Here is a 55,840-nt window from a genome sequence, read left to right as displayed (position 1 = left end):
GGCGTAGAGGACGGTGGCGGCGCCGGTCTCGCGGACCCATTCGGCGAGGGCGACGCCCTTGTCCATACCGGGCGGGCGGAGTTCCAGGACGAGGCGGCCCGGTTCGACGATCAGGCCGTGGCGTTCGGCGAGTGCGGTGAGCGGGCCGCGCAGCTGGTCGAAGGCGCCCTGGGGGTCGGTGGCGCGGCGGGTGTGCACGGCGATGGCGCGGCCGCCCTTGCGCTCGATGGCGGTCTCGATCCAGGTGCCGTGCCAGACCCCGGAGGCGTCCAGGACGCCGGGGAGTTCGGCCTGTATGGCGGCGACACCGGGGTGCGGGGCGGGCGCGTGGACGGTGCCGGTGGCGGCCTCCCAGCGTTCGGCGCCGTAGTGGCCGAGGACGGTGAGGTGGTCCAGGCCGGGGACGTCCGCGAAGCCGCCGAGGCGGACCGCGACGGTGGCCGGGCGGCCGGTGATCACCGCGGCGGCGCGCAGCCGGGGCACCAGGCGGCCGAGGGCGGCGACGGCGCCCTCATGGGCGCGGGCCTTCTCCGGGTCGGGGACGATCTCGGCGAGGGTGCCGTCGAAGTCGAGGGCGACGACGGTGCGTTCCGGGTGTGCCAGCAGCGCGGCGAGACCGTCGCGGCCGGCCTGGGTGTGCGGGGTCGGCACGGGTCCGGGTGTCGGCCGGTCCGGCGACGCGGCGTTCGGGGGGCTGCCCATGGCGCCGACCCTACCGGCGCACGGCGGGCGCCGGGGGTAGCTCTCCGGTGGCAGCCGGGGGTGTACGGGCGCACGGGGGCGGCGGCCGGGGCGCCCCGGTCAGCGGCGGGCGCGGCGGGCGTCCCGTATACGGCGCAGGCGGTTGACGGTGACGGGGTCGTGGGCGAGCGCGCGGGGGTCGTCCAGCAGGGCGTTGAGGAGTTGGTAGTAGCGGGTCGGGGAGATGCCGAGCTGTTCGCGGATGGCGCGCTCCTTGGGGCCGGGGCCCGGCCAGGAGCGGCGCTCGACGGCGAGCACCGCCTCGTCCCGGGCGGAGAGCTCCGCGGCACGCCCGACGGCCCCGGGCTCGCCGCCCGGACCGCCCGCACCCGCCGTCCCGTCCGTCATCACGCTTCCACGATAAGCGCACGGTCGGACAACGCCCGGCCGGTCACCCGGCGGCGGCCCGGGTCCGGGACGCCCGCCCGTCCCCCGGCTGCGCCGAGCCGACGCATCTGCCCGTTTGCCCGCCCGTATCGCTCCGGGACGCCCACCCGTCCCCCCGCCCGCACCGCGTCATTCGGCGGCGCTGTCCGCGGTGTCCGCGGTGTTCTGGATGTCGGTGAGCACTCCGGACGGGTTGCCCCGCGGGCCGACCGCGGCGCCCATCTTGGCCTTGACGGTCTTGGAGATCAGCGGCCAGGAGGTCTTGTTCGCGGGGTAGAACTCGGCGCCGGCGAGCTGCTTGAGGAAGCCGTGGAACTTGGCGTACTTGTCGTCGGCCAGCATCGCCTGGGAGGCGGCGCTGGTCACCGGCAGCAGGCCGTACTCGCCGGAGAACTTCTCGACGTTCTTCTTGCTGTAGACGAAGTCGAGGAACTTGCCGGCCTGGGCGCGGTGGCCCCCCTGCTTGAAGGCCATCATCCAGTCGGCGACGCCCATGGTGGCCTTGGCCTTGCCGTGGGCACCGGGCAGCTCGACCGTGCCGTAGTCGATGCCCTTGGCCGCGGCCTGCTTCATCAGCGCGGGGTGGCCGTTGAGCATGCCGACCTCGCCGTCGGCGAAGCCCTCGAAGGCGTCCTCGCGGTTGAGCTTGGCGGGGTCGACCCCGGTCAGGCCCTTGCCGACGAGGTCGTCCTTCAGCCACTTGAAGGCCTTGACGTTCTCCGGCGAGTCGATCGTGTACTTGCCGATGCTGTCGGTGTAGCCGCCGCCACCGCTGAGCATCCACTGCATCGTCTCGGCCTGGGTCTCCTCCGGGCCGAGCGGCAGCGCGAAGGGCATCTTGACGCCCCGTGCCTTCAGCAGCTGGGCGTCGTGGGCGATGTCGTCCCAGCTGGCCGGCGGGCTGGTGATGCCGGCCTGGCTGAACAGCTTCTTGTTGTAGAAGAGCCGCCGGGTGCTGGCGCCGAACGGCATGCCGTACTGGACCCGCTTGTATTCGCCGGCCTCCGCGAGGGAGGGGGTGAAGTCGGCCTGGGTGGGGATGGAGAGCAGCTGGTCGGCGCTGTAGAGCTGGCCCTTGGCCGCGTAGTCGGCGTAGGCGCCTATCTGGGCGAGGTCCGGGGCGTGGCCGTCCTTGACCAGGTCCTCGACCTTCTTGTCGACGTCGGTCCAGCTGTAGACCTCGACATCGACCTTGATGCCGGGGTTCTTCTCCTCGAAGGCGCGGGCGAGCTCGTCCCAGTAGTGCTGGGAGCCGTTGGCACGGCTGTCGCCGTAGTCCGCCGCGATCAGTTTGAGGGTGACGTCGTCGCTACCGGAGCCGCTGCCGCAGCCGGTAAGAGTCAGTGTCATGGTGGTGGCGATTGCCGCCGCCAGGCTCAAGTACCGCCGCTGCACTGCTGTTCCCGCCCTTTGTCCTGAAAATCCGTGCTTGTCGGGAATTACCCCGGCCGCCTCAGGGATCGCCCTCGTACGGCATGAACAGCAAGTCTCCCCCGCGCTCTTCATGAGGTCTACACCACCCCCCTCCTGCTCCGGCGCCGGCCTTCCGGCCTCCGTCCGACCCGATCGCTACGGTGAGTGGACTAGACCTTTCCGGCCGGATCGCGCAAAACTGTTCCCGTGAGACACGTCATCGCCCTGGATGTGGGCGGCACCGGGATGAAAGCCGCCCTCGTGGGGGCGGACACCGCGTCTTCCGAAGGCACGCCCCCGGTGCTGCTGTACGAGGCACGGCGCCCCACCGGCCGCGAGCGCGGCCCCGAGGCGGTGGTCGAGGCCATCCTCGGCTTCGCCGCGGAGCTCCGGGAGCTCGGCACGGCCCGCTACGGCGCCCCCGCCGCGGCGGCCGGTGTCGCGGTCCCCGGCATCGTCGACGAGCGGTCCGGCACCGCCGTCTACGCCGCGAACCTCGGCTGGCGGGACGTACCGATGCGGGCACTGCTGTCCGAGCGGCTGGGCGGGGTGCCGGTCGCCCTCGGCCACGACGTGCGCACCGGCGGCCTGGCCGAGGGCCGGATCGGCGCGGGCCGGGGCGCCGACCGGTTCCTGTTCGTCCCCCTGGGCACCGGGATCGCGGGCGCCATCGGCATCGGCGGCCGGATCGAGTCCGGTGCGCACGGCAGCGCGGGCGAGATCGGCCACATCGTCGTACGGCCCGGCGGGCGGGAGTGCGGCTGCGGGCAGCGCGGCTGTCTGGAGACGCTGGCCTCCGCCGCCGCGGTCGGCCGTGACTGGGCCGCGGCCTGCGGCGATCCGCAGGCCGGCGCGGCGGACGCGGCCAAGGCCGTGGCGTCCGGCGATGCGCGGGCGCACACCGTGTGGCAGCGCGCCGTGGACGCCCTCGCCGACGGTCTGGTCACCGGCCTCACCCTGCTCGACCCGCAGACGCTGATCATCGGCGGCGGGCTCGCCGAGGCGGGCGACACGCTCTTCACACCTCTGCGGGAAGCGGTCCGCCGGCGCGTTACGTTCCAGCGGCTCCCCTCGATCGTTCCGGCGGCCCTCGGGGACGCCGCCGGGTGCCTGGGCGCAGGACTGCTCGCCCGGGATCTTCTCTCCACGGAGGTAACCCCCTGATGGCACAGCAACAGTCCGCGCAGCGGCCCTCGGACCCTCCGCGCACCATCCTGGCCGGCGCCCGGATCGCCCGGCCGTCCGGCGTGGTCGAGCGCGGCCGGATCGCCGTCGAGGGCGGCCGGATCGGCGACGTCCACAGCCGGGACCTCGATCTGGCCGAGGGGGTGGCCGGCAGCGTCGTGGACCTCTCGGGCCATCTCATCGTCCCCGGCTTCGTCGATATGCATGTCCATGGCGGAGGCGGTGGCTCGTTCTCGTCCGCCGACCCCGAGGAGTGCATGACGGCGGTCGAGACCCACCGCCGGCACGGCACCACCTCGATGGTCGCCTCCACCGTCACCGGTGAGCTGACCGATCTCGCCCGGCAGGCCGCGGTGCTCGCCGAGCTGGTGCAGCAGGGCGAGCTGGCCGGCATCCACTTCGAGGGCCCGTTCATCTCCCCGCACCGCTGCGGCGCCCACCAGCCGGAGCTGCTGCGCGACCCGGACCCGGCCGATGTCCGCAAGCTCCTCGACGCCGCGCACGGCACCGCGTCGATGATGACCGTCGCGCCCGAACTGCCCGGCGGCCTGGAGTCCGTACGGCTGCTCGCCGACGCCGGAGTGATCGCCGCCATCGGCCACACCGACTCCTCCTACGACGCCACCCGCGAGGCCATCGACGCGGGCGCCACCGTCGCCACCCACCTCTTCAACGCGATGCCCGCACTGGGCCACCGTGCGCCCGGCCCGGTCGCCGCGCTCCTGGAGGACGAGCGGATCACCGTCGAGCTCATCAACGACGGCACCCATCTGCACCCCGCGGTCCTCCAACTGGCGGTCCGCGAGGCCGGGGACGGGCGGGTCGCGTTCATCACCGACGCGATGGGCGCCGCCGGCATGAACGACGGGAGGTATCCGCTCGGCCCGATGCAGGTCGAGGTCAGGGACGGTGTCGCGCGCATCAGCGAAGGCCCCACGGCCGGTTCGATCGCCGGCTCCACCCTCACCCTGGACCGCGCCTTCCAACGCGCCGTCACCGTCGACGGCCTGACGGTCGACCAGGCCGTACAGGCACTTTCGGCCACTCCGGCCCGCCTCCTGGGCATCGACGACCGGGCCGGCGCCTTGCAGACCGGCAAGGTCGCCGACCTGGTGGTGCTGGACGCGGCCTACGACGTGGTGGGCGTCATGCGCCGGGGCGAGTGGCTGGTGCGCCCGCCGGGCGCCTGAGGCTCCGCCCGCACACCGGGGCCGGCACGCGGCCGCCCCTCCCCCGGGCCGTGGCGCCCACGGCGGCCGGGACGGGTCTGGGCCAACCACCACCGACGATGGCATGATCGCTCGCGCACTTGTCCGTATGCCACCGCCGTACGCGGTTGCCCGACGCCCGGCCGCCCGGCCATGACTGCCCGGAGGGGCGACCATGATCCTTACGGTCACGCTGAACGCCGCCCTGGACATCACCTACCGCGTCCCCCGGCTCCATCCGCACACCACGAACCGGATCACCGAGGTGTCCGAACGCCCCGGCGGCAAGGGTCTGAACGTCGCCCGGGTGCTGGCCGCGCTCGGCCACCGTACGGTCGCCACCGGCTTCGCGGGCGGCGGCACCGGCGAGGCCCTGCGCGCGCTGCTCGCGGAGACCGAGGTCACCGACGCGCTGGTCCCGGTCGGCGGCGCCACCCGCCGCACCGTCGCCGTCGTCGACGCGGCCACCGGAGACACCACCCAGCTCAACGAGCCGGGCCCGGTCGTCTCCCCCGCCGAGTGGGACACCTTCCTCGGCACCTACCGCGAACTCCTCGGCGAGGCACGGGCGGTGGCCCTGTGCGGCAGCCTGCCGCCGGGCGTCCCGGTCGATGTCTACGCCCGGCTGACCCGGGCCGCGCGCAGCGCCGGCGTCCCGGTCCTCCTCGACACCAGCGGCGAACCGCTGCGCCGCGGGCTGGCCGCCCGCCCCGACCTCGCCAAGCCCAACGCCGATGAACTCGCCGCCCTCACGGGCAGCACCGAACCCCTGCGCGCCGCCCGCGACGCCCGCCGCCGCGGCGCCCATGCGGTGGCCGCCTCCCTGGGCCCGGACGGCATGCTCGCGGTCACCGCCGACGGCACCTGGCAGGCCGCCCCGCCCCACCGGATCGCCGGCAACCCGACCGGCGCCGGCGATTCAGCCGTAGCCGGCCTGCTCTCCGGCCTGGTCGAAGACCTGCCCTGGCCGGACCGCCTCACCCGCGCCGTAGCCCTCTCCGCGGCAACCGTACGGGCCCCGGCAGCGGGCGAGTTCGATACGGGGACGTATGAAGAGCTGCTGGGGACGGTGCGGGTGGTGGCGCCTTCGCCGGAGGCGCGCAGTGTGAAGTGACTCCCCAGGTGGTGTGGGGCAACAGGTCGGGCTGGGTCGCCGCCGCCTGCGTCGAGGGCGGCCGCATCTAGTCTGACCGGGCCTCCAGCTCACAGACCCTGACGCGTCGGACCGTCGGCCCTCACGCAAAGCCGCCAGAGAAGCAGGTCGCTCCTCTGGCGGTGGCCGGCGCGGTCCGGGCCCCAAGGACCCTCCGCGGCGGGACGGTCTCAGGGGCGCCGTCGTCGTCCCTCAAGGCCTGGCAAGCCAGACCTTGTCGAGGTTCACGTCGCACTGATTCCCGCTCTCGCAGGACAGCTTGATGGTGTTGGTGCCCTTGTTGAGCTGCACATACGACCAGGTCCTGGTCCAGCCCTTGTCCCAGGCGCCCTCCGGGGCGTGGGCGAAGTTCTTCATGTTGATCGGCCGGCCGTCCGCCGCGCCGTTCACGTTCAGGGTGAGGTTGGCGTCCTTGCCGGGCACGCCGTAGCCGACCCAGAGCTTGTACTTGCCGGCAGCTTCGACATCGAGCGACCAAGTGGCCGCCGCGCCCTGGGTGTTCATGCCTGCCACGTAAGCCCCGCCGGGCGAGCGCGCACCCGGCACGTCCTTGGCCGTGGTCGCCCCGCCCTCGAGCCGCAGGCTGCCCGCGTCCTGCTTGGGCAGCTTGCCGGGGGCGGGCTTGGAGGTCGGCGCATCGCTCGGATCCACCTTGTCCCCGGCCGTCGGACCCGGCTTGCCCGCGTTGGCGTCCTGCGAGTCCTTGCCGTTGGTGAGCATCGCGACGCCGATGCCTATGCAGACCACCGCGACCACGGAGACGGCGCCGATCAGCAGCCCGTTGCGGCCGCGGCGCGGCTCCTGGCCGCCGTTGGCGGGGGCGGGGCGGGTGCGGTCGCCGCCGGGCAGGGTCTCGGGGGCGGCGTAGTGGGCGTTCTGCTGCCCGTACGTCACCTGCTGCGGGGCCTGCTGGCCGTACTGGCGCTGGCCGACCGCGCGGACCTGGTTGTAGGACGTCCGCGGAACCCCCGGCTGCCGCGCCGCCGCACCGTCGCCCGCCGAGCCCTGGGCGCCGCCCTCGCCGCCTTCCGAGCGGTAGAGGTAGGCGAACGGGTCGTCGTTCTCCGGCGTGTCCGCGCCGTTATTGCCGGCCGTCATTCCGTGTCACTCCCAAGCGATCTGTGCGCGTCTGTACGCGTCTCTACGCGTCCGCAGGCTTCATTGCGCGAACTGTCTTTCGGGCCCCCGGCGGCGCCGCGCCGCATCGGCGCAGCCTACCCCGTCGCGGCCTGCGCACACCGTGCCCGGAGGGCCACAAGATCGCTACGGAACGGTGAACTGCTGGTGTGCGGGCCGATGCGGGGCCGGTGTGAGATACGCGGCATCGCGCCCGGCCGTCGCGGCGGGCCCGCCGGCCGCTCAGCCCGCCGCCCGCCGGTTCGCCTTCGAGCGGGAGCGCTTCTCGACGTACATCCGCTGGTCGGCCGACTCCAGCACCTCCTCGGCGGACATGCCGCAGCTCGCCCAGCCGATACCGAAGCTGGCGCCGACCCGGACCGCGCGGCCCTCCACCCGGATCGGCGGGATGATCGCGTTCCGCAGCCGGACGGCCAGATCCTGGGCGTCGGCGGTGCCGAGGCCGTCGGCGAGCACCACGAACTCGTCGCCGCCGAGCCGGGCGACCGTGTCGCCGTCCCGGACGCCGCTGGTCAGCCGGCGGGCGACCTCTATCAGCACGGCGTCGCCGGTGTTGTGCCCGAAGCGGTCGTTGATCGACTTGAAGCCGTCGAGGTCGCAGAAGAGGACCGCGAGCCCCTTGGAGCCGTCGTCGGCCGGCCCGTCCGCGGGGGCGACGAGATGCACATGGTGGTCGAACGGGGGCGGGGGCCCGCCCTCGAAGCCGTCGAGCCCGTCGAAGGGCTCCTTCGCGTCCGCCCGGAAGCCGTGCGGTGCGCGGGGGTCGGTGCTGAGGGTGGCCGAGGAGGCGTAGGCGTCCGCCATGGAGCCGGCCGGGCGGGAGCACAGCCGGGCGCCGAGCCGGGCCCGCAGCTCGGCGCTGTTGGGCAGCCCGGTCAGCGAATCGTGGCTGGCGCGGTGGGCGAGCTGAAGCTCGTGCCGCTTGCGCTCCTCGATGTCCTCGACGTGGGTGAGCAGGAAGCGGGGGCCGTCGGCGGTGTCGGCGACGACGGAGTTGCGCAGCGAGACCCACACGTAGCTGCCGTCCCGGCGGGCCAGCCGCAGCTCGGCGCGGCCGCCCTCGGCGGAGGTGCGCAGCAGCGTGCCGATGTCCTCGGGGTGGACGAGGTCGGAGAAGGAGTAGCGGCGCATCCCGGAGGCCGGGCGGCCCAGCAGCCGGCACAGCGCATCGTTGGTGCGGAGCAGCCGTCCGTGCTGGTCACCGCCCATTTCGGCGACGGCCATCCCGCTCGGCGCGTACTCGAACGCCTGCCGGAAGCTCTCCTCGCTGGCGCGCAGCGCCTGCTGCTCGCGCTCCAGCCGGACCAGGGCGCGCTGCATGTTGGCCCGCAGCCGGGCGTTGCTGATCGCAATGGCGGACTGGAAGGCGTACATCTGGAGCGCTTCCTGGCCCCAGGGGCCGGGCCGCCGGCCGTTGCGCGGCCGGTCGACGGAGATCACCCCGAGCAGCTCGCCGCCCCCGTTGGCCGCGGTGTACATGGGCGCGAAGAGGCGGTCCATGGGGTGCCACTCGTCGGGGAACCGGGGCGCGGGGCCGGCCGTGTGCCACTGCGGTACGTCGTCGTCATCGAGGACCCAGCCCTCGGTGTGCGAGATGAAGCACAGGTCGCCCCAGCGCTCGCCCATGGACAGCCGGCGCTCCCAGGAGGCGCGGGAGCCGACCCGTCCGGCCATGAGTGCCTCGGCGCCCGCGCTGCCGGCGACCGCGGCGACGACGAGATCGCCGTCGGGCCGCACGAGATTGACCGCGGACAGCTCGTAGCCGAGCCCGGTGATCACGCCGTCGGCGACGGTCTGCAAGGTGTCCGCAAGGCTACGTGCGGTATTCAGCTCGGCGACCACTTGGTGCAGCTGCCGCAGGGTCGCAAGACGGACGTATGGCTCCGACTCGGTCTCCATCGCTCGCTCTCCCTGAGACCTCGACAGCAAACTCCACGATTTCTTGTCGTCCGATTCCCCGCTCACTGAATCACAGTGAGCTGTTCACTCGGTACACAGGGTCAACAATTAGCGCCTGCTGTGACTCAAGTCACAAACAATGAACGACGGTTGGCGATCTTCCATAAAACCGCCACGGGAGCGCGCCTTCACTCTTTCTACACTTACTGAACGCAAATTCCGAGCGATTCGGGAACTCCGCCGTCAGACCTAGGACGCGAGTGGTCCGGAGGCCCGATGCGCGCCGCGGCCGGCCGAAGTTAGCGTTTATGGCGTGTTCACGAAGAGTCCTGCCGATGCGGCGCCCGCCGGGCCCGCCGCCCACCCCGTACCCGCCGTCGCCCTCGCCTCCGTGCCGGGCGGCGCGCCGATCCCGCATTCTGTTGGGGTGAGTGACGACGAGTTCCGTACCGCCCTGTCCCGCCTGGCCGCCGGCGTGGTGCTGATCACCGCCCATGACCCGGACGGCGGGCCGCACGGCGAGGACGTCGGCATGACCGCCACGGCGTTCCTCTCCGTATCCCTCGACCCGCCGCTGGTGATGGTGAGCGTTCGCAACGACTCACGCATGGACGACCTGCTGGAGGTGCAGCCCTACTGGGCCGTCTCGGTACTGTCGGGACATCAGCGGCAGGTCGCCGGACGATTCGCCATGAAGGGCCGCATCAGCGACCGGCTGCTCTTCGAGGACATCGCGCATGTACGGGGCGAGGCGTCCGGTGCGCCCCTCATCGGGGGCGCCCTGGCGACCCTGGAGTGCCGTACGGAGCAGCGGGTGGTGGCCGGCGATCACACGCTGGTCATCGCTCGTGTGCTGGCCACGACGCTCCCGAACGAGGAGGACGGGCCGCTGACGTACTTCCGCGGAAAGTACCGGCAGCTGGGGTGAGGCCCGGGGCGGCCCCGGCGGGCGGGACGGCTGGGGCGGTCAGCCCCAGTCGCGGCCCGAGCGGCCGCGCTTGGTGTCGCCGCGCTGCTTCTTCTCGCGCAGCCGCCGCTCATTGATGCCCCGTGGGATCCGCGACTTACGGCGCGGCTTGGGCGGCGGGGCGGTCGCCTCGGCAAGCAGCGCGGCCAGCCGGACGGCGGCGGTCTCGCGGTTGCGCCACTGCGAGCGGTGCTCGGAGGCCCGTACGGACAGCACGCCGCCGGCCAGCCGGCTCGCCAGCCGCTCCAGGGCACGCTCTTTCCACACCGGCGGCAGTGCCTGCGTTTTACCGAGGTCGAAACGCAGCTCGACCTGACTGTCGCTGGTGTTGACGTGCTGGCCGCCCGGACCTGAGGAACGCGAGAAACGCCAGACGAGCTCGGCCTCTGGAAGGACGACCGCACCGCGGATGACATAGGGCCCGGACATGAGTCCTATGATCCCGCGCCGCGCGCGGCTCCGTCACCCGCTTTTCGGGGCCCGTGCAGAGCGTTCACATCAGAATTCGGCAAAGAGAGTAAAGAGTCCTGGAACCTGGCGGTCCCCTCATGGCGTTGTGGTGGGTAACGGTAGCTTCGTGCGCAGTGCGGAGCCCGACGCTTCGACGAGTCGACAAGGAAAGGGACTTCCCATGGCTGTAAGCCTGTCCAAGGGCGGCAACGTCTCCCTCACCAAGGAGGCACCGGGCCTGACCGCCGTCACGGTGGGCCTCGGCTGGGACGTCCGCACCACCACCGGCACGGACTTCGACCTCGACGCCAGCGCGATCGCGGTCAACCCGAGCGGCAAGGTCTTCTCCGACCAGCACTTCGTCTTCTTCAACAACAAGGCGACGCCCGACCAGTCGATCGTGCACACCGGTGACAACGTGACCGGCCAGGGCGAGGGCGACGACGAGCAGATCAACGTCAACCTCGCGGCGCTGCCGGCCGACATCGAGAAGATCGTCTTCCCGGTCTCGATCTACGACGCCGAGAACCGCAGCCAGAACTTCGGCCAGGTGCGGAACGCCTTCATCCGCATCATCAACCAGGCCGGCGGCACCGAGATCGCCCGCTACGACCTCAGCGAGGACGCCGCCACCGAGACCGCCATGGTCTTCGGTGAGCTGTACCGCAACGGCGCCGAGTGGAAGTTCCGCGCGGTCGGCCAGGGCTACGCCTCGGGCCTCGTCGGCATCGCGCAGGACTTCGGCGTCAACGTCTGAGCAGCATCTGAGTCAGCTCTGTGCGGTGACTGCGCCGTGACGTAGTCACCGCACAAGGAGGGCCGGTTCCCCAGTGGGGGCCGGCCCTCGGCGTGTTTTTTGGGGGGCCGCGACGGCTGGACCCTGCGCACCGCGGACGCCTCCCGCGCCGCCCACTTCGAGCACACGGTGGCGGTGACGGACGAGGGGCCGCGGGTGCTGACTACGGCGTAGGGAACGTGGGGCGTCGGGGCCCAGGGAGGCGCCGTGGCGGGGCGCCGTGGCGAGCGGGCGCCTCCCGGAGGCCGCGGCGAGGGGCTGAGGGGGCATGGGCGGGCTCCATGGCGAGACGGGCGTGCGCGGAGGGCCGCGGCCAGGGGCGGGGAGCCGTGGTGAGACGGCCCGCGCGGGGCGGGTGCTCGATGGCCCTGGGGAGGTGCCGGTCTGCGGGAATGGCGTGGTGAAGGCACCATGGAAGCGGCGCCGGGCGAGGGGCACCGTCCCGTCCGTCGCTGTCCTCCTGGAGCGCAGCCCATGAGCCGATCCGCCGCCGAATCCGCGCACACGCCAGTGAGCGTGCTGCTCTGCGACGACCATGACGTCGTACGCGCCGGGCTGCTCGCCCTGCTCAGCGGTGCCCCCGGCATCGAGGTCATCGGCGAGGCCGGGAGCGGCGAGGAGGCCGTGGCCCTGGCCGTCTCGCTCCGCCCCGATGTCGTGCTGATGGATCTGGGGCTCGGCTCCGGTATCGACGGCGTCGAGGCCACCCGGCGTATCGCCCGCGCCGACACCCCCGGCTCCCCCCGGGTCCTCGTGCTGACCGACTACGACACCGACGCCGACATCGCCCGGGCCTTTGAGGCCGGGGCTGCCGGACACTTGCTCAAGGCCGAGCCGCCGGAGGAACTGTTCGCCGCGATCCGCGCCGCGGCCGCGGGCCGGAGCACGCTCGCCGCCCCGGTCGCCCATCACGTCCTGGCGCAGATGCGCAGCCCGCGGCCCACGCTCAGCGACCGAGAGCTTCATGTCCTCGGCCGGCTGGCCCGTGGACTGAGCATCCGCGAGATCGCCAGGGCGCTGTCGACCAGCGAGGCCACGATCAAGACGGACCTGGCCCGGATCTACGACAAGCTCGGGGTGGCCGGCCGGACCGCCGCGGTCTCCGTTGCCCGGGACCAGCGGCTGCTGCCCTGACCGGACGGCACCGGCGGGCTGCCGCGCGCCGCATGACACCATCAAGACGTGATCGACCTCGGCTACTCCCTCTCCCGCCGCTTCCCGGATCCGCCACAGATGGACTACCGGACCGCGGACGTGCGCACGCTGCGCCATGACCTCTTCTGCGGTGACGTCTACCTCGCCGACACGAAGACGGACCGCGAGCTGTCCACGTCCTGGGGCTGGGTGCCGGTCCTCGACTTCGCCTGGGCGCTGTGCGACATCGTCGAGCAGCTCGACACCGACCCCCGGGGCAACCGCTCCGCCCGCCCGATCCACGCCGAGCTGGACTTCACCGAGTCCGCCGACCGGATCTTCTTCGAGCGCCGTTTCGGGTGGGTGGACGTCGACGCCGACTGGATGGCGGCCGACGAGGACCCGCTCACCTTCAACCACTCCGCGCTGCGCCGCGAGGCCCGCGACTTTCTGCACGATCTGATCGCCGACCTCACCGATATGCACGACGGCCTCGGCGACAACCCCGCCATCTGGGACCTCCAGGCCCGTTTCCCCCGCATCTGACCGGGAGGGACCGGCACACCCCCGCGCTTCGGCCGGACGCCGGGCAGGCCGCCGGGCGCGGCGAAGGCCCGGACGCCGGGTAGGAGGCCGTACGCGGCGGAGGCCCGTACGCCGGACGCAGCGCAGGGCACCGGACGCCGGGCAGGGCACCGGACGCCTGGCGTCCCGCCCACCGCCCTCACTCCACCCGCACCCCTATCTGTGCCGCGAACACCGGCGCCAGATCCAGCAGTTGGGCCGGGCTGATCACCGCGCCCGACAGGCGGTCGATTCCCCGGGCGATGTCCAGCGCGGCGGCGCCCCGCAGGTCGACGTCCTTCATCCGCGCCTCGGAGAAATCCACCCGGGTCAGGGTGCAGTCGTCGAACGTCACCCGCTCCAGCACCGCGCCCGCGAAGTCCGCCTCGACCAGCACACACCCCTCGAAGGCGACATCCCGCAGCTTCGCCTGGCGCAGATTCGGGAAGTCGATCTTTCCGCCGCGCACCACGACCCGCTCCAGCACCGCCCCGTGCAGCTGCGTCCCGCCGAGCCGGGCGTCGGACACCTCCACATCGCGCAGCGACGCCTGGGACAGATCCGTGCCGACCCCGCGGATACCGCTCAGCACACTGTCGATGATCCGGGCCCGGCCGAGCTCGGTCTCGTCCAGCGCGCAGCGGCGTACGGCACAGTCCATGAAGCGGGCGCCGCGCGCGGACTGACCGGCCCAGTCGGCGTCCGCGAACTCCAGCCCGTCGTAGTCCCCTTCGGGCTCCAGCTCGCCGCCGTCGTACGCCGTCAGCTCCGGCAGCCGCACCTGCGGCCGCCGCACCGCCCGCACCGTCTCCTTACCGCGCCCCGCCACGCGATCACCGCCTTCCCTGCCGTCCGTCAACCTTCGCGCCTGCCCACCCATCGTGAACCATGCCACTGACAATGCGCTCCGACCTGCGGAAACACCGCGATGCTCGGCGAGGACCGCCCTGCGCAGCTGCTCCAGCTTCGGAGGCGGCATGTCGGCGAACCCGTACCGGGCACGGCCCCGGCGATAGCTGGTGATCAGTCCGTTCTCCTCCAGCGGCATGCCGGGCGGACGGTTGAGCGTGGCGCCTTCCTCGCCCGGGTGACCGTCGTGGTTGCGCCACAGGGAGACCCACAGCCGGCTGGTGCCGTGGGCGTGTTGGGCTAGTACTGCAACGGTGTTTGCCGTGACGGTTGGGTTCGCGGGCAGCCGGTGGGCCGTCGAAGAATGCTTCCGGACTGCGAAGCAGGGGTGCGGCCTGGACGATTACCACGTCCGCCGCTATCCAGGCTGGTACCGGCACATCACCTGGCCATGGCCGCACACGCCTGCCTGACCGTCCTGCGGGCCCGTGCACTCGATGCCGGAAAAGCAGAAACGGATCCTCCGAGCTCATCCACCTCAGCCTCGCCGAGATCAGGCGCCTGATCACCCGCCTCACCGACCGCCAGCCCCCACCCGTCGAGCCCGTCCTGCATTGGTCACACTGGCGCCGCAGACGCCAACACCAAGCCCACATCTGCCACTACACACGACGCGGCCACAGCCCATAGAACTGACCACCCATCAGCACAAACACTGTTGCAGTACTAGCTCTGCGCGCAACGGCAGCCACCGATCCAGCGCGGCTCGGCTCAGCGGCGACAGCTCGCACCAGTCGCCTTCGCCGGCCTGGCTGTTACGGCCACCGGCCCTGCCTCACCGTCGGCTCAGCCACGCAACTCCCCTCGCACGCGCCCCGCACGACCCGGGGCAAGCCGCGCACCCGGCGACGGCCAGCGTGTTCGGCTCCCCCGGCACGGATACGCCGAAGGGGCCGGACGAATCGTCGGCCCTTCGGGCGCGCGTCGCCGTGCGGTGGGGGCCCTACAGCTTCCCGGCTCGCTTTAGAGCGAGTTGGGCGAAGCGGCGGTTCTCCTCGGCGTACCCGCGGCGCTCCGCGGCGCCGACGCGGTGTTCGTCGGCGAGGGCCGGCTCGGCGCCGATCAGCTCCTCGTAGACCTGGACAGTGGCTTCGTTCAGATCCGCAGAGGCGGTCAGGTTGGCAGCCGTCCGGAGCCAGCCGTCCCGGTCGCGGTCGGGCGCCCCTTCGAGGCGCTTGTCGCCCTCGACACGAGCCGCGACCGGGGTGCTTGAGTGCACAGGTCAGGCTGGAGCATCTGGCTGTGTAAGGGGGGAGCGCAGGTAGTCCCTACCTCTCCAGGTCAAGAGCGCCTCTTGACTGGCCAAGGTGTCGGGGTGGTCGGTGCCTTGGACGCGGGTCCGGTCTTGTACGAGGTCCGTGAGGGCGACTACCGCGCCGGCGGCGTCACCGGCATGCCCGCGCCAGTGTGCGAGACGTCCCCGGGCGTCGAGGGTGTCGGGGTGGTCGGGGCCGTGGACGCGGGTTGTGTCCCGCACGAGGTCCGCGAGGGCGGCTGCGGCCTCTGCGGCGCCGCCGGCCTCCCCGCGCCAGCGGGCGAGATGTCCCCGGGCGTCGAGGGTGTCGGGGTCGTCGGGCCCCTGGACGCGGGTCATGTCTTGCACGAGGTCCGCGAAGGCGGCTGCAGCCTCCGCGGCGCCGCCGGCCTCCCCCCGCCAGTAGGCAGCGTTATGCCGGGCGGCGAGGGTGTCGGGGTGGTCAGGGCCGTGGACGCGGGTTGTGTCCCGCACGAGGTCCGCGAAGGCGGCTGCAGCCTCCGCGGCGCCGCCGGCCTCCCCCCGCCAGTAGGCAGCGTAGTGCCGAGCGTCCAGGGTGTCGGGGTGGTCGTGGCCGTGGACGCGGGCCATGTCTCGGGCAAGATCCGTGAAGAGGGCTGCAGCCTCCTCAATATCGCCGGTGAGTCCATGCCAGTGGGCAGCGTCGTGCAGGGCGTCGAGGGTGTCAGGGTGGTCGGGCCCCTGGACGCGGGTCATGTCTTGCACGAGGTCCGCGAAGGCGGCTGCAGCCTCTGCGGCGCCGCCGGCCTCCCCGCTCCAGCGGGCGAGATGTCCCCGGGCGTCGAGGGTGTCGGGGTGGTCGGGCCCCTGGACGCGGATTGTGTCCCGCACGAGGTCCGCGAAGGCGGCTGCAGCCTCCGCGGCTCCGCCCGTCTCCCCGCTCCAGGAGGCAGCGTTATGCCGGGCGGCGAGGGTGTCGGGGTGGTCGGGGCCGTGGACGCGGGTCATGTCTCGCACGAGGTCCGCGAAGGCGGCTGCAGCCTCCGCGGCGCCGCCGGCCTCCCCGCTCCAGTAGGCAGCGTCGTGCCGAGCGTCCAGGGTGTCGGGGTGGTCGGGGCCGTGGACGCGGGTCATGTCTCGCACGAGGTCCGCGAAGGCGGCTGCAGCCTCCGCAGCTTTGCCAGCATGCCCGCGCCAATCGGCGAGCTGGTGCCGGCGTTGGAGGTTCTGGGGATGGTCCTGGGCCAATGCGGACGCGGCCAGCAACTGTGTGCCCAGTCTGATCGCACCCGCGTAGTTCCTGCTGTCTACCGCGGCTTGGATGGCAGCGTCCAGAGTGGTCGCGGGCCCGGAGGAGTCTTCAGCAGCAGCCGCGTCCCACAGATCGTGGAATCTCTTGACTTCGTGCTCTACCGGCGCACCACCCGGTACACGGCCTGCCAGCTCAGCTACGAGCACTTCCACCAGCCCCCACCCGGGGAGGCGAGGCTTTGTGAAGGCGTCGTGTATCCGGCTCGAGCTGGCCACTCCGGTGCCGAGCGCGCGAGCCAGTTCGCGCACTGAAGGCCACCCGCCGCGTCGGTGCAAAGTGTGCAACTCATCGTTCAGCCGCAGCCGTGGGCCCGGGGCGAATAACGGTGCGGTGAGTTTGGCCATGAGCGTCCCCGTAAGTAGCTGTCCAGAACTGTCCAACGCTGTCCAACGGACAAAGTACAGCGTCCGAAGGCGTGCGGTGATGTGTTGAGTTGTGCTGGACCGTAGGCCCACGTCAACGGCTGCTTCTGTCGTCCGAGCCTGGGTGAGACCGAGCGGCACACTCAGGAGGACACGATGCTCGACACAGTGCTGAACCTGCTGGCCCAGGGGTTGCTGACCCAGCTGCCCGCCAGCGTGATCACAGCCGGGATCACTGCTGTCGGCGCGGGCGTGATTCACCGGCGGCGAAAGCGAGGGGACTGCGTCCATAGGGCGCAGCGGCCAGAGCCCGGCGGAAACACTGAGAACTCGCCGTGCTCCTCTGATTGACGTCGGCGTGGGTGGTGCAGCTGCCCTGTGGCCGGCCCACTGCGTTGCGGGGTGCGGCCGTCGAGGCGACACGACACCGCCACACGGCCGGGACCCGCCACCCACCTCCAGGCCTGACCGACCTGCTCAGCGCGGGCGTCGAGCAGGGAGACCTGTAAACCACGCACCCCTTGGACGGCAGGACCTCACCGCTTCCAAGGAGGACTTCACACTGTCCTGGTGGCCCATGAGCGATGCGCTCGAAGCATCTCGGATAGGCCGGTTTCTGCTCCCAGCAAGCCCCCTCGCACTCTTCGGGCTTTGCTGGGCGACATCTTTCGGCCGATCCCGTTGGAGCTTGCCCACGGGAAGCGGGTGTGTGATCGGCCGATTTCGTTCGCTCTCCGTCCGGACGCAACAGCCTGCTCCTTCCCTGGGCACGCCGCCGAGAGTGCCTGTAGGACCCACGTACCAACACCCTTCAAGGGTGCCGAAATGTGTCTCGCGAGCGGTCGGTCCGGCGGGCGGCCGGAAATCACCAAAGGGGGATGACACGAGTTATCTACGCCGTCACGATCAAGGACCGATCTTCGTGGCGAAGGGAAATGAATGCCGCTCAAGGTGCTGCTAGCAAACGCCCCGAACCCCACCGCTAACGGCAACGCTTCCAACTACGCCTGCTATCCCCATATCGGCGTCATTCAGCTCGCCACGGCGATACGCGACGCCTTCGGCGACCAGGTGGAGGCACGCGTGGTCGACGGGGGTATCAGCAACACGGTTGAAGTGCAGAAAATTGTGCAGGAATTCGGGCCGGACCTCGTCGGAGTGAGTGCGCTGACCCCCACCTACAGCGAAGCACTCAAGATCGCCGATACCGCGAAACAGGCCGGCGCCATGGTGGTCCTCGGGGACGACCACGCCGGCTTCTTCCCCGAACGCATCCTGGCCAACCGGCCCTCCATCGACTACATCGTCGCCAACGACATGGGCGAGACGCCCTTCGTGGAACTGGTCGGCGCGCTACTGTCCGGCACCCCCGTGACGGACGTCTCCTCGCTCGTCCACCGTCAAGGCGAAATGATCGTCTCCAATCCCGCGCCCCGATACGCGCTCGCCGCGCGCAACACGATTCCGGACCTAGCGTTCATACGCGACGAACTCGACGCATACGCCCGGAACTACCGCGAGCAGTTCGGACATCTGCATGACCGCACGGTCATACCCATCACCGTGAACAACGCCCGCGGCTGTGAGAACGGATACAAGCGCTGCACCTATTGCAGCATTGCCGATCTCACCGTCAACACGGGCGAACCGAGCGGATTCTGGAAGGCGGTGGACATCTACAACCGGGAATTCGGTATCAACCTGTTCTTCGAGGTATACGACAGTTTCACCGCCAGCCCGCGTTATGTCGACGCCCTCATCGACGCCACTCCCCCGCACCTCCGCCGCCGCATCGACAACGGTGAGCTAGAGGTCATGGTGTACGCGCGAGCGCTGGGCCTGACCAAGCGCAACAACGTGGACAAGTGCCGCCGCCTCGGCGTGACCCGGGTGAACATCGGACTCGACGCCGCCGACCCCGAGATGCTGGAGGCGCAGCGGAAGAACAAGACCACCGCCGCGACGAACCTGGAGGCGATCCGGCTGCTCAACAAGGCCGGGATCTCCGTGCACGCCTCGTACATCGCAGGGGCAGCGGGCGAGCGCCCGCAGACGCTGGACCGGACGATCGAGGGCATCCGGCAGATGCTGGGCGAGGTCGAGCTGTCGTCCGTCGAGTTCTCCCGGTTCATCCCACTGCCCAACAGCCCGGCGTGGGACATTCTCGTCGACTACGAGAAGCCGTCGTTCTTCAAGAGCAGCGCGGAGATCGACACGTACCTGGCCGACCTGGACATCACCGTGACCCCCGAGAAGCGGGCGGAGCTCTACGAGCGGTTCGGCGAACAAGACCTGCTCGACATCGACGAACTCGCGGCCGTATGGGCCGAGCACTTCACTCACATCACCGAGGACCACGCTCTACAGCGGATCGCGGATGTCGATCAGCTGGTCATGGCACACAACGTACGCACCGGCAACAACGTCGGCTAGTCACCGGCGACCACGCCGGACAGCCGCAGCCATCACGAAGGGAGAGAAGCTGATGCTGGGAGTGTCCAACCTTTCCACCTACGCCCTGGGGACACTGCTCATCATTCTGCTGCCGGGGCCGAGTTCCCTCTACACGCTGTCCGTGGCGGCACGGCGCGGGGTGCGGACCGGGTACCGGGCGGCGGCGGGCGTGTTCCTCGGTGAGACCCTTTTGATGCTGCTCACCGCCGCAGGGCTCTCTTCGCTGCTGCGTGCCAACGAACTCGTCTTCTCGGTCATCAAGTACGCGGGGGCCGGCTATCTGGCCTGGATCGCTGTCGGGATGATCCGCGGAGCCTGGGAGATGTGGCGCACCCCGAAGACGGCCGCACCGGCCGAGAGCCCGGAGGGCGCGCAGGACGACGAGCGGCCGTTCCGCCGGTCGCTGCTGATCACTCTGCTCAACCCGAAGGCGATCCTCTTCTTCCTCTCTTTCTTCGTGCAGTTTGTGGACCCGTCCTATCCCCAGCCGGTGTTTTCCTTCGGGCTGCTCGCACTGATCTACCAGATGATCAGCGTGAGTTACGTGACACTGCTCATCCTCGGCGGGACGTATCTCGCGGCCCAGTTCCGCCGTCGCCGGCGGCTGTCGGCCGGGCTGACCACCGGAGCCGGCGCCCTCTTCCTCGGCTTCGCAGCGAAGCTCGCCACCACGGGTAACTGAGCGCCGGGGCTGGACAGCGGGGAGCCGTCGTGGCACGCGAGAGCTCCCACGCATCCGCAGCGAAGCTGGGCTCGCGCGAAGGGCTGTCTCCCCCAGTCGGAAGCGGGGCGAGACAGCCTGCTCGAACCAGTCCCCCTCGCGATGGTGTAGGTCGCTGCGCGGGCGTCGGGGCTACTGCTGTTCGTCGTCCAAGGCGATCGCTCGCCGTGCCGCGGCGAGTTCGCGCTCCCGGTCTTCGGGGCGGGGCCGGTAGATCTCGTCCAAGCTGTGGGCGGTCTCGTCCAGACGACGGTGTTCTGCGCGTGCATCCACTGCACCACCCACTGCAGGACGCCTTCGCGGGAGTAGTCGGTCGGGCGGGTCTTGTTGATTTGCGAACGCCCCCCGCCGCGGGACACCCCGCCGGACCGCGCCGTACGAACCGCCTTGACCTCAACCAACCTTGAGGTAACAGAGTGGCGAGTGGTTGCCCACCCACCAGGACCCGCTCCCCAAGGAGACACCGCCATGCACGCGATACGGCTGCACACCTTCGGCCCCGCCGAGAACCTCCGCCACGAGACGGTCGAGGACCCGCGCCCGGGGCCCGGGGAGGTCCGGATCGCGGTGGCGGCGGCCGGAGTCCACCTCCTGGACACCGCCCTGCGCGAGGGCACACCGGGCGGGCCGCTGCCGCTCCCCGAGCTGCCGACCGTGCCCGGGCGGGAAGTCGCCGGCACGGTCGAGGCGCTCGGCGAGGGCACCGACCCCGACTGGCTCGGCCGGCGCGTCGTCGCCCACCTGGGCACGGCCCCCGGCGGCTACGCGGAACGCGCCGTCGTCGCCGCCGAACGGCTGCACGCGATTCCCGAGGGCCTGGACGCGGCCCAGGCCGTCGCCATGATCGGCACCGGTCGCACCACCATGGGCATCCTGCTCTTCGCCGGCCTCACCGCCGACGACATCGCGCTCGTCCCCGCGGCCGCCGGCGGCATCGGCTCCCTGCTCGTCCAGCACGCCCGGAACACCGGCGCCACGGTCATCGGCCTGGCCGGGGGTGCGGCCAAAGTGGCACGCGTCCGGGAACTGGGCGCCGATCTCGCCGTCGACTACACCCATGACGGCTGGCCGTCCCTGGTACGGGCGTTCCTCGACGGCCGGGGTGCGGCCGGTGCCACCCTCGTCTTCGACTCGGTCGGCGGGGCCCCCGGGCGCGCGGCCGTCGATCTGCTCGCCAAGGGGGGTCGTCATCTGGTCTTCGGCTGGTCCTCCGGCGGCCTCCGCACCGGCGGGCCGCTGGAGTTCGCGGAGGGCGAGCTGGCGGCCCGCGGGATCACGTCGGAGCAGGTCCTCGGCCCGCCGATGCTGGCCAGGGCCGGCGGCGACAACCCGCTGCGCACCCTGGAGACCGCGGCCCTGGCGGAGGCCGCGGCGGGCCGGCTGGTGCCGGTGGTGCAGCGCTTCCCCCTGGCGGAGGCGGCCGCCGCCCACCGGGCGCTGGAGTCCCGCGCCACCATGGGCAAGGTCGTCCTGGTGCCGTAGGGCTCAACCCCTCAGGGGCGGGGCGGGGTTGGCCGTCCAACCGGGGGGGCCGGCCCAGCTCGCCCGGCGGCCGCCGCGCAACTCGCCCCCCACCCCGCCTACCGCACCACCGCCATCTCCCGCGCCGTCTGGTTCAGGCGGCGTCCGCCGGACTCCGTGCACGTCACGATGTCCTCGATGCGCACCCCGAAGCGGCCGGGCAGATAGATTCCCGGCTCGATCGAGAAGCACATCCCGGGTACCAGCGGCAGATGCTCGCCCTCGACCAGATAGGGCGGCTCATGGGTGGTCACCCCGATGCCGTGTCCGGTCCGGTGGATGAAGTACTCGCCGTAGCCCGCGGCTTTGATCACCTTCCTGGCCACCCGGTCGACGTCCTGGCACGCGACGCCGGGCCGCACCGCCTCGAAGGCCGCCTGCTGCGCCTCCCGCACGATGTCGTGCACCTTGCGCTCCTCGGCGCCGGGCTCCCCGACGTGCACGGTCCGCGTCGTGTCCGACCCGTAGCCGTCCTTGAGGCCGCCGAAGTCGAGCACGACCATGTCGCCGTCCTCGATGACCCGGTCCCCGGCCTCGTGGTGCGGATTGGCGCCGTTGGGGCCCGACCCCACGATCGTGAAGTCGACCTGGCTGTGCCCGTGCTCGGTCAGCAGCCGCACCAGGTCCGCCGCCACCTCGGACTCCCGCCGCCCGCCGAAACGGACGGTCAGGATCTCCTCGTAGGTCGCGTCGGCGGCGGCCCCGGCCGCGGCCAGCCGCTCCACCTCATGGGCGTCCTTGACTGCGCGCAGCATCGGCAGCACCTCGGTCAGCGCGGCGTACGCGCTCCCCGGCACCGAGCGCTGGAGTCCCAGCAGATGCATCGCCCAGGTCGAGTCGGACATCCCGTAACGCCCCTCGGGGGCCATCCACTTGGCGACCTCGGCATACGGGTCCGAACCATCGGTCCAGCCCGACACCTCCATCGCCCAGGCCCCCGGGGAGTACTCCGCATCCGGATACTCCAATACGGGCACCAGCAGCCGCGGACGCCGCTCCGGCTCGATCACCAGGGCGGTCAGCCGTTCGGTGACCGCGGTCGGCCGGTAGCCGCACAGCCACGTCAGATCCGGTCCCGGCGTCACGATCAGCCCGGCCAGCCCGGCATCGGCGGCGGCCCGGCCCGCCCGCGCCATCCGCTGCCCGTAGTCCACCTGCGTCATCGAAGTCACCATGACGGCGAACTTACGCCGGTCCGGCCCCTTCGGCCCGCCGAATTCGCACCCCCATGGGCCTCTTCACTCCTCCAGTTCACGCCTGCCCCGGGGCATGCCTCCCGTTCCTGTCGCCGGGGCGCGCTCCGGGGCTCCCTCTCGTCCCCGCGGGGGGCCGGCTCGGCTGACAGCGGCCCCCCGCGGGGACCGAGTCAGGCCGGGCCGACGCCCTGTCCGGCCGTCACCGCACCGGTCGTGCCGATGTGGGCACGGTATTGGCGCAGGGCGCGAGCGCTGTTCCAGCCGAGTGCGCCGACCACCCGGCCGCCGAGGTGGTAGAGCGCGACGAAGCGGCGGTCCCGTGGGTCGCCGTCGACGCATTCGACCCGGGCCTCGGCGGGGCACCGGCCATGGAACTGGATCTTGGCGTCGTACTGATCGGTCCAGCCGAACGGGACCGGTGTGTAGGGCACGGCGTCCCCGGGCTCGGCCAGCAGGTTCCGGACGGCGGCGCGGGACTGCTCGGTGGCGTTCATGCGCTGTTCGAGACGGACCCGGCCGCCGGTGGCCGGGTCCGGCCAGTTGGCGACGTCGCCCGCCGCGTACACCCCGGGCGCGGCCCGGCAGTGGCTGTCGCAGCGCACCCCGTCGCCCAGGGGGAGGCCGGAGCCGGCCAGCCAGTCGACGGCCGGGACCGAGCCGATCGCGACCACGACCACATCGGCGGGGAGCCGGGTGCCGTCGTCGAGGTCCACGGCGGTGACCCGGCCGTGCTCCCCGGTCACGCCGGTGACACCGCGCCCCAGGTGCAGTCGGACCCCGTGGTCCCGGTGCAGGTCCGCCACCAGCCCGCCCACCCAGGTGCCGACCTGCCGGGCCAGCGGAGTGGGCTCGGTGTCGACGAGGGCGACGTCCAGGCCGAGGCCCCGTGCGGTGGCGGCGATCTCGCTGCCGAGGAAGCCGGCGCCGATCACCACGACCCGGGGGCCGGCGCACAGTTGCGTCCGCAGCGTCAGGGCGTCGTCGAGGGTGCGCAGCACATGCACCCCGGCCAGGTCATGGCCGAAGGGCAGCCTGCGGGGCCGCAGCCCGGTGGCGAGGAGCAGGCCGTCGTAGCGCAGCCGGTCCCCGTCGGCCAGGGTGACGGTGCGCGCCGCCGGGTCCAGCCCGGTTGCCCGGCAGCCCAGCCGGAGGTCCAGGTGCAGACCCCGGATGCCGTCCTCCTGGCGCAGCACGGTCCGTTCCGGTTCCCAGGCACCGGCCAGCACCTGTTTGGACAGCGGGGGCCGGTCGTACGGGGCCCACAGTTCGTCCCCGACCAGCGTCAGCGATCCGGTGTAGCCCTCGCGCCGGAGGGCGTCGGCCGCGGTGAGCCCCGCGGCCGACGCTCCCACCAGGACGATCCGGTCCATGGCAGGCACTACGGCAGCACCTCGATGGCCAGCGCGGGGCAGCGGGCGGCGGCTTCCTCGACCGGGGCGCGCTGGGCGTCCTGCGGTGCGGCGTCGAGCAGGACGACGATGCCGTCCTCGTCGCGCTGGTCGAAGACCTCGGCGGCGGACAGTACACACTGCCCCGCGCCGACGCACTTGTCCTCGTCGATGATGACCTTCATCGGAATTCCCTTTCTCTGGTGGCTTGGTGACGTGCGGCAGCCGGCCCGGCTACCAGGTCACGGGCAGCTTGTGGACGCCGTAGACGATCATGTTGTCGCGCATCGGCACCTGGTCCTCCGGTACCGCCAGCCGCAGCGTGGGGAACCGCTCGATCAGGGCCGACAGCGCGGCCTTCATCTCCACCCGGGCCAGCTGCTGCCCGATGCACTGGTGGACGCCGTGCCCGAACGCCAGGTGCGGGCTGTACGGCCGGCTGACGTCCAGCGCGTCGGGGTCGCCGGAGAAGTGCGTCACGTCCCGGTTCCCCGAGGTCAGGGAGGCGACCACGGTGGCGCCGGCCTCGATGCGGTGGCCGTCCAGCTCCACGTCCTCCAACGCGGTCCGGCGCAGCCCGTACTGGACGATGGTCAGGTAGCGCAGCAGCTCCTCGATGGCGCCGTCCATGAGGTCGGGGTCGGCACGCAGCGCCGCCAGCTGCCCGGGGTTGCGCAGCAGGCACATGGTCCCCAGCGCGATCATGTTCGCGGTGGTCTCGTGCCCGGCGAGCAGCAGCAACGCACCGACCCCGGCGATCTCTTCGTCGGTGAGCTGCTCGGACTGCACCAGTCCGCTGAGGATGTCGTCGGTGGGGTGGGCGCGCTTGGCGACGGCCAGTTGGTGGATGTGCTGGTCCATCTCCTTTTGGGTCTGGAGGACTTCCTCCGGGCTCGCGTCGAGCCGGAGCAGCCGGCCGGCGGTCTCCTGGAATTGCTCCCGGTCCGCGTACGGCACCCCGAGGAGTTCACAGATCACCAGCGAGGGGACGGGCAGCGCGAAGGCCTGGACGAGGTCGACCGGCCCCTCGGCGCCCGCCATCGCGTCGAGATGCTCGGCGACGATCCGCTCCACCGCCGGGGCCAGCTTCTGCATCCGGCGCACCGTGAACTGGCCGGTGAGCAGCCGCCGGAACCGGGTGTGCTCCGGGGGGTCCATCATGATGAACATGCCCGGCCGGGGCGGCGGCTGCGGAGCTTCGTCCTGCGCGGTCCCGCCGGTCTGCATCCGTCGGCGGTTGGCGCCGAACCGCGGGTCGGCGAGCACCGCCCGTACGTCCGCGTACCGGCTGACCACCCAGCCCTTCGCACCGTCCGGGAAGGTCACCGGCGTGACCGGCGCCTCCTCCCGCAGCGCCCGGAACTCCTCCGGGGCGCTGAAGGGGCAGGACCGTTTCATGGGCATGGGCCTGGCGGCGGTCTGCGCACCGGTGGCGGGCTCGGGGCCGGTCGTGGAATCGGGGCTGGTGGTGGGCTGCGTACTGGTCATCGGACAGTCCTTTCCAAAGGGGGCGACAGATCGGGGCTCGGGTCAACGGGGGCGTCACAGCGGTGCGTACCGACGGAGCGCCGGTGAACGCGCCACCCCAGGAGGGCGCCGAGCGCGAGGACGAGCGGGCCGAAGACATCGACCGTGCCGAGGGCGACGGCCTGGCCGGACAGGAACAACGGGAGCTGGACCGACAGCAGCAGGAGATTGCCGGCGTAGACGCACAGATGGCCTTTGACGAAGGCCCGGCGGCGCACCGCGCAGCGGCGCCAGCCGGTCCCCTCCCCCGTGACCAGCCCCACCAGCACGCCCAGCGGCGGCCAGCCGAGCCACAGCAGCACCGGCGTCACCACCGCCGCCACCGCGTGCGTCACGAGGTGCGGAAGGAAGAAGTTGACGGCGTCCCCGGTGCGCGCGGCCAACAGGCCCTGGACGCAGACGACACCGAGGAAGATGAGCGCCTGCCGTACGGGTTCCCTGCGCACCAGCCGGAGCAGGAAGATCCCGGCGCCGGTGGACAGGGCGAGCGTCAGCGCGACGCCCAGCCGGTGGGTGACGGCGAAGGTCAGGGTGAACCCGAAGATGGGCGTCACATCGATCAGGGTGCTGCGCAGCCGTTTCCGGACGGCGGTACGGACGGCGTCCGCACCGCCGGGTGCAAGGTCTGCGGCAGGGTCCACGGGGTCTCCAGACGTCGCGTCGGACGGTGGTCGGTCCGGTGTCGTGACTCCAGAGAAACGGGCCCCGTTGACCGGCCCCGGTCGGCAACCTGACCATTGCCTGACAGCCGGAGCCGGGGGGCGCCCGCGCCGCTCGGACCGCCGGGGGAACCGGCGGACTCGTGCGCACGTTGTCCCCGCAGACTCGATGACGTGATGGGTGACCGCCATGCTTTCCGCCTCGCCGACGAGCGACGCACCGCTGCCCCGGGGAAGCGGGCAGCGGCTGCTCGTCGTGGATGACGACCCGCGGATGACGGAGCTGCTCCAGACCACGCTGAGCCTGGCGGGGTACGAGGTCGCGACCGCCGGCTGCGGCGGTGAGGCCCTACGTGCCTACGCGGAGCTGCCGCCGGATCTGCTGCTGCTGGATGTCCTGCTGCCCGACCTGGACGGATTCACGGTCTGCCGGCGGCTGGTGGACAACGGGGCGCGGCTGCCGGTGCTGTTCCTGACCGCACGGGACTCCGTCGAGGACCGGGTGACGGGCTTCGCGATGGGCGCGGACGACTACCTCACCAAGCCGTTCAGCCTGCCCGAACTCCTCGCCCGGGTGCATGCGTTGCTACGGCGGGCCGGACGGTCCGCGGAGGCCGGCCCGCTGCTGTGTTTCGCCGATCTGACCGTGGACGAACGCAGCCGGCGGGTCCGCCGCGGGGACCGGCTGATCGCGCTGTCGCCGACCGAGTACAAGCTGCTGCGCTACTTGCTGATCAACGCCGACCAGGTGATGTCGAAGGAACAGATCATGGACCACGTGTGGCAGCACCACTTCGGCGACGGCGTCGTCGAGAAGCTGGTCTCCCGCCTCCGCGCGAAGGTGGACACCCACGCGCCCGCCCTGATTCACACCATGCGCGGCTTCGGCTACAGCCTGCGCCTCCCCGAAGGCGGCTGAGATGGCCGGCGCCTGGCGCGGCTCCCTGCGGGCGCGCCTGATGGTCGGCGTCGTCCTGCTGGCGGCCGTGGGCATGGTGGCCGTCAACGCGGTGTCGCTGCTCGGACTGCGGCTCAACCTCGTCGACGCCGCCGATACCACCCTCACCAAGACCCGGGACTCCGTTCAGCACCAGGTGCACCGCCCGACCTCCCCCATCAACCTGGACAACCTCAACTCCCTGATTCCCGACGGCGCCTACATCGCGATGGTCGACGACCAGGGCCGGGTGGTCGCCCAGACGCCGACCCGGACCGCCGACGGGCAGGCCCGCTCCCGCCCCGACCTGCCCACCCCGCTCCCCGACGACTTCGCCGGGCACATCGTCACCGTCTCTTCCCAGGACGCGCCCCTCCCCCGGTACCGCACCCTGAGCTTCCCCCTCGGCTACTCCGCCACGGTCCAGCGCCCCGGCGGGCCGCCCAGGCAGTTCAGCAGGGTGGTGATCGCCAAGAGCCTCAAGCCGGCCGACGACGCCATCTACTGGCTGATCGGCTCCGACTCCGCCGCCACGCTGGCCGTGCTCGGGGGCATCGTGCTGCTCAGCCGCGGGGTGCTGGGCGTGGGCCTGCGGCCGTTGCGGGACATGGCCGCCACCGCGACCGCGATCGCCGGGGGCGACCTCGACCAGCGGATCGAGGTCGCCCAGCGGCACTCCGAGGTGGGCGAGGTCGGTACCGCCCTCAACCGGGCCTTCGACGAACGGCAGCGGTCCGAGGAGCAGCTCCGGCAGTTCGTGGCCAACGCCTCCCATGAGCTGCGCACCCCGCTGACCACGATCCGGGGCTGGGCCCAGCTCCATCTGCACGGCCTGGCCCAGGACCCGGCACTCATCGAGCGCGCGATGCTGCGTATCGAGGGCGAGGCCACCCGGATGCACACCATGGTCGAGGAGTTGCTGCTGCTCGCCCGGCTCGACCAGGGCCGCCCGATCGCGCACGCGCCGGTGGACCTCGGCGCCCTCGCCGACGACGCCGTCACCGATGCCCGTGTCGTCGACCCCGGCCGGCCCCTGACCGTCGAGGTGCCCGGCGAGGTGTTCGCCCGCGGCGACGAGGACCGGCTGCGCCAGGTGCTCCAGAACCTCCTGAGCAACGCGCTGCGCCACACCCCGCCGGACACCCCGGTGTCCGTGACGGCGCGCGCACTGCCCGACGGCACCGTGCAGCTGGCGGTCACCGACCAGGGCCCCGGAATGCCCCCCGCGACGGCCGAGCGGATCTTCGAGCGCTTCTACCGCGGCGACGAGTCCCGCAACCCGACCAGCGGCGGCACCGGCCTCGGCCTGAGCATCGTCCGCTCCATCGCCGAGGCCCACGACGGCACCGCCACCGTCCGCACCGCCCCCGGCAAGGGCAGCACCTTCACGATCACGCTGCCTGCCGCACGCTGACCGCACGCCACAGCCGGCGCGGCGGGCAGGCAGGCGGGCAGACGGGCCGGGCATCCCGCGGACGGAGCGAACTACGCGGCATCCGCCCCCTCTTGACGATGTTGACGATATTCCTCGGGTATCTCCTGCTCGAACCAGACCACCTTGCCGGTGCTCAGCAGCGTCGCTCCCCAGCGCAGGGCGAGCTGATCGACCAGGAACAGGCCACGTCCGCCCTCGTCACCCGCCTGAGCGCGCCGCATCCGGGGCACCTGCGGCGAATCGTCGCCCACCTCGCACCGGAGCACATCGGTACGCAGCAGTCGCAAGGCGATCGGCCGGGAGGCGTAGCGCACCGCGTTCGTCACCACCTCGCTGACCATGAGCTCGGTCGCATCGAGCATCGAGCCCAGGCCCCAGCGGTGCAGCGCCCGGCGGGTCAGCTGCCGTGCCCGGCCGGCCGTTTGCGGCTGGGGACTGAGGAACCAGTACGCGACGTTGAGCGGCGCGAAACCGTCGAATCGGGCGGCCAGCAGCGCCACGTCGTCATCCCGGGCATCCGGATCCAGAAGAGTCAGCACCGCGTCGCAGAGCATGTCCAGCGGCGGCGGAGCGACCCGCGCGGCCACCGCCTCCAGGCGGCCACGCAGCAGCTCCATGCCCGTCAAGACGTCCCTGTTACGCGACTCGACGAGGCCGTCGGTGTACAGGAGCAGCGTCCCTCCGGTGGGCGCGGGCAGCTCCCAGGTCTCGAAGGGGACGCCGCCCACTCCTATCGGCGCGCCGGGCGGCACCTGAAGCACTTCCCCCGAGCCGTCCGGGTGCAGCAGCACCGGGGGCGGATGCCCCGCGTCGGCCACCAGCAGCCGCTGCGATATCGGGTCGTAGATGGCGTACAAGCAGGTCGCCATGTGCTCGCTGCCGAGGCGCCGGGCCTGCTCGTCGAGGTGGTACAGGACCTCTTCCGGCGGCAGGTCGAGCCGGGCGAGGGTCTGCACCGTGGTGCGCAGCTGGCCCATCATCGCGGCGGAGGTCATGGAGTGGCCCATGACGTCGCCCACCACCAGCGCGACCCGGTTGCCGGGCAGCGGAATCGCGTCGTACCAGTCACCGCCCCCCTGGGAGGTCTCGGCGGCCGGCAGATACCGGCTCGCCAGCCGGACCCCGGTGGTCTCGGGGAGCGACGACGGCAGCATCCTGAGCTGGAGGGCACCCGCGGCCGAGGCCTCTTGCCCCGAGGGCACCGACGCCTCGACGCCAAGGGCGGTGTACGTGGCGAGCTGGGCGGCCACGAGCAGGTCATCCGCCACGAAGACGGGCCGCCCGGCCGCACGCAACAGGGCAACGGTGCCCAGCAGATGGCGCCGCCCGTACAACGGAGCGATGATCAGCCGCCGCCCCGGTGCCCCTGTCGCCGACACACCCGCCACCGGCTCCAGCAGCTCGCTCACCACAGCCTCGGTCTCCGGCACCTCCCCGAACACCGGCTGCCGGCCCAGCAGCAGCTCGGCGAACGGCCCGCTGACCGTCGAACGCACAGGCCCGGCGACCCCCGTGCCCCCCGCGGACGCCGCGGTGACCACCCCCTCCGGCCCCTGAGCAAAGCTGTGCAGCCGCAGCACCAGAGGCTCGGCGGCCTGCCCCTCCCCGGCCACCAGCGGCTCCCGCAGATGCACAAGCACCACATCGGCGAACGCGGGAACCGCCGCCTCGTAAAGCCCCCGCAGCGTCTCGTCCAGGTCGACGCCCCGGGCAATCCGCCGCGCCGCGAGATCGAGAAACCGCAGCCGGTCGGATTGCGTCTCGGGGAGACGCTCTTCCGGGTCCCGGCCCTGCTCCGCCTCGTCCCGGCCGCCCTCCGCCTCGGAGCCCCGCCCCACCTCATCCCGGCCCTGCTCCGCAGGAACTCCGGCGGCCGGTGCCGGGCGGGCGGCGTCGCGGCCCGGCGGCCTCAGTCCTTCCGGCGCTCCACCGGGCACCTCGTCGGAACCGCCGCTTCCGGGCACCTCGCCGGCACAGGAACGGCCACTTCCGGGCGACGACGGGCGGGACAGCGGCGTCCGCGGCGCCGCTTCGCCCGGCTGCTGGGCCGGCGGGGCGGTGTTCGTATCGGCTCGGGGATGCGGCTCCATCACTTGTCTCATCCGTCCGGAGGTGCCCGGGACCGCGCGGGGCGTTCTCAGCCGCGTCGCACGCAGTTGAGAAAGATCTGCTCCTCGGGCGGCACGTCCGAGATCTCCGGCGCGTAGGTGTACGAGGACTCCTCGACGACCGCGAAGCCCGCCTGCTCGACGACCTCGCGCAGGTCGTCCCGCAGGTAACCGGACACCCTGATGGCATTACCGAGGAACGGGATCGTGAAGTAGTCCACGTCGGCCTCCACCATCGAGAGCGCGAAAAGGCCACCGGGTACCAGCAGGTCGTGGACCATCCGCAACACGACGGGGATCTCCCCCCGCGGCAGCATCAGCAGCGAGAAGAAGGCCGCGACGGCATCGAACCGCCCCAGGTCATGAGGGCCGTCGGGCCCGAGGTCGGCAATATCCAGCCGCCGGAACGTCGCCCCGGGCACATACTCCCGGGCAAGCTCCACCATCCTGCGGGACAGGTCGACGCCGACCACCTCGAACCCCGCATCCACCAGCTGCCGCGCAGTCGGCAGCCCGGTGCCACACCCCAGATCCAGCACCCGTGATCCACCGGCCAGCGACCTGATCAGCCACTCAGCAGCAGCCAGCTGCCCCTTCTTGTAAGGAAACGCCTCGTCATAGCGGTCACCGATCGCGTCAAACGCCTCGGCCTGCCCCTCACGGTCGAGCCGCATGCCCTCAGCACCGGCGTCGCCGCTCTCACCTTCCGCCGCAACGAATCCCTTACTCACCAATTGCACCTCTTTATGTGCATCCACTCAATTATATCCGCGATACCCGCCTTTCATCAGCGACGACCGCCCTCGAACCACCCCCGCCGAGCAACCACGACCACCACACCAACCACCACCGGAATCCACCACAGCACCGGAGTTCACACCCCCGCCCGCCCCCACACGCCTCACACGCAAACGAGCCCCAGGCCATCCGGCCTGGGGCTTCGTCCCTGTTCAAGCTGAGAGCCCCCTGTCGGATTCGAACCGACGACCTTCGCTTTACAAGAGCGGTGCTCTGGCCAGCTGAGCTAAGGAGGCGTGCGTGAAGCAGTGTACCCAGGCGCGCCGGATGCCGGTTCCCATTTCGTGACTGCCGGGCTACTGACATCGGGGGCCGCCGCGGGTAGCGTCACGGAGAGTCCATATCAGTGGACTACACCACTCCTTTTACTCGGATCGTCCGGCACGTTCCTGCCGGTGAAGGGATTTCTCACCATGGCTACGGTCACGTATGACCAGGCAACCCGGATCTACCCGGGTTCCGACAAGCCCGCCGTCGACAAACTGGACATCGCCATCGAAGACGGCGAATTCCTTGTTCTGGTCGGCCCCTCCGGATGTGGCAAGTCCACCTCGCTGCGGATGCTCGCGGGGCTGGAGGACGTCGACGGAGGCGCCATCCGTATCGGGGACCGCGATGTCACCCACCTTCCGCCCAAGGACCGGGACATCGCCATGGTGTTCCAGAACTACGCGCTGTATCCGCACATGACGGTCGCCGACAACATGGGCTTCGCGCTCAAGATCGCCGGTGTGCCGAAGGCCGAGATCCGGCAGAAGGTCGAGGACGCGGCCAAGATCCTGGACCTGACCGAGTACCTGTCGCGCAAGCCCAAGGCGCTGTCCGGTGGTCAGCGGCAGCGGGTCGCGATGGGCCGGGCGATCGTCCGGGAGCCGCAGGTCTTCCTGATGGACGAGCCGCTGTCCAACCTGGATGCCAAGCTGCGCGTCCAGACCCGTACGCAGATCGCGGGGCTCCAGCGGCGGCTCGGGATCACGACGGTGTACGTCACGCACGACCAGGTCGAGGCGATGACGATGGGCGACCGGGTCGCCGTGCTCAAGGACGGTCTGCTCCAGCAGATCGATTCGCCGCGGAACATGTACGACCGGCCGGCGAACCTGTTCGTGGCGGGCTTCATCGGCTCGCCCGCGATGAACCTCGTCGAGGTGCCGATCACCGACGGCGGCGTGAAGTTCGGCAACAGCGTCGTCCCGGTCAATCGTGAGGCGCTGGCCTCGGCGGCTGACAAGGGCGACCGGACGGTGACCGTGGGCGTGCGCCCCGAGCACTTCGACATCGTCGAGCAGAACGGTGCCGCCGCGAAGTCGCTGTCCAAGGAGTCCGCGGACGCGCCGGCCGGTCTGGCCGTCACGGTCAATGTCGTCGAGGAACTCGGCGCCGACGGCTATGTCTACGGCACCGCGGAGGTCGGCGGCGAGGTCAAGGATCTCGTCGTACGGGTCAATGGCCGCCAGGTCCCGGAGAAGGGCAGCCGGCTGCACGTCGTGCCGCGGGCGGGCGAGACGCATGTCTTCTCGACGTCGTCCGGGGAGCGCCTCACCGACTGATACGGGCGCAGAGCGAGCGCGGCGGCGGTCCCGGGGACATCCGGGGCCGCCGCCGCGGCGTTCGCCGGCAACAACTCCCACACCCCCGCCGCGGCGTTCGTCGGCAACAACTCCCATCCCCCGCCACCAAGTCGGCACCATAGGGACATAACCCGACTTTCCGCACCAGTGCGTCAACCCCACAACCGCACCGACGAGCCATTGCGTCCCCCGATAAGGTGACCAAATGTCGCCAAATCATCACTCCTCGCTACGATCGCGTCCGTGAACTCCGCAGCCCGCCGCATCGGCAGAACTCTCGCCCTCGTCCTCCCCGTCGTCCTGGTGCTGTCCGGGACCCTCGCCGTCACCGCCGTCCCGTGGGCGTCGTCGACGGCCACCGACTCCCAGGTATTGACCGCGGCCGCCGGCAAGGCCGTCCCCAAGACCGCCGCCCGCGCGCCCGAGGAGGCCCTGCGCAAGCGCCTCCTGGTCGAACTCCAGGAGAAGGACCCGGGCGTCGCCCTGACCCACCTCCAGGAGGCGACCACCGAGCGCCCCTCGCTGGCCAAGCACTGCGTCTCCATCGCCCGTGACCTCGGCCGTGCCGCGGTCGCCAAGTACGGCGCCGCACACCGCGCTCAGGCCTTCTCCCGCCCCGTATGCGACACCTCCTTCGCCACCGGCGTCGCCGCCGCCCAGTGACCCCCGCTCGCACCGCATAGGGTGCGATCCATGACAGGTGCCCCGCATCCTTATCCCACGCAGGCCGTGGTCCTGGCCGGCGGCCAGGGCTCCCGTCTCCGCCCGTACACCGACGACCGCCCCAAGCCGATGGTCGAGATTCCCGGCACCGGGACCCCGATCATCGGCCACCAGCTGAACTGGCTGGCCGAGGAAGGCGTCACGGACGCGGTCATCTCCTGCGGGCACCTCGCCGGAGTGCTCCAGGACTGGCTCGACCGGGCTGAACTCCCGTTGCGCGTCACGACCGTTGTCGAGACCGAACCGCTGGGCCGCGGCGGCGGCCTCAAGTACGCGGCGGGCTCGCTGCCCCGCCCGGACGAGCCCTGGTACGCCACCAACGGCGACATCTGGACCCGCTTCCCGCTCCGCGACATGGCCGCCTTCCACCACGAGCGCGCCGCCGAGGCCACCCTCGCGCTGGCCCGCCCCCACATCCCCTGGGGCGCCGTGGAGACCGATGCGTTCGGGCATGTGCTGGACTTCATCGAGTCGCCGCCCTCGCCGTATCTCATCAACGCCGGCGTCTACGTCTTCTCCGCGGCCTTCACGGGGCTGCTCCCGGACCGCGGCGACCATGAGCGCACCACCTTCCCGCGCCTCGCCCGCGAACGCCGGCTGGCCGGTTTCCCGCTCCCCCAGGGCGCCTACTGGCGCGCCATCGACACCGCCAAGGACCTCACCGAGGCCGCCAAGGAGCTGAGCGCCCAGAGGCGTTGAGCGGGCGTGGCGTACGCGGGGCCGTGGCGGACGCCCGGGGCCCCGGTAGCCGTACAGCACTCCCGGCCCGCCACCACGGCCACCACGCACACCGCGCCGCCGTGTCGGTCGTCCCGGCCGTACGCAGCACATCGCCGCCGCCCTCCGCCCTGCACGGCCTCCCACCGCCGTGCGCCGCCCTCAGCCGCACACGACACCCCACCACCGCCCTCCACCACCCACACACACCTGTCCCCGACCACCCGTCCCTCCCCTGACGGCCGGTGCAGAAGAGCCGTACGGGGAGATCGGGGCGATCGGGGACGGTGCGGGGGTGGCGGGTCAGCCCAGGAGGCCGCCCAGGGCGTCGCGGCCGGAATCGCTTCCGGAGCTGCCGCTGCCGCTGCTGCCGGTTCCGGTGGTGCCGCCGCCGGTGCCGCCCGCCGACGGGGGCACCCGGCTCGGTACCGGGGCCCGTCGGGTCGGCACGGTCTGCTGCGGTGCGCTGGTGGTCGCGCCGGGCTGCCCGGCGAGGCCGCTGCTGCTGCCCGTCGACCGTCCGGTGCCGGGGGCCGAGGCGGCCGGTGTGCCCGGCTTGCGGGCCTTGTGCGAGGCGCCCGCGGACGGCTTGCCGGGGCGCGGTGTGGCGCTGCCGGTGTGCCGGTGGCCGGGCCGGGTGGCGCGCTTGCCGGGGCGGGGCAGCGGGGAGCCGGGCAGGTTGTTGATCGCGGGCTCGCCGGGCCGCGGTACGGGCGCGACCGTCGCGGACCGTACGGCGCCGCCGAGCAGCGAGCCGATGAGCAGGGTCAGCCCGGCCACCACCGCGGTCATCACGGCGCCGCGGCGCAGCACCCGGCGCCGCAGGTCGGCCACCTCGACACGGGGGCCGAGCCGCCGCCAGGCCTCACCGGCGAGCCGCCCGTCCATGGAGTAGACCGGGGCGCCCGCGATGATCAGCGGGCTCCAGGCGGCGAGGTAGATGATGTCGGGGGCGTCGTAGGCGGGGACCGTGCGCCAGCTGACGGTCATCAGCAGCACCGCGGACAGCAGCGTGCCGATCGACGCGGCGACCCGCTGCCACAGTCCGCAGATGGTCAGCACACCGACGACGACCTGGAGGAAGGCGACCGTCAGGCCGGCGCCGACCGGGTGCGAGACGGCGAAGTCGCGCAGCGGCACGGCCAGCGCCCAAGGGTCGAGCGACAGCAGCCACTTGACCATCGAGCCCCGCTCACCGCCGTCGAAGTAGACGGGGTCGCAGAGCTTGCCCATCCCGGCGTAGACGGAGATCAGGCCGAGGAAGATGCGCAGCGGCAGCAGGACGACGCCGAGGTTCATCCGGCGGCCGGGGTAGTACGCGTGCCGCACGGAGTCGGCGCCGCGCCGCCGGCCGCCGGGGTCGTAGCCGTCCGGTGCCTCGAACCGGTCGTCGTCGTAGCCGTCGTCGAGCGGGTCGCGGCTGCCGTACGAGGTGTCCCGGTAGGGGCTGTCGCGGTAGGTGTCGGCGTACGCGCTGCCCACGGGGCGTACGCCACGCAGCAGCTTGGTGTCGTTCTGGGCGGGGCGGCGCTGGCCGATCACGGTCTGGGCGGGGGGCGCGTCGTCGAGGCGGACCCGCGGCAGGACCTGGGTCGTGCCGACGTCCTCGCCCGGTCCGTCGAGGCCGATGCCCGCGTCGCGTACCGCGTGCAGGAGTTGGGTGGTGGCGCCGGCCGTGCCGCCCGGTGCGGTGCGGCCGCTCCACACCACGGGCGCCCGGCGTCTGGCACCGGCGGCCGAGCCCCGGACGCCGGGGATGTGCGCGGTGTCGGCCATGGCGCTGCCCGCCGCGGGCGCGGCGAGCTGTACGCGGAAACTGGCGTGGTTGACGATGACCTGCGCGGGATCGCACGGCACCTTGACCGAGCTCAGGCCCGGCTCGTCATCGAAGCCCGGCGAGCGTCCCCCCGTAGGCGTGCGGGGTGTTCTGGTGTCCACGCTCATCTAACCGAGTGACTCGCGTGAAAGACACTGCCTTGACCGGGTCGATCTGTCCGAGACCCGTCAAAAGATCACGGGATCCGGCGAAGTCGTACGGAGGGTCAGGCCTTGCCCCGGGGTGGCGCGGCGGTGTGCCGGGCGCCCCGGGGCACCGGACTCAGGCGCGGCGGCGGGCCGCCTCCCACAGGACGACACCGGCCGCGACACCGGCGTTCAGCGACTCCGCGCCGCCCGGCATCGGGATCCGCACCCGGACGTCACAGGTCTCGCCGACCAGCCGCGACAAGCCCTTGCCCTCGCTGCCGACGACGATCACGACCGGGCCGTCCAGCGCCTCGACGTCCTGGAGCTCCAGCTCGCCGTCCGCGGCCAGCCCGACGACCGTCAGACCGGCCTTCTGGTACGACTCCAGCGTCCGGGTCAGGTTGGTGGCTCGGGCGACCGGCGTACGGGCCGCGGTGCCCGCCGAGGTCTTCCACGCACCGGCCGTCATCCCGGCCGCCCGGCGCTCCGGCACGACCACACCGTGGCCGCCGAAGGCACACACGGAACGGACCACGGCGCCGAGGTTGCGCGGGTCGGTGACGCCGTCGAGCGCGACGATCAGCGGGTCGGCGCCCTCGTCGAAGGCGGCCGCGGCCAGGTCCTCGGGGTGCGCGTAGTCGTACGGCGGGACCTGGAGGACCAGGCCCTGGTGGTTGAGGCCGTTGGTCATCCGGTCCAGCTCGGGGCGCGGCGCCTCCATCAGGTTGATGTCGCCGCGCTCCGAGGCGAGCTGGAGTGCGGCGCGCACCCGCTCGTCGGTGTCGATGAACTGCTGGACGTAGAGGTTCGTCGCGGGCACGCCATCGCGCAGCGCCTCGAAGACCGGGTTACGGCCGACGACCAGCTCCGCGGTGCCCTTGGCGCCGCCGCGCCGCGGGGCCGGGCGGCGCGCCGCGGCCTGCTTCGCCTGGGCGTTGGCGACGCGGTTCTTGACGTGTCCCTTACGAGCGGAGGCGGGCGGGGTCGGGCCCTTGCCCTCCAGGCTCCGGCGCCGCTTGCCGCCGCTGCCGACCTGCGCGCCCTTCTTGTTGGACGTGCGGCGGTTCCTGCGCTGGCTGTTGCCGGCCATGGGTCACCTGTTTCTTCACTGCTCTCGACGTCTCGCGACGTGGAGTGGGGACGTACGTATGGAATGAGTGTCGCCCGCGGCCACCGGGGCGGTCGAATCCGGGGGGCCGGTGGCGGGCGGGACGGGGGTCAGGACAGCGACCAGCGCGGGCCCGAGGGGGTGTCCTCGATGGCGAGCCCGGACTGCTGGAGCTGGTCGCGGATGGCGTCGGCGGTGGCGTAGTCCTTGCGGGAGCGGGCGGCCTGGCGCTGTTCGAGGACCAGCCGGACCAGGGAGTCGACCACACCGTGGAGGTCGTCGCCGCGGTCCGTGCCGGCGCCGGCCCAGCGCTCGTCGAGCGGGTCCAGGCCGAGCACGCCGAGCATCGCCCGCAGCTCGGCGAGCCGGGCCACCGCCGATTCCTTGTCGTCGGCGAGCAGCGCGGAGTTGCCCTGGCGCACGGTGGTGTGCACGATCGCCAGCGCCTGCGGGACGCCCAGGTCGTCGTCCATCGCCTTGGCGAAGGCCGGCGGCACCTCGGGCGCGGGCTCGACGACGCCGGCCTTCTCGACCGCGCGCTGGACGAAGCCCTCGATCCGCGCGAACGCGGACTCGGCCTCGCGCAGCGCTTCCTCGCTGTACTCGATCATCGAGCGGTAGTGCGGGGTGCCCAGGTAGTAGCGCAGCACGATCGGGCGCCAGCGCTTGACCATCTCCGGGACCAGCACGGAGTTGCCCAGCGACTTGGACATCTTCTCGCCGCTCATGGTCACCCAGGCGTTGTGCGACCAGTACGCGGCGAAGTCGTCGCCGTAGGCCTTGGCCTGCGCGATCTCGTTCTCGTGGTGCGGGAAGACGAGGTCGACGCCGCCGCCGTGGATGTCGAAGGCGGAGCCCAGGTACTTGTGGGCCATCGCCGAGCACTCCAGGTGCCAGCCGGGCCGGCCGCGGCCCCAGGGGGTCTCCCAGCTGGGCTCGCCCTCCCTGGCCGCCTTCCACATCGCGAAGTCGCGCGGGTCCCGCTTACCGGTCTCGCCCTCGCCGGACGGCTGGCGGAGGTTGTCCAACTCCTGGTTGGACAGCTGGAGATACTCCGGGAAGGACTTCACATCGAAGTAGACGTTGCCGTCGGCGGCGTAGGCGTGGCCCCGCTCGATCAGGCCGCGCATCATCTCGATCATCTCGGGGATGTGGCCGGTGGCGCGCGGCTCATAGGTGGGACGCAGGCAGCCGAGGGAGTCGTAGGCCGTGTTGAAGGCGACCTCGTTCTCGTAGCCGATCGACCACCAGGGGCGGCCCTGCTCGGCCGCCTTCTTGATGATCTTGTCGTCGATGTCCGTGACATTGCGCACGAACGTCACGTCGTAGCCGCGGTAGTCGAACCAGCGGCGCATGATGTCGAAGTTCAGCCCCGACCTGATATGCCCGATGTGCGGGGCGGCCTGCACGGTCGCGCCACACAGGTAGATCGAGACACAGCCCGGCACGAGCGGGGTGAAATCGCGAATCTGCCGGGCGCTGGTGTCGTACAGGCGAATCGTCACGGAACCAGGGTAGTCGGAACGAGGCAGTGCCCCGCGACCCATTGGGCCACGGGGAAACAGATCCGCCACAACCGCCCGATTCGCCGGAAGTGTCACCCGCCCGGGGCGGCCCCGGGGCCTGGTCAGATGCTGCCCACCACCTTGCGCGGGGTGATCCGCACCACGACCCGCTCGGCGTCGTCGGCCGACGCCGGGTTGAACTCCGCGTACGGCTTGCCGGTGTACTTCCGCGACAGCTGGTCGATCAGTTCCTGCCCGCCCTCGGTGCTGAGCGAGGCGGAGCCGCGGACCTCGGCGTACGTATAGGGCGCGTCGAAGGGCTGGACCACGACGGAGACCCGGGCGTCCCGGCGGAGGTTGCGCTCCTTGCGGCGGCCGACGGTCGTCGAGATCAGCAGATCGTCGCCGTCGCGCTTCACCCAGACCGGGGAGACCTGGGGGCTGCCGTCGGGCTGGACGGTCGCCACGGTCACGAAGACCGGGGTGTCGAGGAGCTTCTTGAGGTCGTCGGACAGGGTGGCAGTCACGAGGGGTCCTTCCTGCGGGCCGTTCCGAGGGACACGAATACTCCGATGGTCCCCCCAACACCCGCGCGGCGCCCGGCATTCCCGCTCCATACGGGGGAATGCCGGGCGCCGCGTACTCCGGTCCGGGCCCTGCGGGAGCCGGTCAGGCCGTACGGAAGACGATCGCCGTGGCGACCGCGGCCAGGCCCTCGGCGCGGCCCGTCAGGCCCAGCCCGTCCGAGGTCGTGCCGGAGACCGAGACCGGCGCCCCGACGGCCTCCGACAGCGCCTTCTGGGCCTCGTCGCGGCGCTTGCCGACCTTCGGGCGGACGCCGATGACCTGCACCGCGACATTGCCGATGGTGAAGCCCTCGGCCCGGACGATCCGCGCGGCCTCGGCCAGCAGCGTCACCCCGGACGCGCCGGACCACTCGGGGCGGCTGGTGCCGAAGTGCGCCCCCAGGTCGCCGACGCCGGCCGCCGAGAACAGCGCGTCACAGGCGGCATGGGCGGCCACATCGCCGTCGCTGTGACCGGCCAGGCCGTAGCCGTCGCTCTCCGCGGTGTCCCAGAGCAGCCCGGCGCACCACAGCTCACGGCCCTGCTCGAAGGCGTGCACATCCGTGCCGATGCCGACGAGCGGGAGCAGCGGGGCGGCGGGGGCCGCGGCGGGAATCGGTTCAGACATAGCCATCGGTGGCCCTCCTGCGGGCGAGTACGGCCTCGGCCAGGACCAGGTCCAGCGGCCGGGTCACCTTGAAGGCCTCCTCGTGGCCGGGAACGACCACGACCGGCGAGCCGAGCCGTTCGACCAGCCCGGCGTCGTCGGTGGCACCCTCGCCCTCGACGACGGTGTCATGCGCCTTGCGCAGGGTCGCCAGATCGAAGCCCTGTGGAGTCTGCACGGCGCGCAGCAGCGCCCGCTCCGGGGTGCCGACCACCGGCTCGGGGGTGCCCTGCGGCTGCGGATCGACCTGCTTGACGGTGTCGGCCAGCGGCAGTGCCGGGACGACGGCGGGGGCACCGGCGCGGACGGCGGCGACCACCGCGTCGACGGTGTCGACCGGGACCAGCGGCCGCGCGGCGTCATGGACCAGCACCACGTCGATGGTGTCCGGGAGCGCCGCCAGACCGAGCTGGACGGACTCCTGGCGGGTCCCGCCGCCGGGGACGACCCGCAGGTCGGTGCGCTCGGGCAGCGGGTGCTCGTCGAGCAGGCGGCTGACCTCGGCGGCGCCGTCCGGCGGGGCGACCACGACGATCATGGAGACGGCCCGGGACGCGGCCATCGCGCGGACGGCGTGCACCAGCATGGGGGTGCCGCCCAGGGTGCGCAGCGCCTTGGGGGTGCCGGGACCGAGCCGGACACCACGGCCGGCGGCGGGAATCACCGCGGCGGTGCGGAGGGGACGGGAGGGATCTGACATCGATGACTCCGGAGTCCGGGGCGAGCCCGGAATTGACGCAGACAGGTTTGTTTCCTCGGACGAGGTGGGTATGGCCTGGGCGTGCCCCCTACGGGGGGAGTGCCGGGCGCGACGCCTTGACCGGACCCTTCCGTGACATCGGTCGAGCCAGCTGCCCGGGCCCGGCACGTCACAGGGGGGCGGTGGTCCTCACCGGTACCAGCCGGCCCCCATGGATCCGTCGCAACACCCGCAGATATGCCGCAGCGCCCGGCAACGGACCGATTCCCCTCGGGGAATCGATCGTCACTCGGGCACCGCGGCATTGCTACGTCGTCGCTGCGTAGGATTTCCGTGGACTGGATTTCCTGGCGTTGGCTTTGCCTGCGTTGGATGGCGCCAACACCGGTTATGGCCAATGCTTCAGCGTCGTCAGGACGCGAGTACCTCGTCGAGCAGGGCCTCGGCCTTGTCCTCGTTGGTGTTCTCCGCGAGGGCGAGCTCGCTCACCAGGATCTGGCGCGCCTTCGCGAGCATCCTCTTCTCACCGGCGGAGAGGCCGCGCTCACGCTCACGCCGCCACAGGTCACGCACCACTTCGGCAACCTTGATCACATCGCCGGAGGCGAGCTTCTCAAGATTTGCCTTGTAGCGACGGGACCAGTTCGTGGGCTCTTCGGCATACGGTGCGCGAAGCACCTCGAAGACCCGGTCCAGCCCGTCCTGACCAACCACGTCGCGTACGCCGACGAACTCCGCATTGTCCGCTGGCACACGAACAGTCAAGTCGCCCTGGGCGACCTTCAGCACCAAGTAGGTCTTGTCCACGCCTTTGATCTGGCGAGTTTCGATGGCCTCGATCAGCGCGGCCCCGTGATGGGGATAGACCACGGTGTCGCCAACCTTGAACGTCATGTGACAGGTACCCCTTCCGTGGCTATCCATGCTAACACGGGAACGGGCCGTTCTGAATGGCGTTTTCGCAGGTCAGGGCATATCTCGGGGCTTGACAACAGCGACCGGAACGTGCTGCGAGGGGCCTCCGGAGATGGGAATTCGCAGGTCGGAGGGGCTGCACGGGTGAGCGGAAACATGCCCGTCACGTACCGGGAAGGCGATGATCAACAGGCTGAACGTCCCGGTTTGCACGGATCCACACGAGCGAGTTCCGGTACTCCGTTCGGCTGCTCAGGGGCCTCTCGGGGCGGATTCTGGAATTGATCACGAACCGGCGGGCGAAGAGTGTGATCAATTCCGCGAGCCCTTCACATTCCCTGCGAATACTGCTTTTCCCAGGGAAGGAAACCAGCCGCTCACCACCCGAACGGCCGCGTGCCGAAAATTCATGCCCGTTCTTGAGAACGTTCTCGACTCCGCCTGAACTGCGAACCGTTCCAGCGGCCGTTCCGCGGGCCGTTCCGTGTACCGCGTGCGGCCGCCCGTTTCCCGGTGCGTTCTCCCGCCTGCTTCCCGGGGGCTCCGGCCGCCGCCGGCTGCCGTTCGGGGCCGTGTGTCGGGGGCGGCGGAACGGGGGCCCGGACGGCGGTGGCGGGCCGCTGATCGCGCTGGGGGCGGGTCGGGTGCGGCGGCGCGAGGGCGGCTCGGTAACCTAGCGGCGCTGACACACCCTTAGGGCGGCTTTACGCACCCGTCGTCATGACGCGTACGGAGGCCGCTCCAGCCGTCCATCCGCGACCGGGCACGAACGTTCGGCCGCCGTAGCTCGTCAAGGAGATGCCGCCGCCGTGAGCCGCAGCCTTCGACGCGGCGTCCTCGCCGCCACCGTCCTTTCGCTCTCGATCGCCACGCTGTCCGCGTGCGCGGCCGGGAACGACGCCCAGACGCTTGCGGTCAAGCCGGACAACGCCGCGACCTCTGTGGGCGACATCAAGATCCAGAACGCCAACGTGATCACCCAGCCCGAGGTGGACGCCAAGGGCCCGGCCGTGGTCTCGGCGACGGTGTTCAACAGCGGCGTCAAGGACCAGAAGCTGACCGCGATCTCCGTCGACGGCAGCGGCCAGACGGCCAAGCTCGCGCCGGCCGACCACGGCTCCGGCCCGGTCACCGTGCCCGCCGGCGGCTCCGTCGTGATCGGCGGCGAGGGCAACCCCTCGGCCGTCCTCGCCAGCGGCCGGGAGGCCGTCCAGGACGGCAACGCGCAGCCGCTGACCTTCAAGTTCAGCTCCACCGGCCAGGTGCGGATCAACGCCTACGTCGTCCCGGCGAAGAACTACTTCGAGGGCTACGGGCCGTCGCAGGTGCCGTCGCCGTCCGGCTCGCCGTCGCCGTCCGGTTCCGGCAAGCCCTCGGGCAAGCCGTCCGGCTCCGCGTCCCCGTCCGGTTCGGGCAAGCCGACCGCGGCGGCGGACCACGCCGAGGACTGAGCCGGCCGCCCGACGGCGGCAGGCCGTCACCAGTACGCGCCAGGGGCGCCCTTCCGATCCGGAGGGGCGCCCCTGGCGCGTAGTGGCACAGCGGTGAGCCGCGCGGCGCTGCGCGGCTCACCGGTGCACGGGCCGGCTTACGGCTCGAACTTGTAACCCAGGCCGCGGACCGTGACGAGGTAGCGCGGTGCGCCCGGGTCGGGCTCGATCTTGGCGCGCAGCCGCTTGACGTGCACGTCCAGCGTCTTGGTGTCGCCCACGTAGTCGGCGCCCCAGACCCGGTCGATGAGCTGCATACGGGTCAGCACCCGGCCGGCGTTGCGCAGCAGCATCTCCAGGAGGTCGAACTCCTTCAGCGGCAGATCGACCTTGCCGCCGGCGACCGTGACGACATGGCGGTCCACGTCCATCCGGACCGGGCCGGCCTCCAGGGCCTGCGGGGCGACCTCCTCGGGCTCGCCGCGGCGGCGCAGCACGGCGCGGATCCGGGCGACCAGTTCGCGGGAGGAGAAGGGCTTGGTGACGTAGTCGTCGGCTCCTATTTCCAGGCCGACCACCTTGTCGATCTCGCTGTCCTTGGCGGTCACCATGATGACCGGGACATTGGAGCGGCCGCGGAGCTGGCGGCAGACCTCGGTGCCGGGCAGGCCGGGCAGCATCAAATCCAGCAGCACGAGATCGGCGCCGTTGCGCTCGAACTCGTCCAGTCCGTCAGGGCCCGTAGCCGCGATGGCGACCTCGAAGCCCTCCTTGCGGAGCATGTACGACAGTGCATCGCTGAACGATTCCTCGTCCTCGACGACAAGCACTCGGGTCACGGAAGGACCTCCGGGGCTGGGTGAGCAGGGAGCGGATCGTTGAAGGTCTCGTACGGGCGGTCCTCGTCGTCGAGGCCCTCCGCGGAGAGGTCGGCGGGCCGTTCGCGGTCGCGTACGGCCCCGGCTTCCGGGAGACGCAGGGTGAAGGTGGAGCCTTGTCCCTCGGCGCTCCATACCGTGACCTCCCCGCCGTGCGAGGCGGCCACGTGCTTGACGATGGCGAGGCCGAGGCCGGTCCCGCCGGTGGCGCGCGAGCGCGCCGGGTCGACGCGGTAGAACCGCTCGAAGACGCGGTCGCGGTCCTTCTCGGATATCCCGATGCCCTGGTCGGTCACCGCGATCTCGATCAGGTCGCCACCCGGTGCGGAGACATGGCGTCCGGCGATCCCCACGCGGGTGCGCGCCGGGGAGTAGTTGACGGCGTTCTCGACGAGGTTGCCCAGGGCCGCCGCGAGCTGGCCGCGATTGCCCCAGACATGCAGGTCGGCGGTGCCGCCGACGGCCATGGTGATCTGCTTCGTCCCGGCCTGCTGGCGGCAGCGGTCCATCGCCTCGGCGACCAGCTCGTCGACCCGGACCGGCTCGGCGTCCTCCAGCGGGTCGTCGTTCTGCACCCGGGAGAGATCGATGAGCTCCTGGACGAGGCTGGTCAGGCGGGTGGCCTCGTTCTGCATCCGGCCGGCGAAGCGCTCGACGGCCTCCGGGTCGTCGCTGGCGTCCATCACGGCCTCGGAGAGCAGCGACAGGGCGCCGACCGGCGTCTTGAGCTCATGGCTGACGTTGGCCACGAAGTCGCGTCGGACGGCCTCTATGCGGCGGGCCTCGGTGAGGTCCTCGACCAGCAGCAGGACGAGCCGGGAGCCGAGCGGGGCGACTCTGGCGGAGACCGCGAGGGCCTCGCCGCGGCCGGTGCCGCGGCGCGGGAGGTCCAGCTCGACCTGGCGTATCTCCCCGTCCCTGCGGGTGTCGCGGGCCATCTGCATCATCGGTTCGACGGCGAGCTTGCCGCCGCGGACCAGCCCGAGGGCGTACGCGGCGGAGCTGGCCTTGACGACGGCGTCGGCCTCGTCGAGCACCACGGCGGAGGAGCGGAGCACCGAGAGCACGGTGTCGACCCCGGGCGGCAGCGCGGCGTCGACGTGCAGCGAGCTGCGGGTGGGCTTGGCCTGATCGCGCTCACTCCAGCGGAACGCCAGCATGGCGAAGACGCCGGTGCACAAGCCGGCGATCGCTGCCACTGCGGCGACGGCCGCATCCACGTTCATGACTCCAGGTTATGCGCCGGGTCGGACACTTCCCCAGCCGTGCGAGGCCCTGCTCGAACAGCCGTCGCCCAGAGTTCACCGTGGCGTCCACACCGGTTCACTCCGGAGGCCGGTGCGGAGCGTGTGCCCGTCCGCCGGATGCCCCTAGGGAAACCGGCGCGTGCGCCCTGCCGCTCCGGCGCACGGCCCGGTGAACCGCCCGGCCGGCCTCGGGGCAGTGGTTGCGTCGCCCAGAGTTCACCTTCACGTCGGTGCCGGTTCACCCCCGGTGGCACCGCAGGTCGCGCGGCGCCCGCAAGGTGAGGGTGCGGGTGCCGGACCGGTTCCGCTCCGACCCGCGACCGGACACCCTGAGCGACCGCGAGCGGGCCCCTCCGGGGCACGGCACCGCGGAGTACGCGCTCCGCGGAGCGCTCCTCCGGGATCCGGGCCGCGCGGGCACCGGCCGTGAGAGCGTGGGCACAGGTCACCCTGCACCCCGTTCCACCTCCCACGCCACATCACCACATCGAAGCGAGAGAAGGTCACTGATGCGGGACGCGTACCACGAGGAGCTGGATTCGATCGGCGAGGGCCTGGTCGAGATGGCCCGGCTCGTCGGCTCCGCGATCGGGCGCGCCACCACGGCGATACTCGACGCGGACCTCAAGCTGGCCGAGAACGTCATCGCCGGCGACGAGAAGGTCGACGACCTCCAGCGCGACCTGGAGGCCCGGGCCATCGCCCTGCTGGCGCGGCAGCAGCCGGTCGCCACCGACCTGCGGATCGTCGTCACCTCGCTGCGGATGAGCGCCGACCTGGAGCGCTCCGGCGACCTGGCCCAGCATGTGGCCAAGCTGGCCCGGCTGCGCTTCCCGGAGTCCGCCGTTCCGCAGGATCTGCACGCCACCATCCTGGAGATGGGGCAGCTGGCGCAGCGCCTGATGGCCAAGGCCGCCGAGGTCATCATCACCAAGGACGTCGACCTCGCGCTCCAGCTGGAGCAGGACGACGACGCGATGGACATGCTGCACCGCACGCTCTTCCAGCACCTGATGGACGACCGCTGGAAGCACGGCATCGAGACGGCCGTGGATGTGACCCTGCTGGGCCGCTACTACGAGCGCTTCGCCGACCACGCGGTGTCCGTCGCCAAGCGGGTCGTCTACCTGGTCACCGGCGAGCACGCCGACGAGATCGCCCCGCCGACGGCGGTGGAGGGCACCTGACGGCACCGGCGGGCGGAGGGCGCGAGTCTGCCCCATGAGCCACCGTGCGCCGTTGACGTGTGCTTCCACGCGCCGTTGACGCGCCTCGTCACCCGGGCTTGCAATGGGCAGCAGGTGACCCCTAGGAGGCAATGCATGGCACCCATGGCGGACTCCCCCAACCCCGCGGCCGAGGCCCCGACTGCCGTCGACCGCCCGCGGCTCCCGCTGCTCGGCGCCTGTGGCTGCGGCCCCGGCTGTAGCTGCGGCTGCCAGTCGGGCGGACCGTGCCAGTGCGGCGGCAGCTGCTAGCGACCCCGACGGCACAGCGCCACGGCGGCCCCGGCCGGTCGGTCTTCACGACCCTCCGGCCGGGGCCGCACGCATTCCCGTCATTCCGCCGTCGTCACAGCATGATCGCCAGCGGATGGATCTCGTCCGCCTTGTGGCCGGCGCGCTCGTGTATGCGCTGCACCGCTCCCGCCGACGGCGCTTCGGACAGACAGAACACATCGCCGGACTCGGTGTCGGCCCAGGCGTTCTCGAAGGTCACGCCCTCCTCGCTCTGGATAGCGAGGTCGGCCTGATGCGCGGCTTTGAACTCATCGGGCGTGAGGCCCTTCATACCGTGATGGATGTCCATGAACTTGGGCATCGAGCTCATCCTCCAGATTGCAGACGACACCCCTTCTTCCATGCTGCATGCGTCTGCCCGGGGCGCATCTACGGGCGGGGAGGGCGGGGCACAGGTGCCGGCCGGCGGGGCCGAAGGCAAGGCCCGGACAAGGCCCCGGACAAGGCCCCGGACAAGGCCCCGGAACGCCGACAAGCCCCCGGCCGGTGCGGGAATCCGCAGGCCGGGGGCTTGATCGCGTCGTGTTACTTCTTCTTGCCCTGGTTCTTGACTGCCTCGATGGCGGCCTTGGCGGCCTCCGGGTCGAGGTAGGTGCCGCCGGGCTTGAGCGGGCGGAAGTCGGCGTCCAGCTCGTAGGCGAGCGGGATGCCGGTGGGGATGTTCAGGCCGGCGATGTTCTCGTCGGAGATGCCGTCGAGGTGCTTGACCAGGGCGCGGAGGCTGTTGCCGTGGGCGGCGACCAGGACCGTGCGGCCGGCGAGGAGGTCCGGGACGATGCCGTCGTACCAGTACGGCAGCATGCGGACGACGACGTCCTTGAGGCACTCGGTCTTCGGGCGCAGCTCCGGCGGGATCGATGCGTAGCGCGGGTCGTCCGACTGGGAGAACTCGGCGCCGTCCTCCAGGGCGGGCGGCGGGGTGTCGTACGAGCGGCGCCAGAGCATGAACTGCTCCTCGCCGAACTCGGCCAGCGTCTGTGCCTTGTCCTTGCCCTGGAGCGCACCGTAGTGGCGCTCGTTCAGCCGCCAGCTGCGGTGGACGGGGATCCAGTGCCGGTCGGCGGACTCCAGAGCGAGCTGCGCGGTGCGGATGGCGCGCTTCTGGAGGGAGGTGTGCACTACGTCGGGGAGCAGGCCGGCGTCCTTGAGCAGCTCTCCGCCGCGGACTGCCTCCTTCTCGCCCTTCTCATTGAGATTGACGTCCACCCAGCCGGTGAACAGGTTCTTCGCGTTCCACTCGCTCTCGCCGTGGCGGAGGAGGATCAGCTTGTACGGTGCGTCGGCCATGGCGTCGAGCGTAATCGACGTCCGGACCAGGCCCTGCGCGGGTCCAGGAGCTGGGATCTCCGACGACCTTTGACGTTTCCCGTCAATTGAGTGGCGGGTTGAGCCGGGCGATCAGTAGGGTGCGGATGCCGCACTCACCACTTACATCAGTCGTCTCTTCCGTGTCCGCGCCCGCGCTTCCGGCGCCCGCCGCGGCCCAGCCGCCCGCAGCTCCGCCACGCACCGCTTCACCATTCGACGGGGGAAATGTCATGTCCGCATCCACGCCCGGCCCCACCAGGCGGTCCGGTTTCCGACGGGCCGCCGTGGAGAGCGTCTCCGGCCTCCCCCCGCAGTTCTGGTGGCTGTGGACCAGCACCTTGATCAACCGGCTGGGCGCCTTCGTCGCCACCTTCCTCGCCCTCTATCTGACCGTCGAGCGCGGCTACTCGGCCTCGTACGCGGGACTGGTGGCGGCGCTGTACGGCCTGGGCGGCGTGATCTCGTCCGTGGGCGCCGGGGTGATGACCGACCGGCTCGGCCGGCGGCCCACCATGCTGATCGCGCAGCTGTCGACGGCGGCGTCCGTCTTGCTGCTCGGCTTCATGACGGACCCGGTCGCCATCGCGGTGGTGGCGGGCCTGGTCGGCATGGCGAGCAACGCCTCCCGCCCCGCCGTCCAGGCGATGATGGCGGACATCGTCGCCCCCGAGGACCGCGTCCGCGCCTTCTCGCTGAACTACTGGGCGATCAACCTCGGCTTCGCCATCTCCTCCACCGCCGCCGGACTCATCGCCGAGCACGGCTACTTGGCCCTCTTCGTGGGCGAGGCCTCGCTCGTGCTGGCCTGTGCGCTGGTGGTCTTCTGGAAGCTCCCGGAATCACGGCCCGCCCAGAACGCTTCCGGCGGTCCGGACGACGAGGGCACCGGGCCGGCCCCCGCCCCGGTCTCCATGCGGACCGTCGTGCGCGACGGCCGGTTCATGACTGTCGTCGGTCTCAATCTGCTGCTCGCACTGCTCTTCCAGCAGGCCTATGTCTCGATGCCGGTGTCGATGGGTCAGGACGGCTTCTCCAGCGCCGAGTTCGGCATGGTCATCGCGGTCAACGGCGTCCTCGTCGTACTGCTGCAGATCCCGGTGACGCGCTTCATCGAGCACCGCAGCCCGGCCCTGCTGCTCATCGGCTCCGCCCTGCTCGCCGGCTACGGCTTCGGGCTGACGGCGCTGGCCGGCTCGGTCGCGATGTACGCGGTCGCCGTCACCGTCTGGACCCTCGGCGAGATCATCAACTCCCCCACCCAGATGGGGCTGGTGGTACGGCTGTCCCCGCTGCACGGCCGCGGCCGCTACCAGGGCATGTACTCCTTGTCCTGGTCCATCGCCTCCCTCACGGCCCCGCTGGTCGGCGGCGTGGTGATCGACCAGTACGGGGCGGATGTCCTGTGGGCCGGCTGCGCGGCCGTGGGCACGGTGGCGGCGGCGGGGTACGGGCTCCTGCTCCGGGGCCTGCCGGAGCAGGAGGAGGGCGGCACGGGGAAGGTGGCGGCGGGTCAGCCTGGCGTGGGCGAGCCTGCCGTGGGCACGGGGGAGTCGTCAGAGCCGGTGCCGCCTTCCGCGTCCGCGCGGGAGGCCGGGGCGCCGGTGGGGGCGGGTGAGTCGCTGGGGTGACGGGGCGGGCGGCCCGTGCGTACGGCTACGCGGAAGGCCGCTGCGTCAGATGCGCGAAGGCGTCGAGGTTGCGGGTGGACTCGCCGCGGGAGACCCGCCAGGCGTACTCCTTGCGGATCGCCGTGGCGAAGCCCATCTCCAGCAGGGTGTTGAAGCTGCCGTCGGCGTTCTCCAGGACCGTGCCGAGGATGCGGTCGAGTTCGTCGGGGGTGACGGCGGCCAGCGGGAGCTTGCCCACGAGGTAGATGTCGCCGAGTTTGTCGAGCGCGTAACCGACGCCGTAGAGGCGGGTGTTGCGTTCGAGGAGCCAGCGGTGCACGGCCTCGTGGTTCTCGTCAGGGCGGCGGACGACGAAGGCGTTGATGGAGAGGGAGTGCCGGCCGACGATCAGCGAGCAGGTCGTGGAGAGCTTGCGGGTGCCGGGGAGCTTGATGACGTAGGTGCCGTCGGAGGGGGATTCCCAGTCGAGGCCGGCGTCGTTCAGCGTCTGCTCGACCACGTCGTGCGCGGTCGCCCCCTGGGGCACGGCCGGCCCGGCCTGCCCCGTCGTCCTGCTCACGCCGTGCTCCTCGCCCGTGTCACCCATGGAGCGATCGTAGGTGACGGCGGTGCTCCTGCATGGCGGCGGAGTAGACCTCGCCGGTCGCGGCGGCGGCGGTGTCCCAGCCGAAGGACTGGGCGTGCCGGGCCGCGTCGGTGCCCATCCGGGTGGGCAGGGCCGGGTCCGCGACGAAGCGGGCGAGCGCGCGGGCGTAGTCGGCCGGGTCATGGCCGGCGACGAGGAAGCCGCTGACGCCGTCGCGCACCGCCACCGGCAGTCCGCCGACCGCGGCCGCGATGACCGGGGTGCCACAGGCCTGGGCCTCGATGGCGACCAGTCCGAACGATTCGCTGTACGAGGGCATGACCAGCACGGAGGCGGCGCGGTACCAGTCGGCGAGCTGTTCCTGGCCGACCGGCGGGCGGAACTGCACCAGATCCGCGATGCCGAGCCGGGCAGCCAGCTTCTGGAGGCCCTCCGGCTTGGCCAGACCGCTGCCGCTGGGCCCGCCGACCACGGGCACCACCAGACGGGAGCGCAGCGAGGGGTCCCCGTCCAGCAGGGCGGCGGCCGCGCGCAGCAGGATGTCGGGGGCCTTCAGCGGCTGTATTCGGCCGGCGAAGAGCGGAATGATCGCATCCTGCGGCAGGCCGAGGCGGGCGCGGGCGGCGGCCCGGCTCTCGGCGACGTCGCCGCCGGTGGGCCGGAAGCGGTCGAGGTTGACGCCGGGGTGCACCACCGCGATCTTGCCGGGCTCGGCCTCGTAATGCCGTGCGAGCTCGTCCGCCTCCTCGGCGGTGTTGGCTATCAGCCGGTCCGCGGCCCGGACGATCTGGGTTTCGCCGATGACCCGGGCGGCCGGTTCGGGGGTGTCGCCCACGGCCAGCGCGGCGTTCTTGACCTTGGCCATGGTGTGCATGGCGTGCACCAGCGGCACGCCCCAGCGCTCGCCGGCCAGCCAGCCGACGTGGCCGGAGAGCCAGTAGTGGGAGTGCACCAGGTCGTAGTAGCCGGGGCGGTGGCCGGCCCAGGCCTGCATCACGCCGTGGGTGAAGGCGCACAGCTGGGCGGGCAGCTCCTCCTTCGCCAGGCCCTCGTACGGACCGGCGTCCACATGCCGTACGAGGACGCCGGGGGCGAGCTCGACGGCGGGCGGGAGGGTGCCGGTGGTGGCGCGGGTGAAGATCTCCACCTCGATGTTGATCGAGGCGAGCTTCCTGGCCAGCTCGACGATGTAGACATTCATGCCGCCGGCGTCGCCGGTGCCGGGCTGGTGCAGCGGGGAGGTGTGGACGCTGAGCATCGCCACCCGCCGCGGACGGCGGGGGCTGCCGGGCAGCCGCAGCCGGGCCTGGCCCGGGAACTGGCCATGGGGACGACTGCGGAGCCGGGACACGTATTGGCTCACGTCGAGCTACCTCCTAGGCGGGGCGGCGGCGCGCCTCCGACCCCGTCCAACAACAGACCGCGGCCATCCATTTCCGTTCGGCACGCCCTCCGCGTACTTTGCCAAAGCGTGACCGAGCGGGGCAGGCGGGAGCCGGTGGGCCCGGGCGGGAGCCGGCGGTCCCGGCGCGGCCAGGTGGCGCCCCCGTAGCGCCTCGGCCGGTCCCGGCGGGCCTCCGCGGACGGTGCACCCGCGGCCACCCCATACTCTCGATGCCATGGCCCGCCGCCCCTCCGTCCCCGCCGCCGCCCCGGCGAGCGCACCCTCCCGCCCCGTCGGCAACGCCACCCGCGGGACAACCAACCCCAACCGGCTGCGCCGTATGGACCGCTGGATCGCCGCGGAACACGGCGCCGTGCTGCGCCGCGCCGCCGACCCCGTCGCCGTCGACCTCGGTTACGGCGCCGCGCCCTGGACCGCGGTGGAGCTGCTGGGCCGGCTGCGGACGGTCCGGCCGGACGCCCGGGTCGTCGGCATCGAGATCGACCCGGCGCGGGTGGCGGCCGCGCGGACCTATGAGCGGCCGGGGCTGGACTTCCTCCACGGTGGCTTCGAGGTGCCGCTGCCGGGTCAGCGGACGCGGGCGCCGGTCCTCATCCGGGCCGCGAATGTGCTGCGGCAGTACGACGAGGACGAGGTGGCCGCCGCGTGGCGGCGGCTGTGCGCGCGGCTGGCGCCCGGCGGGCTGCTGGTCGAGGGCACCTGCGACGAGATCGGGCGGCGGCACGTCTGGGTGGCGCTGGGCCCCGAGGGGCCGCGCACGGTCACCTTCGCGGCCCGCCTCAGCGCCCTCCAAACCCCCTCTGACCTGGCCGAACGCCTCCCGAAGGCGCTGATCCACCGCAATGTGCCGGGCGAGCCGGTCCATGCCTTCCTGCGGGACTTCGACCGCGCCTGGGCCACCGCCGCCCCGCTCGGCGCGCTGGGCGCCCGCCAGCGCTGGCGCGCGGCCGTGGCGGCGCTGGCCACGGACTGGCCGCTGACCGGCGATCCGCGGCGCCGGCGCCAGGGAGAGGTCACCGTGCGGTGGGAGGCGCTGGCCCCTAGGGCCTGTCTTCAAAGTCCCGTCGTTCGCCCGTAGGGCGGGGCTCGCGGTGTCTGGTGCGTGCGATCGCAAGGCGGAGGGTCGTCCCGGTACTGGGTGTACCGGGATGATCCGACAACGCGGCGAGCGTGCGTGCCAGACGCCGCGAGGCAGGCGGGACTTTGAAGACAGGCCCTAGGGGGTGAGCGGGGCCGTCGCCAGGGCGACCACGCCCTACGCGGTCAGCACCGGGTCCGTCAGCGCCCCCAGCTCCCGGATGCGCCGCTCCGTCTCCGAGCCACGCGGGGCCGTGTACGTCACCAGCGCCTGGTCCGGATCGCTGTTCAGCCGGAAGCTCTCGAAGGTGACGAAGAGCTCACCCGCCTGCGGATGCAGAATCCGCTTGGTGCCGCGCAGACACTCATGCACCGACTGCGCCTCCCAGATCCGCCGGAAGCTCGGACTGTGGTCGAGGAGTTCATTGACCACCTCGCAGATCCGCGGGTCGTCGGGGTGCCGGCCGCTGTCGGCGCGCAGATTGCCGACCACCTCCTCGGCCTTCGCTTCCCAATCCGGGTACAGGGCGCGCGCGCCCGGGTCGAGGAAGGCAAGCAGCGCGGTGTTCCGCCGGTCCGGGGCGAGCGTCTCCAGGTCGAAGGTGAGCCGGCCGCCCAGCGTGTTCCAGGCCAGGATGTCCAGCCCGCGGCCGACGACAATGGCCGGGACGGTGGGCGCCATCGCGTCCAGGACCTGCTGGATCTCGGGGCGTACGGTCTGCCGGGGCGCGGGACAGGGCGCGCATTCCGCTCCGGGGCGCCGGGGTACCGCGATATTGCGCAGATAGGTCACCTCGCCGCCCGAGAGCCGCAGCGCCCGCGCGATGGCATCCAGGACGGAGTCGGAGATGGCGGGGGCCCGGCCCTGCTCGATCCGGGTGTAGTAGTCGACGCTGATGCCGGCGAGCTGGGCGACCTCCTCGCGCCGCAGCCCGCGCACCCGGCGCCGGTTCACGCCGCCGGGCAGGCCCAGGTCGGCCGGGTCGAGCGCGGCGCGGCGCGCCTTGAGGAACGAGCTGATCTCGATTTCCGCGTACAGCATCGGTCCAGTATGCGGCGCACGGCCGCTTGGGTGGTTCCCGCCGTCCCAGGTTGCGACGGGCCTGGTCCGCTCTCCGTACGGACAGCAAGGTGGTGCCCGGACGCCTCCGGGGCGCCCCGGAGCCGCCCTCCGGCACGCCCCGGAGCCGTCTTTGGGACAACCCCTGAGAACTCGCAGAGAAGGTAGGGCACCTCATGCAGCGCAGGATCCTCGGCGGCACCGGCATCTCGGTCAGCGAGTACGCGCTCGGCGCGATGATGCTCGGCGCCTGGGGCAACACCGATCACGACGACTGCGTACGGATCGTGCACCGCGCGCTGGACGCCGGGATCAACCTCGTGGACACCGCGGACGTGTACGCCGCCGGCGAGTCCGAGGAGATCGTCGGCAAGGCGCTCAAGGGCCGCCGCGAGGACGTCGTCCTGGCCACCAAGGCCGTCAGCTCCATGGGCCCGGACGCCAACCACAGCGGCAGCTCCCGGCGCTGGATCGTGCGGGCGGTGGAAGACAGCCTGCGCCGTCTGGGCACCGACTACATCGACCTCTACCAGATGCACCGCCCCGACCCGACGACCGATATCGACGAGACGCTCTCCGCGCTCTCCGACCTCGTACGGGCCGGGAAGGTGCGGGCGATCGGCTCCTCGACCTTCCCCGCCGAGCAGATCGTCGAGGCCCAGTGGACCGCCGAACGCCGCGGCCACCTCCGCTTCCGCACCGAGCAGCCGCCGTACTCGATGCTGGCCCGCGGAGTGGAGAACGCGGTGCTGCCCACCGCGCAGCGCTATGGCATGGGCGTGCTGACCTGGGGCCCGCTCAGCGCCGGCTGGCTGTCCGGCCGCGACCTCTCGGCCAGTTCACGGGCCGGCATGGAAACCCAGAAGTTCGACCTCTCCATCCCCGAGAACGCCCGGAAGGCCGAGGCGGTCCGCGCCCTGTCCAAAGTCGCGGAGGAAGCGGCCCTGCCCCTCCCCCACCTGGCCACCGCCTTCGTCCGCTCCCACCCGGCCGTCACCTCCGTGATCATCGGCCCACGCACCCTCGACCAGCTCAACAGCATGCTGGACGGCTCGGAGGTGACCCTCGGCGCGGACATCCTGGACCGCATCGACGCCATCGTCCCGCCGGGCACGGACCTCAACCGCGCCGACGCGTATTACCTTCCGCCGGCCATCAAGGATGCCTCGTTGCGGCGGCGGTGAGGGCGTGATGCCTCGGCCGGCCGGCGCGCTGCGCCTCGGACACCACCGAGCGCGGCCTACGCCGCCTTGAGCCGCGCCACTTCCCGTGCCCGTTCGGACAGTTGGCGTACGGCGGGAAGCTGACGGTACGGGTACAAGCCCTGCCTCAGGGCGGTGAAGTGGTCGTCGCCGCGGGCGCCGGAGGTGCCGGTGTAGTCGTCCAGGAAGCGGCTCCACGCCTCGCACGACTCCTCCACGTGACGCATGGCGAGGAGGCGCCTGGCCAGAAGTCCGTTGGTGTGCATGCGGCCTTGGCGCTCCGCCGCCGGACGGCAGCGGTTCGAACGGCGCAGCGCGCGGACCGACTCCGGGCGGTCGCCCAGCTCCCACAGCACGTGGGCCACGTGGAATTCGTACGCAGCGCGGTCGTAGCCGCCGATGTGGTCGTTGCGGCCGTCGGCCCGCGACAGGGCCGCTTCGGTCTCCCGTAGCCGGGTGAATGCCTGGCGTCGGTCCTTCACCAT

General features: G+C 71.7%; 52 protein-coding genes, 1 tRNA gene and 2 pseudogenes (2 of these 55 cut by a window edge). 22 read left to right on the top strand and 33 right to left on the bottom strand.

Annotated features, from left to right (window positions below; genetic code table 11):
• The 3 genes from otsB to CP981_RS23115 all read right to left on the bottom strand — a co-directional run.
• On the bottom strand, positions 1 to 702 hold the 5' portion of the coding sequence (otsB, locus tag CP981_RS23125; protein ID WP_085926962.1) for a trehalose-phosphatase. It extends 210 nt beyond the left edge of the window; only the first 702 of its 912 coding nucleotides appear in the window; it begins with the start codon at positions 700 to 702; its stop codon lies beyond the left edge, outside the window.
• Positions 703 to 801: 99 nt separating this feature from the next.
• Positions 802 to 1,089: a DUF3263 domain-containing protein gene (locus tag CP981_RS23120; protein WP_085926963.1), complete on the bottom strand. Its 288-nt coding sequence runs from the start codon at positions 1,087 to 1,089 to the stop codon at positions 802 to 804.
• A gap of 168 nt (positions 1,090 to 1,257) precedes the next feature.
• On the bottom strand, positions 1,258 to 2,523 hold the full coding sequence (locus tag CP981_RS23115; protein WP_085926964.1) for an ABC transporter substrate-binding protein: 1,266 nt from the start codon (positions 2,521 to 2,523) through the stop codon (positions 1,258 to 1,260).
• A 225-nt stretch (positions 2,524 to 2,748) separates the two neighbouring features.
• Between CP981_RS23115 and CP981_RS23110 the strand changes: the two genes are divergently transcribed.
• The 3 genes from CP981_RS23110 to CP981_RS23100 all read left to right on the top strand — a co-directional run bounded on the left by CP981_RS23110 (position 2,749) and on the right by CP981_RS23100 (position 6,048).
• Positions 2,749 to 3,705: an ROK family protein gene (locus CP981_RS23110; RefSeq protein WP_085926965.1), complete on the top strand. Its 957-nt coding sequence runs from the start codon at positions 2,749 to 2,751 to the stop codon at positions 3,703 to 3,705.
• Positions 3,705 to 4,916: an N-acetylglucosamine-6-phosphate deacetylase gene (nagA, locus tag CP981_RS23105; RefSeq protein ID WP_085926966.1), complete on the top strand. Its 1,212-nt coding sequence runs from the start codon at positions 3,705 to 3,707 to the stop codon at positions 4,914 to 4,916. The genes CP981_RS23110 and nagA overlap by 1 nt, the downstream gene beginning before the upstream one ends.
• A gap of 193 nt (positions 4,917 to 5,109) precedes the next feature.
• Positions 5,110 to 6,048: a 1-phosphofructokinase family hexose kinase gene (locus CP981_RS23100; protein ID WP_085926967.1), complete on the top strand. Its 939-nt coding sequence runs from the start codon at positions 5,110 to 5,112 to the stop codon at positions 6,046 to 6,048.
• 231 nt (positions 6,049 to 6,279) lie between these two features.
• Here CP981_RS23100 and CP981_RS23095 read toward each other — a convergent pair whose 3' ends face one another.
• A complete protein-coding gene (locus CP981_RS23095; protein ID WP_085926968.1) occupies positions 6,280 to 7,185 on the bottom strand; it encodes a CBM35 domain-containing protein in 906 nt (301 codons plus the stop codon).
• A gap of 261 nt (positions 7,186 to 7,446) precedes the next feature.
• Complete coding sequence (gene cdgB / locus CP981_RS23090) at positions 7,447 to 9,123, bottom strand: diguanylate cyclase CdgB (RefSeq protein WP_085926969.1); 1,677 nt, start codon at positions 9,121 to 9,123, stop codon at positions 7,447 to 7,449.
• A 313-nt stretch (positions 9,124 to 9,436) separates the two neighbouring features.
• Between cdgB and CP981_RS23085 the strand changes: the two genes are divergently transcribed.
• Entirely contained in the window at positions 9,437 to 10,051 is a 615-nt protein-coding gene (locus CP981_RS23085) for a flavin reductase family protein (RefSeq protein WP_190839725.1), read from the top strand.
• Between the two features lie 39 nt (positions 10,052 to 10,090).
• Here the strand turns inward: CP981_RS23085 and arfB are convergent, their stop codons facing one another.
• A complete protein-coding gene (gene arfB / locus CP981_RS23080) occupies positions 10,091 to 10,519 on the bottom strand; it encodes an alternative ribosome rescue aminoacyl-tRNA hydrolase ArfB (RefSeq protein ID WP_085926970.1) in 429 nt (142 codons plus the stop codon).
• A 202-nt stretch (positions 10,520 to 10,721) separates the two neighbouring features.
• Between arfB and CP981_RS23075 the strand changes: the two genes are divergently transcribed.
• From CP981_RS23075 to CP981_RS23060, 4 genes and pseudogenes are all read left to right on the top strand, one after another.
• The gene (locus CP981_RS23075) at positions 10,722 to 11,297 is read left to right on the top strand and encodes a TerD family protein (protein ID WP_085926971.1); all 576 of its coding nucleotides are present in this window, start codon (positions 10,722 to 10,724) and stop codon (positions 11,295 to 11,297) included.
• Between the two features lie 57 nt (positions 11,298 to 11,354).
• Positions 11,355 to 11,510 (top strand): annotated as a pseudogene (locus CP981_RS23070) (type I methionyl aminopeptidase); the annotation flags it as partial.
• Positions 11,511 to 11,810: 300 nt separating this feature from the next.
• On the top strand, positions 11,811 to 12,470 hold the full coding sequence (locus CP981_RS23065) for a response regulator (RefSeq protein WP_085926972.1): 660 nt from the start codon (positions 11,811 to 11,813) through the stop codon (positions 12,468 to 12,470).
• 48 nt (positions 12,471 to 12,518) lie between these two features.
• On the top strand, positions 12,519 to 13,016 hold the full coding sequence (locus CP981_RS23060) for a hypothetical protein (RefSeq protein WP_085926973.1): 498 nt from the start codon (positions 12,519 to 12,521) through the stop codon (positions 13,014 to 13,016).
• Between the two features lie 178 nt (positions 13,017 to 13,194).
• Here CP981_RS23060 and CP981_RS23055 read toward each other — a convergent pair whose 3' ends face one another.
• The gene (locus CP981_RS23055; RefSeq protein ID WP_085926974.1) at positions 13,195 to 13,839 is read right to left on the bottom strand and encodes a pentapeptide repeat-containing protein; all 645 of its coding nucleotides are present in this window, start codon (positions 13,837 to 13,839) and stop codon (positions 13,195 to 13,197) included.
• A 379-nt stretch (positions 13,840 to 14,218) separates the two neighbouring features.
• Here CP981_RS23055 and CP981_RS23050 point away from each other — a divergent pair.
• Positions 14,219 to 14,448: pseudogene (locus CP981_RS23050) on the top strand (IS701 family transposase); the annotation flags it as partial.
• A 438-nt stretch (positions 14,449 to 14,886) separates the two neighbouring features.
• On the opposite strand, the gene CP981_RS23045 reads toward CP981_RS23050, so the two are convergent.
• The gene (locus CP981_RS23045; protein ID WP_085926976.1) at positions 14,887 to 15,162 is read right to left on the bottom strand and encodes a hypothetical protein; all 276 of its coding nucleotides are present in this window, start codon (positions 15,160 to 15,162) and stop codon (positions 14,887 to 14,889) included.
• A gap of 3 nt (positions 15,163 to 15,165) precedes the next feature.
• Entirely contained in the window at positions 15,166 to 16,719 is a 1,554-nt protein-coding gene (locus CP981_RS23040) for a tetratricopeptide repeat protein (protein WP_158092682.1), read from the bottom strand.
• A 1,053-nt stretch (positions 16,720 to 17,772) separates the two neighbouring features.
• Between CP981_RS23040 and CP981_RS23030 the strand changes: the two genes are divergently transcribed.
• Both CP981_RS23030 and leuE read left to right on the top strand, forming a co-directional pair.
• A complete protein-coding gene (locus CP981_RS23030) occupies positions 17,773 to 19,266 on the top strand; it encodes a B12-binding domain-containing radical SAM protein (RefSeq protein ID WP_085926978.1) in 1,494 nt (497 codons plus the stop codon).
• 52 nt (positions 19,267 to 19,318) lie between these two features.
• Positions 19,319 to 19,969: a leucine efflux protein LeuE gene (gene leuE, locus CP981_RS23025; protein ID WP_085926979.1), complete on the top strand. Its 651-nt coding sequence runs from the start codon at positions 19,319 to 19,321 to the stop codon at positions 19,967 to 19,969.
• 171 nt (positions 19,970 to 20,140) lie between these two features.
• On the opposite strand, the gene CP981_RS37835 is transcribed toward leuE, so the two are convergent.
• The gene (locus CP981_RS37835) at positions 20,141 to 20,281 is read right to left on the bottom strand and encodes a hypothetical protein (RefSeq protein WP_158092683.1); all 141 of its coding nucleotides are present in this window, start codon (positions 20,279 to 20,281) and stop codon (positions 20,141 to 20,143) included.
• A gap of 195 nt (positions 20,282 to 20,476) precedes the next feature.
• Between CP981_RS37835 and CP981_RS23020 the strand changes: the two genes are divergently transcribed.
• On the top strand, positions 20,477 to 21,490 hold the full coding sequence (locus CP981_RS23020) for a zinc-binding dehydrogenase (RefSeq protein ID WP_085926980.1): 1,014 nt from the start codon (positions 20,477 to 20,479) through the stop codon (positions 21,488 to 21,490).
• 98 nt (positions 21,491 to 21,588) lie between these two features.
• Here the strand turns inward: CP981_RS23020 and CP981_RS23015 are convergent, their stop codons facing one another.
• The 5 genes from CP981_RS23015 to CP981_RS22995 form a co-directional block, all read right to left on the bottom strand.
• The gene (locus tag CP981_RS23015; RefSeq protein ID WP_085926981.1) at positions 21,589 to 22,692 is read right to left on the bottom strand and encodes an aminopeptidase P family protein; all 1,104 of its coding nucleotides are present in this window, start codon (positions 22,690 to 22,692) and stop codon (positions 21,589 to 21,591) included.
• A 203-nt stretch (positions 22,693 to 22,895) separates the two neighbouring features.
• A complete protein-coding gene (locus CP981_RS23010) occupies positions 22,896 to 24,095 on the bottom strand; it encodes an NAD(P)/FAD-dependent oxidoreductase (protein WP_085926982.1) in 1,200 nt (399 codons plus the stop codon).
• Positions 24,096 to 24,103: 8 nt separating this feature from the next.
• On the bottom strand, positions 24,104 to 24,298 hold the full coding sequence (locus CP981_RS23005) for a ferredoxin (RefSeq protein ID WP_085926983.1): 195 nt from the start codon (positions 24,296 to 24,298) through the stop codon (positions 24,104 to 24,106).
• Between the two features lie 49 nt (positions 24,299 to 24,347).
• Positions 24,348 to 25,601, bottom strand: a complete 1,254-nt coding sequence (locus tag CP981_RS23000; RefSeq protein WP_167536133.1) for a cytochrome P450 — start codon at positions 25,599 to 25,601, stop codon at positions 24,348 to 24,350.
• Complete coding sequence (locus CP981_RS22995; RefSeq protein ID WP_085926984.1) at positions 25,598 to 26,281, bottom strand: DUF3159 domain-containing protein; 684 nt, start codon at positions 26,279 to 26,281, stop codon at positions 25,598 to 25,600. Before CP981_RS22995 ends, CP981_RS23000 begins: the two co-directional genes overlap by 4 nt.
• Before the next feature lie 208 nt (positions 26,282 to 26,489).
• On the opposite strand from CP981_RS22995, the gene CP981_RS22990 reads away from it, so the two are divergent.
• Both CP981_RS22990 and CP981_RS22985 read left to right on the top strand, forming a co-directional pair.
• Positions 26,490 to 27,218 carry a response regulator transcription factor gene (locus CP981_RS22990; RefSeq protein WP_190842396.1) on the top strand — a complete coding sequence of 243 codons (729 nt, stop codon included), beginning with the start codon at positions 26,490 to 26,492 and terminating at the stop codon, positions 27,216 to 27,218.
• 1 nt (position 27,219) lies between these two features.
• Entirely contained in the window at positions 27,220 to 28,650 is a 1,431-nt protein-coding gene (locus tag CP981_RS22985) for a sensor histidine kinase (protein WP_085926985.1), read from the top strand.
• Between the two features lie 71 nt (positions 28,651 to 28,721).
• Here the strand turns inward: CP981_RS22985 and CP981_RS22980 are convergent, their stop codons facing one another.
• The 3 genes from CP981_RS22980 to CP981_RS22970 all read right to left on the bottom strand — a co-directional run bounded on the left by CP981_RS22980 (position 28,722) and on the right by CP981_RS22970 (position 31,813).
• Positions 28,722 to 30,761: an ATP-binding SpoIIE family protein phosphatase gene (locus CP981_RS22980; protein ID WP_085926986.1), complete on the bottom strand. Its 2,040-nt coding sequence runs from the start codon at positions 30,759 to 30,761 to the stop codon at positions 28,722 to 28,724.
• A 47-nt stretch (positions 30,762 to 30,808) separates the two neighbouring features.
• The gene (locus tag CP981_RS22975) at positions 30,809 to 31,453 is read right to left on the bottom strand and encodes a class I SAM-dependent DNA methyltransferase (RefSeq protein ID WP_085926987.1); all 645 of its coding nucleotides are present in this window, start codon (positions 31,451 to 31,453) and stop codon (positions 30,809 to 30,811) included.
• A gap of 286 nt (positions 31,454 to 31,739) precedes the next feature.
• A tRNA-Thr gene (locus tag CP981_RS22970) sits at positions 31,740 to 31,813 on the bottom strand.
• Positions 31,814 to 31,990: 177 nt separating this feature from the next.
• Between CP981_RS22970 and CP981_RS22965 the strand changes: the two genes are divergently transcribed.
• From CP981_RS22965 to CP981_RS22955, 3 genes are all read left to right on the top strand, one after another.
• Complete coding sequence (locus tag CP981_RS22965; protein ID WP_085926988.1) at positions 31,991 to 33,127, top strand: ABC transporter ATP-binding protein; 1,137 nt, start codon at positions 31,991 to 31,993, stop codon at positions 33,125 to 33,127.
• A 264-nt stretch (positions 33,128 to 33,391) separates the two neighbouring features.
• On the top strand, positions 33,392 to 33,811 hold the full coding sequence (locus CP981_RS22960) for a hypothetical protein (protein ID WP_085926989.1): 420 nt from the start codon (positions 33,392 to 33,394) through the stop codon (positions 33,809 to 33,811).
• A gap of 30 nt (positions 33,812 to 33,841) precedes the next feature.
• Positions 33,842 to 34,570, top strand: a complete 729-nt coding sequence (locus tag CP981_RS22955) for a nucleotidyltransferase family protein (protein ID WP_085926990.1) — start codon at positions 33,842 to 33,844, stop codon at positions 34,568 to 34,570.
• 321 nt (positions 34,571 to 34,891) lie between these two features.
• Here the strand turns inward: CP981_RS22955 and CP981_RS22950 are convergent, their stop codons facing one another.
• From CP981_RS22950 to CP981_RS22920, 7 genes are all read right to left on the bottom strand, one after another.
• On the bottom strand, positions 34,892 to 36,532 hold the full coding sequence (locus CP981_RS22950) for a DoxX family protein (RefSeq protein WP_244329758.1): 1,641 nt from the start codon (positions 36,530 to 36,532) through the stop codon (positions 34,892 to 34,894).
• 154 nt (positions 36,533 to 36,686) lie between these two features.
• The gene (gene rlmB / locus CP981_RS22945) at positions 36,687 to 37,643 is read right to left on the bottom strand and encodes a 23S rRNA (guanosine(2251)-2'-O)-methyltransferase RlmB (RefSeq protein WP_085926992.1); all 957 of its coding nucleotides are present in this window, start codon (positions 37,641 to 37,643) and stop codon (positions 36,687 to 36,689) included.
• Between the two features lie 128 nt (positions 37,644 to 37,771).
• Positions 37,772 to 39,166, bottom strand: a complete 1,395-nt coding sequence (gene cysS / locus CP981_RS22940) for a cysteine--tRNA ligase (RefSeq protein ID WP_085926993.1) — start codon at positions 39,164 to 39,166, stop codon at positions 37,772 to 37,774.
• Positions 39,167 to 39,288: 122 nt separating this feature from the next.
• Positions 39,289 to 39,693, bottom strand: coding sequence for a PPOX class F420-dependent oxidoreductase (locus tag CP981_RS22935; RefSeq protein WP_085926994.1), 405 nt, complete (start codon positions 39,691 to 39,693; stop codon positions 39,289 to 39,291).
• Positions 39,694 to 39,835: 142 nt separating this feature from the next.
• Positions 39,836 to 40,360: a 2-C-methyl-D-erythritol 2,4-cyclodiphosphate synthase gene (gene ispF, locus CP981_RS22930; protein ID WP_085926995.1), complete on the bottom strand. Its 525-nt coding sequence runs from the start codon at positions 40,358 to 40,360 to the stop codon at positions 39,836 to 39,838.
• Entirely contained in the window at positions 40,353 to 41,099 is a 747-nt protein-coding gene (gene ispD / locus CP981_RS22925) for a 2-C-methyl-D-erythritol 4-phosphate cytidylyltransferase (RefSeq protein WP_085926996.1), read from the bottom strand. The genes ispF and ispD overlap by 8 nt, the downstream gene beginning before the upstream one ends.
• Before the next feature lie 411 nt (positions 41,100 to 41,510).
• Positions 41,511 to 41,993 (bottom strand): CarD family transcriptional regulator, encoded by a 483-nt coding sequence (locus CP981_RS22920; RefSeq protein WP_003953493.1) that lies wholly within the window; start codon positions 41,991 to 41,993, stop codon positions 41,511 to 41,513.
• A gap of 830 nt (positions 41,994 to 42,823) precedes the next feature.
• On the opposite strand from CP981_RS22920, the gene CP981_RS22910 reads away from it, so the two are divergent.
• On the top strand, positions 42,824 to 43,465 hold the full coding sequence (locus CP981_RS22910; RefSeq protein ID WP_085926997.1) for a copper chaperone PCu(A)C domain-containing protein: 642 nt from the start codon (positions 42,824 to 42,826) through the stop codon (positions 43,463 to 43,465).
• 137 nt (positions 43,466 to 43,602) lie between these two features.
• Here the strand turns inward: CP981_RS22910 and phoP are convergent, their stop codons facing one another.
• A complete protein-coding gene (phoP, locus tag CP981_RS22905) occupies positions 43,603 to 44,274 on the bottom strand; it encodes a two-component system response regulator PhoP (protein WP_465270490.1) in 672 nt (223 codons plus the stop codon).
• Positions 44,275 to 44,279: 5 nt separating this feature from the next.
• Entirely contained in the window at positions 44,280 to 45,548 is a 1,269-nt protein-coding gene (phoR, locus tag CP981_RS22900) for a two-component system sensor histidine kinase PhoR (protein ID WP_085926998.1), read from the bottom strand.
• Positions 45,549 to 46,078: 530 nt separating this feature from the next.
• On the opposite strand from phoR, the gene phoU reads away from it, so the two are divergent.
• A complete protein-coding gene (phoU, locus tag CP981_RS22895) occupies positions 46,079 to 46,756 on the top strand; it encodes a phosphate signaling complex protein PhoU (protein WP_085926999.1) in 678 nt (225 codons plus the stop codon).
• A 385-nt stretch (positions 46,757 to 47,141) separates the two neighbouring features.
• On the opposite strand, the gene CP981_RS22890 is transcribed toward phoU, so the two are convergent.
• Positions 47,142 to 47,390 carry an SCO4226 family nickel-binding protein gene (locus CP981_RS22890; protein ID WP_042147049.1) on the bottom strand — a complete coding sequence of 83 codons (249 nt, stop codon included), beginning with the start codon at positions 47,388 to 47,390 and terminating at the stop codon, positions 47,142 to 47,144.
• Positions 47,391 to 47,614: 224 nt separating this feature from the next.
• A complete protein-coding gene (locus tag CP981_RS22885) occupies positions 47,615 to 48,376 on the bottom strand; it encodes a phosphoglyceromutase (RefSeq protein ID WP_085927000.1) in 762 nt (253 codons plus the stop codon).
• A gap of 251 nt (positions 48,377 to 48,627) precedes the next feature.
• Between CP981_RS22885 and CP981_RS22880 the strand changes: the two genes are divergently transcribed.
• Positions 48,628 to 50,025: an MDR family MFS transporter gene (locus CP981_RS22880; protein ID WP_244329757.1), complete on the top strand. Its 1,398-nt coding sequence runs from the start codon at positions 48,628 to 48,630 to the stop codon at positions 50,023 to 50,025.
• Between the two features lie 25 nt (positions 50,026 to 50,050).
• Here the strand turns inward: CP981_RS22880 and CP981_RS22875 are convergent, their stop codons facing one another.
• Entirely contained in the window at positions 50,051 to 50,611 is a 561-nt protein-coding gene (locus CP981_RS22875; protein ID WP_244329756.1) for a type III secretion system chaperone family protein, read from the bottom strand.
• Entirely contained in the window at positions 50,604 to 51,974 is a 1,371-nt protein-coding gene (mshA, locus tag CP981_RS22870) for a D-inositol-3-phosphate glycosyltransferase (RefSeq protein WP_085927001.1), read from the bottom strand. The genes CP981_RS22875 and mshA overlap by 8 nt, the downstream gene beginning before the upstream one ends.
• 256 nt (positions 51,975 to 52,230) lie before the next feature.
• Here mshA and CP981_RS22865 point away from each other — a divergent pair, with 256 nt between their 5' ends.
• Positions 52,231 to 53,094 carry a class I SAM-dependent methyltransferase gene (locus tag CP981_RS22865; RefSeq protein WP_150522363.1) on the top strand — a complete coding sequence of 288 codons (864 nt, stop codon included), beginning with the start codon at positions 52,231 to 52,233 and terminating at the stop codon, positions 53,092 to 53,094.
• 177 nt (positions 53,095 to 53,271) lie between these two features.
• Here the strand turns inward: CP981_RS22865 and CP981_RS22860 are convergent, their stop codons facing one another.
• Entirely contained in the window at positions 53,272 to 54,135 is an 864-nt protein-coding gene (locus CP981_RS22860; RefSeq protein WP_085928124.1) for a helix-turn-helix transcriptional regulator, read from the bottom strand.
• 194 nt (positions 54,136 to 54,329) lie between these two features.
• Here CP981_RS22860 and CP981_RS22855 point away from each other — a divergent pair, with 194 nt between their 5' ends.
• Positions 54,330 to 55,337 (top strand): aldo/keto reductase, encoded by a 1,008-nt coding sequence (locus tag CP981_RS22855; protein ID WP_085928123.1) that lies wholly within the window; start codon positions 54,330 to 54,332, stop codon positions 55,335 to 55,337.
• 56 nt (positions 55,338 to 55,393) lie between these two features.
• Here the strand turns inward: CP981_RS22855 and CP981_RS22850 are convergent, their stop codons facing one another.
• Positions 55,394 to 55,840, bottom strand: partial view of an NsdA family TPR-like regulatory protein gene (locus CP981_RS22850; RefSeq protein ID WP_150522362.1) — the final stretch only. 894 nt of this gene lie beyond the right edge of the window; the window shows 447 of its 1,341 coding nt (coding positions 895-1,341); its start codon lies beyond the right edge, outside the window; it ends in the stop codon at positions 55,394 to 55,396.

The organism is Streptomyces platensis (genome assembly GCF_008704855.1).
In the GTDB taxonomy this organism is placed as follows: Bacteria; Actinomycetota; Actinomycetes; order Streptomycetales; family Streptomycetaceae; genus Streptomyces; species Streptomyces platensis.
Note: the sequence above shows the minus strand (reverse complement) of the source record. Positions and strands in the feature narration are given on the sequence as shown.

Excerpts from the sequence above, each read along its gene's own strand:
- CP981_RS23120 (WP_085926963.1), bottom strand. The coding sequence starts at position 1,089 with ATGACGGACGGGACGGCGGGTGCGGGCGGTCCGGGCGGCGAGCCCGGG.
- nagA (WP_085926966.1), top strand. The coding sequence starts at position 3,705 with ATGGCACAGCAACAGTCCGCGCAGCGGCCCTCGGACCCTCCGCGCACC.
- CP981_RS23100 (WP_085926967.1), top strand. The coding sequence starts at position 5,110 with ATGATCCTTACGGTCACGCTGAACGCCGCCCTGGACATCACCTACCGC.
- CP981_RS23095 (WP_085926968.1), bottom strand. The coding sequence starts at position 7,185 with ATGACGGCCGGCAATAACGGCGCGGACACGCCGGAGAACGACGACCCG.
- cdgB (WP_085926969.1), bottom strand. The coding sequence starts at position 9,123 with ATGGAGACCGAGTCGGAGCCATACGTCCGTCTTGCGACCCTGCGGCAG.
- arfB (WP_085926970.1), bottom strand. The coding sequence starts at position 10,519 with ATGTCCGGGCCCTATGTCATCCGCGGTGCGGTCGTCCTTCCAGAGGCC.
- CP981_RS23075 (WP_085926971.1), top strand. The coding sequence starts at position 10,722 with ATGGCTGTAAGCCTGTCCAAGGGCGGCAACGTCTCCCTCACCAAGGAG.
- CP981_RS23065 (WP_085926972.1), top strand. The coding sequence starts at position 11,811 with ATGAGCCGATCCGCCGCCGAATCCGCGCACACGCCAGTGAGCGTGCTG.
- CP981_RS23030 (WP_085926978.1), top strand. The coding sequence starts at position 17,773 with ATGCCGCTCAAGGTGCTGCTAGCAAACGCCCCGAACCCCACCGCTAAC.
- leuE (WP_085926979.1), top strand. The coding sequence starts at position 19,319 with ATGCTGGGAGTGTCCAACCTTTCCACCTACGCCCTGGGGACACTGCTC.
- CP981_RS23020 (WP_085926980.1), top strand. The coding sequence starts at position 20,477 with ATGCACGCGATACGGCTGCACACCTTCGGCCCCGCCGAGAACCTCCGC.
- CP981_RS23015 (WP_085926981.1), bottom strand. The coding sequence starts at position 22,692 with ATGACGCAGGTGGACTACGGGCAGCGGATGGCGCGGGCGGGCCGGGCC.
- CP981_RS23010 (WP_085926982.1), bottom strand. The coding sequence starts at position 24,095 with ATGGACCGGATCGTCCTGGTGGGAGCGTCGGCCGCGGGGCTCACCGCG.
- CP981_RS23005 (WP_085926983.1), bottom strand. The coding sequence starts at position 24,298 with ATGAAGGTCATCATCGACGAGGACAAGTGCGTCGGCGCGGGGCAGTGT.
- CP981_RS23000 (WP_167536133.1), bottom strand. The coding sequence starts at position 25,601 with ATGACCAGTACGCAGCCCACCACCAGCCCCGATTCCACGACCGGCCCC.
- CP981_RS22990 (WP_190842396.1), top strand. The coding sequence starts at position 26,490 with ATGCTTTCCGCCTCGCCGACGAGCGACGCACCGCTGCCCCGGGGAAGC.
- CP981_RS22985 (WP_085926985.1), top strand. The coding sequence starts at position 27,220 with ATGGCCGGCGCCTGGCGCGGCTCCCTGCGGGCGCGCCTGATGGTCGGC.
- CP981_RS22980 (WP_085926986.1), bottom strand. The coding sequence starts at position 30,761 with ATGGAGCCGCATCCCCGAGCCGATACGAACACCGCCCCGCCGGCCCAG.
- CP981_RS22975 (WP_085926987.1), bottom strand. The coding sequence starts at position 31,453 with ATGCGGCTCGACCGTGAGGGGCAGGCCGAGGCGTTTGACGCGATCGGT.
- CP981_RS22965 (WP_085926988.1), top strand. The coding sequence starts at position 31,991 with ATGGCTACGGTCACGTATGACCAGGCAACCCGGATCTACCCGGGTTCC.
- CP981_RS22955 (WP_085926990.1), top strand. The coding sequence starts at position 33,842 with ATGACAGGTGCCCCGCATCCTTATCCCACGCAGGCCGTGGTCCTGGCC.
- CP981_RS22950 (WP_244329758.1), bottom strand. The coding sequence starts at position 36,532 with ATGAGCGTGGACACCAGAACACCCCGCACGCCTACGGGGGGACGCTCG.
- rlmB (WP_085926992.1), bottom strand. The coding sequence starts at position 37,643 with ATGGCCGGCAACAGCCAGCGCAGGAACCGCCGCACGTCCAACAAGAAG.
- ispF (WP_085926995.1), bottom strand. The coding sequence starts at position 40,360 with ATGTCTGAACCGATTCCCGCCGCGGCCCCCGCCGCCCCGCTGCTCCCG.
- ispD (WP_085926996.1), bottom strand. The coding sequence starts at position 41,099 with ATGTCAGATCCCTCCCGTCCCCTCCGCACCGCCGCGGTGATTCCCGCC.
- CP981_RS22920 (WP_003953493.1), bottom strand. The coding sequence starts at position 41,993 with ATGACGTTCAAGGTTGGCGACACCGTGGTCTATCCCCATCACGGGGCC.
- phoR (WP_085926998.1), bottom strand. The coding sequence starts at position 45,548 with ATGAACGTGGATGCGGCCGTCGCCGCAGTGGCAGCGATCGCCGGCTTG.
- phoU (WP_085926999.1), top strand. The coding sequence starts at position 46,079 with ATGCGGGACGCGTACCACGAGGAGCTGGATTCGATCGGCGAGGGCCTG.
- CP981_RS22890 (WP_042147049.1), bottom strand. The coding sequence starts at position 47,390 with ATGCCCAAGTTCATGGACATCCATCACGGTATGAAGGGCCTCACGCCC.
- CP981_RS22885 (WP_085927000.1), bottom strand. The coding sequence starts at position 48,376 with ATGGCCGACGCACCGTACAAGCTGATCCTCCTCCGCCACGGCGAGAGC.
- CP981_RS22880 (WP_244329757.1), top strand. The coding sequence starts at position 48,628 with ATGTCCGCATCCACGCCCGGCCCCACCAGGCGGTCCGGTTTCCGACGG.
- CP981_RS22875 (WP_244329756.1), bottom strand. The coding sequence starts at position 50,611 with ATGGGTGACACGGGCGAGGAGCACGGCGTGAGCAGGACGACGGGGCAG.
- CP981_RS22865 (WP_150522363.1), top strand. The coding sequence starts at position 52,231 with ATGGCCCGCCGCCCCTCCGTCCCCGCCGCCGCCCCGGCGAGCGCACCC.
- CP981_RS22860 (WP_085928124.1), bottom strand. The coding sequence starts at position 54,135 with ATGCTGTACGCGGAAATCGAGATCAGCTCGTTCCTCAAGGCGCGCCGC.
- CP981_RS22855 (WP_085928123.1), top strand. The coding sequence starts at position 54,330 with ATGCAGCGCAGGATCCTCGGCGGCACCGGCATCTCGGTCAGCGAGTAC.